We start from the raw sequence: 56,425 nt of genomic DNA, 5'->3' as shown, positions 1-56,425 counted from the left end.
TCTGGCAATTTCTGCGGCATCCGTTCAGTGGAGCACGTAGCAAGGCGTTGCGATGCCGCATACGGTAGCCATTGATGTACTGACAGCTTGCTCTGTGCAGCTGAAACACTTGTTGGCGAGTTAGGCCGTTCAAGGGGACGCTTCTATGACTGGGACTAGGAGTTCTCCGTCTAGGAGGAGCAGCAAACTGGCTCCCGAGAGCTCCGCGGTATCGCCTTCACGATCGAGAACGATCGCATGTCGAAGTCTTTTTCTTTGGTGGTGTCCAGCACGCGATACGAGTTCGGATAGAGACAGGTAGTCTTTGCGTCCGTCGGCGCGCTTCGCAGGTGCGCACGCCGGAATTCGGTAGCGCACACGGAGAGGCCAGGCTAAGCTGCCGGCATTGGATGCTCTTGCAGCGTGACCGTCAGTTCGACGGCATCAGTCTTGGTCAGGAAGAAGTCTCGCGTTTTGTGGAGCATCGCTCTGATGTGCAGCGAAGCGCTCGAGCTTATTCAGACAAATATCCCCTATGCTCTCCCATGGGACTTCAGTGTGCATGCTACCCGCTGGGCAGATCGCTGACGCATCGACCGACGGTGTCTTTGCTAGTGCTGACGACAGGCGATTGGATCTTCAAGGCGGTCGGAATCCGACATGAACCAGGCTTGCGTGATGGCAGACTGGAATAGCACGCATCGTGTTGGCCGAGCGCAATCCAACTGACCTTCAGGAGTCCGTGATTCGCTCGTTTCCCCGGCAGACAGTTGAACGGCGCCAAAGCAGTATGGAAATCAGGAGTAAAGGAAGAAAGTAAACGGTCAGCGGATTGGTTTCCGGGATTGTCGTCAGCCCTGTCCACTTCACGAAGTAGATCGCGATTGCCATGCTGCATCCGATCGCCAATGTCGCGTTGGCCCACCTGTCGGAAATGCGGCGGTTGAGCAATGCAAATCCCACGAGTGGCCCGACGGCGGTAATGTAGACCATGTTGAGATCGATCATCATGTCGACCAGGCTCTGGCCGCGAATGGAGACGATCGTGCCGAGGGCGATCGGCACGACGCGCGACCAGATTGGCCGTGCGGAGGAGCGCGGGCCAAGGGAGGCCGTGGCATCGGTCATCGCCCGAAGTATTGAACAGCCGGCACCGAGTGCGGTTGTGAGCAATACGACAATGACGAGCGTCCTCGCCGTATTCGCTGAAGGTCCGGAGAGTGTGTGTATCAGCACAACCGGAATGACCTGAACAGGGTCGACGAGATGCTGCAGATGCCAGGCTGGGGAAGCTGCGACGACTGCGGACGCTGGCAGGAAGCCGATCAGGAAAACGCACCCTGCCGCGAGGAGACAACCATTTCGCGCCATCGCCGGCGTGCGCGCCGCTAGCACGAACTGCTGATAATCTGCGCCACAGATGACCATGAGCACGACCGACGCGACCGTGAACCCTGTATGGTCCAGCGTTGTGCCCTGAAGTCCATTCAGAAACTGGATGGGGGCGTGCAGCCACACGTCGAGTCCACCGGTCAGGAACAACGTGCGCACGAGCACGACGTTGCATGCGAACATGCAGATCGCGAACCCTGCGGCAAGCCACGACAGTTGCAATGTCGAAAGACAGATCAATAGGACATCGACGAGCAGGAGTGCGGACGTCGAACCGATGCCGGCCAGGGTGAGTGTCGCTGTTCCACCCCGGATCTGTGCAGCGAGTACGCCGGTCATCCAGACAAGGGAGAGCAGGGCCACTGCGCGGCCAACTGAGGTGCCGTAGATCTGGTCAAGCCTCGTCCAGATGGATTTCCGCGTTATCGAAAGGCCACGTGCACATGCAGCGAGCACAACCAGGCCCAAGGCGCTGGCGATCGCATAGAGACAGCCGACCATTCCTTCATGGAGTGCGAGTTCGCCGGTGCCAAGGAGAAAGCCGGTACCGCAGCTTGTGGATACCAGCAGGCTTGCAATCTGGGCCGATTTCAATGTGCGATCAGACATGGGCCGCTCCCCACTTCGTTACGCTGGATCGACCGCCTTTCACGTAGGTATCGCAGATGATCGCGCGTCGATTGAAACCCGGGATCTGCTTCAGGTGAGCGTTAAATTCGGGCAGGTCGAGGTAGGGAATGTGCGGAAACAGATGGTGTGTCAGGTGATAACCGTTGTGATGCGGATGCAGGATGACCGAACTGAGCCCATGATCCGGAATGTCTCGCGTATACGAAAAAATACCCCCCGGTTCGAGCCCGTAGTGATCGGTCATTTCGCGAAACGTTGTGATGGCATGGAACACCGTTGCGCGCGCGCCGATCCATAGCGTAAAAAATAGCAGCGCGAAATGTGCCCCGCTGATGATGTCAAGCAGTGCTTCGTACACTGCCCACCACACGACAATGGCGAGCTTATGACGCAAGGCGAGGCGTTCGTCGATGAAATGTCCGAAAACCGAGCCAGCCCAGATGGACGGTGTGGTCAGCACGCGCAGATATACGCTGAACCAGTGATCACCGGCGTGCGTGACGCTGGAGAGATAGTCCGGATCGCGAGCCGGGTCGCCGAGTGAACCGTGATGCCAGGCATGCTGGAGACGGTAGAGCGTCAGCTCGTTGAAGAGTGGCGTTGCAAGAAGGGCACAGGTGATCCGGTCGTTTACGGCGCGGCTATTGCTCAGGTTCTGGTGTCCGCCTTCGTGCAGCAGGTTACCCAGCGCCCGCTGGCGGTTGCCGATGACGAAGATCGCAGCGACACTTGCCCAGACCCCGATCCGGTAGGCAAGCCACACGGTAAGGCATATGATTGCCCAGTCCGTGGCGATGTCCGAGAGTGATCGCCACGTTCTGGCGCGCGGGGTTTTCCAGTCCATGCCTGTTGAGTCCAGGGCGGTGTGCATGGCTGTCTGATCGGCAATAACGGATGATGATGCGGGTGATCTCATCGCAGGCTCCTTGTGATTACGTGAAGTCCCCAGTGGTCCCCGATCCTTGAATGCGTATCTGTTCAGTAAAAGCTTTGATCTGATCTTAGGCGGTCGATCCTGTCCGGGCGGCGGCAGTTAGAAATGCTGCCCTGTGTGCAGTATTTTTAAACTCATGAAGCGTGTGCCACTCAGGGAGTGGCATAACGTCACCAACAAGGGAGGGTGGAAAGTTGAGTGAAAAGGACCTTGCTAAGCTGTGTGCGACGCTCAGTCCTGTCGTGGCGGAGGCCACCTACGTTTATTGTTCGTTTCCGGACTTCGCCTTGCCGGCGGGGTTAAGGGTGTTCTGTATCGTGCGCGAACTCGAGGGCCTGACGGCAATCATGGAGCGCGATGAAGCGCTGCGGCTCGGACTTGCCTACATCTACACCGCCCGTCTAATTACCTTGTCAGTTCAATCGAGTCTCGAGGCGGTTGGATTTATCGCGGTGATCAGCCGCAAGCTCGCGGATGCAGGGATCTCGTGCAATGTGATCGCAGGCTATTACCACGATCACATCCTGGTGCCCGTCGACCGGGCCGATGAAGCGATGACGCTGCTGCTCGAAATCGCGAGTCCTGCTGGATAAGGTGTGCATGTCTGTTTTAAAGGACTTGGGCATGAGCCCGATATTTTTTCTGTACGACGATTAGCTTTTATATCTTCAGAGGGCCTTGTCTTGCTGTATGTGTAGGCAATCAATAGATTAATGGGAGGTCAGGGGGAGGGTGCTGCTCCCGCGAAAGAGGATCTCTGGCCAGGCCGTGCCGTGATTGAGGTATCGACGTTGATATCGAACGGTCCCGTGCTGCACTGAAGAGGAGGGAGCATGTTCGAACCGACCGATGGCAGACTGGCACAAGGAATTCAAGATCCGACATCAACGCCTGAGCTTGAATACTGGCAACGACGTACTGAAGAAGCACAGGCCCTGATTACGCGTCTGACAGCGCGCCTCAGGGGCCGCGACCGACGTATTGCCCGTCTGGAGCTGGCTATCTCCCGGACCGTAGTGATGAATCACGTGTGGGCGTCACATCTTGAACGCAGGCTCGAACGCCTGCCTATCACTGTTACCATCCCGGCCGACACACCGACCGCAGATGCCGCGCATGGGCGCGGCATGACCGTGCGTCTTCCTCACCTGACGAGAACCCTTGAGGCGCTCTTCGAGGTCATGCAGGAGTACTGGTCGGAGTGGGAGCCCGATCGGCCGCCGAAATCCTCCACGGTTGCGCGCGCACTCGACGAAAGACTCGGACTCAAAGGTCAGGCGAATGGCGAGGCGTCGCGCAGTTCGCAGACGTTGGCCGCCGTATTGAGGCCCGACTCGGTCAACGAGTCGGATGGGCGCCATCACTGATGGCTACTTCTGACGGGCACTTCCGACGATATGACGGAATTGCCCGTCAGGCTCCCCACCTGATTGAATGAGACCCATGCAGCAACTCTTTCGAACAGGACAGCGGGAGGTTGGCCATGTCGGTCCAGTTGAGGGGAACAGGCGCGATACTACGGCGCGGGCAGGTCGAACGGGAGGTCGGACTGAAGCGTTCGACGATCTACCAGCGGATGCAGGAAGGCACGTTTCCGCGCCCGATCCGTCTCGGCGATCGCGCGGTGGGCTGGCGTGCATCTGACATTGAGCAGTTCCTTGAAGACCCGGCGGGGTATCGCGTCTCGCCGCCTGCCGAGGATGATCGTGATGTATGAGCGCGCCACACAGCGATCTCTCGACGCACGGCTCGATAACTGGGCGAGCGCTGGCCGTGGTCCGTACGATCCGGTCGATGCGGATCATATCGAATGCGCATGGAGGCGACTCGCCGTGCGTCACCGCGATCTGTTGCGCATGGTGTATCTGTGGCGTGCCGGTCGCGAGGTGATCTGTCGCCGGCTCGGGATTCCAAGGTCTCCCTGGCGCCGGTATGAGCTTGAGCTTTCATCTGCGAAGCAGGCGCTGGCGGGACTGCTAGCGGAGAAACCTTGAATTGACGTATCCGGGAGCATGCCGGAAAAGCGCGCGGTCGGTCGATGCGGCACGATCTCGCGGTTCGGTGGCACAGCCCCGGCAGTAATTCGACAACCTGTTCCGGCCGACGTGCGACATGCACGGCCGAGTACGCATAGGCGGCCCCGACGTATCGACGGATGCGTGTGAGCACGGCGGTCGTGTTCCGATCTGAGACCTGCGTTCGCAGGTCTTTCTGTTTGTGTGCCTGATCCTGACGACTGATCCCCCTTGAGCCCGCGGTTTGCCCCCCAGGCGCCATGGGTTCCTTTTTCACCATCCGGTTCGACACCTCGGCGTTGCATCGATGGAAGGAAACGGATCATGAATTTGTTTCGTACGGAATTGATGGGATGGCGGTTGCATACGATGCGCGGCATTGTGCGTCGGTGGGCGCTTGCCCTGACGCTGTTCGCCGGCACTTCCGTTCTCGCGCCTGGCGTGGCGCACGCGGACGACTGGGGTTGTCAGGTGCTGCTTTGCCTGTCGAACCCGGGCGGTCCTGAGCAGTACGGCGCGTGCGTGCCGCCGATCGAGCGACTCTGGAGTGCGCTGCGCCATGGCGATCCGTTTCCGACCTGTGACTTCGGCGCAGGCGGCTCGCAGGGAACGTCCGCGACCAATACCTTCGCGAGCGGCGGGTATTGCCGGGAAGACCTCCTGTACTGGGGCAGCCCGGAGCAAAGCGAACTGCTGTGCCGTGCCACGGGCGCAATCAATGTCGACATCGACAACCAGCTCTATACCCGGGTCTGGTGGGACGTGGCCGGTGCGGGGGCGAGCATCACCGAGTTCTACGGTGCGGGCACTACGCAGACTCCGTCTCAGGTGCCGTCTCATATCCCATACGACCCGACGCAGTCTGCTGCGCTGTTCCTGCAGCAGAGCGAACAGCAAGGCGGTCAAAGTGGCCAAAGCGGCGGGGGGCACTGATGTTGCCGTCCGATTTCGCCACGCTCGTGCAACAGTGCGCGCCCCAGGTCTCGCCGGTCACGATGGCCTCGATCGTGCGGACCGAGTCCGGATTCAATCCCTATGCGATTGGCGTGGTGCACGGTCGACTGGTGCGTCAGCCAGCGAACCAAGCTGAGGCTGTGGCCACGGTCCGCGCGCTTGCGGCCGCCGGCTGGAACTTCAGCGTCGGTCTCGCTCAGGTCAACCGAGCGAACTGGGCGGCGTATGGCCTGAACGAGCAGAGCGCGTTCGATCCGTGCCGCAACCTGGCGGCGGGAGCTGCGGTCCTCGAGGGCTGTTTTACCGCAGCGCGCCTTGCGCAAACGGATGCCCGGCGTGATCCACAGGCTGCGCTGCGCGCAGGCCTGTCGTGCTACGCGAGCGGCAATTTTTCGACGGGGTATCGCACCGGGTATGTGCAGCGTGTGGTCGATAACGCCCACCAGCCCGCGTCGATTCCCTCACAGACCGTCGTGCCGGCGATTGAGCCGATTCTGGTTATTCCGGCTGCTCCAACTGATCGGGCGGTGCCCGCAGCCCGGACGTCGTCACAACCGGTGAGGCATCGGCTGCCGGATTCGCCGGATACCGCATCCGGCACGAATGCCGACGACTCAGGCGGTAGCGCGGTGGTGTTTTAGCCCGGTATCTCTTCGATAGCAAATCCAGTTCAGTTAGAAAGGAGTTTTTCATGAATTTAGGAATACTTATCATAAAGAGGAAACCCGGACATATGCCTGTCCCACTTTCTTCTGGTCGCCGGATGGCGCGATGGGCTGCTGTCATCGCGACTGCGATGCTGGTGGCCTCGCCCGCATGGGCGCAGCTGTCGCAGGTCAATACGCTGCTGAGCACGATCCAGACGACCCTTCTGGGTGTCGGCGGTGTGATCTGCTCGATTTCTATCATCTGGGCGGGCTTCCGGATGATGTTCCAGCATGCCCGGTTCGGCGACATTGCGAATGTGTTCATCGGCGGTCTTTTCGTCGGGTGCGCGACCGTGATCGCCGGCATGCTCATCCCGACGAGCTGATCCGGGGCCAGCAACCATGAACCCGATCATGAATACGCTCAGGGATCCCGTCTTCAAGGGATGCACGCGGCCCGCCATGCTCTGGGGTGTGCCGCTCGTACCATTTCTCATGGTCGGCGGCGGCATGCTGATCCCGGCCATCTGGGCCTTGCTTGCCAGCCCACCGCTCGGTGTCGGGCTGCTGTTCCTGATGATCCCGGTGTTCGTCGCCATGCGCGTCGTCACACGCCGCGACGACCAGTGCCTCGCGCAGTACGCACTGCGCCTGCGCATGGTCCTGCGGCAGGGTAATCGCCGCTTCTGGGGTGCGCGCGCCTACGCGCCGGTTCGCCTGAAGAGGAGGGGCCGACATGCTGGCTGATCCGACACACGGCGCCGTTTCAAAACGTGAGGTGGCGCTTGCCGACTACATCCCTTACTCGACGCACGTCACCGATCAGGTGATCAGGACGCGCGAGGGCGATTACCTGCGGATCTGGAAGCTTTCCGGCATCGCATTCGAGGCCGCCGATCCGGTGGACATCCTCGTGCGCCATGATGGCTTCAACCAGTTGGTGCGTGCGCTGCCCGGTGGTCACGTCGCACTCTGGACACACCGGCTGCGCCGGCGTGTCTCGGACCACTTTGCCACGCCTTACGGCAACCGCTTCTGCCAGGAGCTGGCCACCCGCTACTACGCGAGCTTCGCGGGTTACCGGATGATGGCCAACGAACTGTATCTGACGCTCGTCTATCGCCCTAAGCGCACGAAGCTCGGACGCGTCTTCAGCCGTGCGGCGCGCCGCACGCGCGATGACATCCGGCGCGACCAGCAGGAAGCGCTGAAAGTGATGGACGAACTCGGCGCCCAGGTCGAGTCGGGGCTGAAGCCCTATGACCCGGTGGGGCTCGGGGTCTATCGTAAGTCGAGTCCTTTCATGAAGCGACCGCGCCGGTATTCGTCGGCGCTGGAACTGCTCGGCTATCTCGTCAACGCCGTCTGGGAGCCAGAGCCAGTCCCCTCCGGAGCGATCCGCGAGGCACTGCCGAACTCGCGCCTGTTCGTAGGCGTCGAGAAGGTCGAGATCCGCATGCCAGCCGCGACGCGATATGCCGCGCTGCTCGACCTGAAGGACTATCCCGAAGAGACCGAGCCGGGCATGCTCAATGGCCTGCTGTATGGCGACTTCGAGTATATCGAGACGCAGAGCTTCACGATCCTCGACAAACCCGGTGCGAAGGAAGCGCTGGAGCGGCAGCGCAACCAGCTTATCGCCGGCGAGGATGTGGCTGTCTCCCAGGTCGAGGCGATGGACCGGGCACTGAACGATCTGATCAACGGCGATTTCGTGCTGGGCGAATATCATTATTCGCTCGCGGTGCTGGCTGATACGCCCGGGGCAGTCTCGAAGCACGTTGCGAAGGCCCGCACGCAGCTTGCCGACGCCGGATTCCAGACTGCGCTGATTGACCTCGTGGCGGACGCCGCATGGTTCGCGCAGTTGCCGGGCAACTGGCGTTACCGGCCGCGCGAAGCGAAGCTGACGTCCCGCAACTTTTGCGGCCTGTCCAGTCTGCACAATTTCGCGACCGGCAAACGCGACGGCAATCCGTGGGGCGAGGCGATCACGATCGTCAAGACGCCGAGCGGCCAGCCGCTGTACCTGAACTTTCACGTGACGCCCGAGAAGCAGGATTCGGCCGACGAGAAGGCGCTCGCCAATACCCAGATCATCGGCCAGGCCGGTGCGGGCAAGACGGTGCTCGAACTGTTTCTCCTCGCGATGGCGACGAAGTTCGGTCTGACCGCGGTGCTGTACGACAAGGATCGCGGCACCGAGATCGCGATCCGGGCGATGGGCGGCATCTATACCGTATTCCGCCGTGGCGACGCGACCGGACTCAACCCGTTCCAGATGACGCCGGACGAGTCGGTGCTCGACTTCTGGGAGCGGTTGGTGCGCAAGCTCGTTGACACGGGTCTGCCGCTGTCCGCCAAAGAAGAACTCGACATCTCGCGCGCCGTGCGCGAAGTCGCTCGCATGGAAAAGCCATTGCGGCGCCTGTCGATGGTGAGGCAACTGCTGCCGAATGTGGGCGAGAACAGCCTGCACGCGCGTCTCGCGAAATGGTGTGCGGGCGGGCGCCTGGGCTGGGTGCTCGACAACCCGACCGACACCGTGGACCTCGCACGCGCGAATCTCTTCGGCTTTGACGATACCGAACTGCTCGACGACGCGGAAGTCTCGACTCCCGTCACGATGTATCTGCTGCACCTGACGGAAAGCCTGATCGACGGCCGGCGCTTCATCTATGTGATGACCGAATTCTGGAAACGGCTGGGCGACCCGGTCTTCACGGACTTTGCGAAGAACAAGCAGAAGACGATCCGCAAGCAGAACGGGCTCGGCATTTTCGATACCCAGTCGCCAGCGGATGTGCTGCGTAGCGATATCGCACGGGCGCTGATCGAGCAGAGCGCGACCTTCTTCTTCCTGCCGAACCCGCGAGCCGACTACGACGACTACGTGCATGGGTTCAAGCTGACCGAAGCCGAATTCAACATCGTGCGCAATCTCGGTGAGAACAGCCGCATGTTTCTGGTCAAGCAGGGGCACCAATCGGCGATCGGAAAGCTCGATCTCGCGGGGCTCGGGGATGTCCTCGATGTTCTGTCGGGTACGACCGACAACGTCGAGCTCCTCGACACGATCCGCGCACAGGTGGGTGACGACCCCGATGTATGGCTGCCGGTTTTCCACGCGCAACTCGCGAAGCGCCGGGCGACCCAGGCAACCCAGACAACTCGTGCAGGAGGTACGCGATGAGCGGGCTCTTTACCGCGATCGGCGGCACCCTCGAAAACGGCATGTCGACCTACGTCACGAACGTCTCGTCGGCGCTGTCGGGCGCGCTGGTTCCCGTTGCGACGACCGCCGTCACGATCTGGATCCTCGCCTATGGCCTTGCGATCGTGCGCGGTGAGGCGCACGAAGCCGTGCCCGCATTCGCATGGCGAGGACTGAAAGTGGCCGTCATCCTCGCTTTTGCGCTCGGCAGCGGCCTCTACCAGCAACAGGTCGTGACGGCCGTCAGCGGTGCGACGTCGGGCCTTGCCCAGGCGATCCAGATCGCCGCCAACACCACGGGTGGCGGCAACCCGGGTTGTGGATCGGTCAGCGGCAGCAGCGTGACGTCGACGAGCGCAACCAGCATCTACCAGACGCTTGACTGCTACGACCAGCAGATCGATCTGGTGCTGGATGCCTATTCCGAGAAGGCGACGCACGAAGGGCTCAGTCCGAGTGGCCTCGCTGCTGCCATCGGCGACATCGTGTGCGGGTTCATCGCGGCGGTTGGCGGCTCGATCTTCCTGATCGTGCTCGCGTTCGAGGTCGTGATGGGGCGCATGCTGCTCGACCTGGTGCTTGGAATTGGTCCGATTTTCATCGCGTGCGCCGCGTTTGCGCCGACTGCCCGCTTCTTTGAGGCATGGACCGCAAAAGTCGCGAACTACGCGCTGCTGCAGGTACTGGTGGCCGCTTTCCTGGGGATGGCACTGACGGCGTTCTCGACCGAACTCGCACCATTCCAGGTGACGACGTCTGCGCCCGGTGCCAACGCGGCAGCGCTGGTGGCGGCCAGTCAGGCGGCGCTCGAAGCCGCGTCGGCCTGGGGCGCGGCGCTCGGCATGTTCGCGACGGCAATTTTCCTCGCGATGGTCGGCTGGCAGTTGCCGTCGGTGGCGTCTGGCCTGTCCGGTGGCGCGACCGTGTCCGGCTTCGGTGCGTTTGTGGCGGGTGTGGCGTCGCGGCGTCTCGCGACCGTGATCGGTCAGGTGCTTACGCGCGGCGGGAATGGGCCGCGTCCTGGCGGCACGATCCGTGACCGGACGGGCTCCGGGGGCGGATCGGGAAATTCATCGGGCGGCGTGGCGCCGGCTTATCAGCGCGCTGCGCACGCCAACCTGGGACAGCAGGGCAGTTGAGAGAGGTGGACATCATGAGAGCACGATTGAAGGTAGCCGCTGCTGCACTCGTCTGGGCGGCAGTGTCTCCGGTGGGCTATGCCCAGGGCATTCCGGTATTCGATGCGCAGAACGTGGCGCAGGCCATTGCGACGGTGATGCAGCTTGAGCAGGAGGTCCAGCAGGAGATCCAGATCTACCAGTCGACGGTCGGCACGCGGGGCTTCGGTGCGCTGCTAAGCAATCCGGTGGTGGCGAATTCGCTGCCGTCGAACTGGCAGGGCGTGTACACGGCAGTGCAGAACGGCGGCTACGCGGGGCTTACCGGAAGCGCCCAGGCGCTGCGTTCGGCCAGCGAGATCTACAACTGCGAGGATCAGGCCGGCATCGACCAGCAGGTGTGTCAGCGGGCACTGAACAAGCCGTTCCAGGACAAGGCTTTTGGCCAGCAGGCGTACCAGGCGGAACAGCAGGAACTGAACCAGATCCAGAGCCTGATGCAGCAGATTGACGTCACGCAGGACCCGAAAGGTATTGCAGAACTGCAGGCGCGCGTCCAGACGGAGACCACGGCAGTCGGTGACGAGATGACCAAGCTGCAGCTCTTCCGGATGCTCGCGGATACCGAAGACCGGCTCGTCGCCGAGCAGCAGAGCGAACTGGTATTGAGTCGGGCGGGCAATACCGTCCGGCTGCAGGACCAGATGGTGCCGGCTTCGTTCGGAAACTGAGGGGACGATCATGAAAAAATTGCTGACCGGATCGCTCCTGGTAAATTTCGTTATCCTAATCAGTGGATGCTCATCAGATCCGCCGAAACCCGTCCTGCCGGATGGCTCGCATCGTGTGCCGGTCAACCGTGAGCTTCCTGTTCCGCCGGTGCCGTCTGCCGCGTCGACGGTGGGGGCGGCATCATGAGTACGGACAACGACTATGGACGCGTGCTTGACATCGAGGCATCGCTGACTCACCTGCAGGAGCAGTCCGAGCGACGGGCTTGGCACGTGGCCTACGGGGCGGTCGGTGTAGCCGTGCTCAGTGTGATGGCACTGGCCGTCATGGTGCCGTTCTACCGGGTGGTGCCGCTACCGATCGAGGTCGATCGTCTGACGGGCGAATCGCAGGTGATCGATGTGCTCGATGCGCGCCACGTGCATACAAAGGAAATCCAGGACAAGCACTGGGTTGAGGCGTACGTGCGCGAGCGGGAACGCTACGACTGGGGGCTGCTGCAGATGGATTACGACAGCGTGCTTGCCATGAGCGATGACGTGGTCGCGCGCGACTACCGCGGCATCTACAGCGGCCCCGATGCGCTGGACCGGCAGCTTGGCCCGAACACCGAGCGGCGCGTGCGGATTCTCTCGACGACGCTGCCTCCCGATGAACCAGGGCGCGCGGTCGTGCATATCGAGCGCACGACTCTGAAGAACGGTCAGGCGAACGCCGAGCCGACGCAGCGGTTCGTCGTCACGCTGGCCTACGCCTACCGGCCGCCGGTTTTCACGCGTGAGAGCGTGGCGGTTGCGAATCCGTTCGGCTTCAAGGTGACGGCTTACAGCCGCGATCCCGAATATACGCCGCCGGCTTCTTCCCCAAGCGCGGGAGGTGCGCCATGAGAACGCTCCCTCTTCCGGTGCTCTGCCTTGTAGGCCTGCTGGTGCTGAGTCCGGTCGCCCGTGCCTGGGATGTGCCGGGCTGGTCTGATGACTCGCGGGTGCGGCAGATCGTGTATGCGCCCGACGCCGTCGTGCGCATCGATGCGCAGCGAGGGTTTGCCACCCATATCGCGCTCGATCCACACGAGCAGATTCAGGTAGTCGCACCCGGCGATCGCGATGGCTGGCAGGTGGTGGCGAACAGGGGAGACCACGACGTCTACCTGAAACCGCAGCTCGCCGCGCACAACTCGAATCTCGAGATCCGCACGGACAAACGTAGCTACAGCTTCGATCTGGTGGTGCTGCCGCTAAAGGCGAAATTCGGCAACGACGAGGAGATGTACCGGGTGACGTTCGTCTACCCGGATGAGGTCAGCGCCCAGACGCATGCCGAAGCCGATGCGGCGCTGGTAGCGCGGCGTCTTGCGCAGCCGTCATTGGTGCGCAACACCCGGTATTCGATGCAGGTCATGCCACATTCGGACGACATTGCACCGGTCGCGGCGTGGGACGACGGGCGATTCACCTCGATCCGCATCCCGGCCAATCGGCGCATCCCGGCGATCTTCCGGGTGGCGGATGACGGCACGGAGAGCGTGGTCGACAAACACATGGAGAACGACACGATTGTCGTTCACGAGGTGGCGAAGCGCTTTGTGTTGCGGCTCGGCGACGAGGTCGTCGGTATCTGGAACGACGCGTACGACATGGATGGTGTACCACCCCGCGACGGCACAACCGTCAACGGCGTGAAGCGCGTCTTGCGGAGTCCGGATCATGAGTGACGATATCCGCAACACGATTGAACCGGATGATCCGTCCGGCCAGCATCCGACCGGATCTGATCGCAGTGCTGTCGACGAGTCCGGAGCGCAGGTCGACCGAGGCATGCCTGCGCTCGGGCAATACCGGGGCACACGCCCGCGCGCCTGGTGGCTGACACCGCTGGTGGTCATTCTCCTGGCCGGTGCCGGCGCGGTCTGGACGGTTCACACGTTCCTCGCACGCCACGACGCGGAGGCGAAAGCGCACCGCGACGCAGTCGAGGGCACGGCAACCCAGGGACGCGTTTTCAGGGACGCGCCGGTGGCCGCGGGCGCGGCGTCGACGCCAATCGCGGCAAGTGCGCCTGCTGCGGTCTCGGGGCCAGTCGTCGCCCGTCCTCCTGTCACGGTTCAGCGCCCGCTACCGGTCCGCAGCTATTACGATGCGCCGCTACTCGCGGCCGGTAGCACGCCGGGGGCGGTTGGCCAGGCTGGAGGCCTGACAGGTATGCTCGCCGCAGGCGGTATCGCTGGCGGCGTCGAAGTGGCCTCGTCGGTGGCGGCATCGGTTCCCGGCCAGCCATTGACAACACCGGGCCAGGGCGGGATGGGGGCACTTGCGCAGGCGTTGACTCCGACCGCCAAGCCGCGGGTGCGTGCCGGTACGCTCGGTGACCGTAGCCTGATTCTCGCGCAGGGCGCGAAGATCGATTGCGCAGGCGACACCGCGTTCGATTCGACGGAAGCGGGGTTGTCCACCTGCACGGTGACGAAGAACGTCTATTCCGATGACGGGCGGGTCGTGCTGATCGAGCGCGGTTCACAGATCAACAGCCAGTATCGTTCGAACCTGTCGTCCGGACAGAAGCGGACTTTCATCCTTGCGGCTCGCATCGAGACGCCCCACGGCGTGACCGTCGAGATTGACTCGCCAGTTGCCGATGCGCTAGGTCGCATGGGGATCGATGGCTACGTCGACAACCACTGGGGGCAGCGCATTGGCGCCGCGATGACGCTGGGCATCACCCAGGACGCGATCGGATATCTGGCCACGCGAGGCGGCAACAGCAACGGGTCGATCGTCTACGAGAACACGCAGCAGCAGGGCAACGACATGGCGACGCGGGTGCTCAACAGCACGATCAATATTCCGCCGACACTGACGCAGAACCAGGGCGCCGAATTCACCATCGTCGTCGCGCGCGATCTGGATTTCGGGACGGTCTATGCGCTGCAGCCGGAGCGAGCACCATGATCGACCGCGCTGACATGCAGGATGGATACGTCGATACCGTGCTCGTGCGGCTTCCGGACGACGCGTCGGTACGCGAGCTGATGCGGCCGTTCGCGCCGCTGCTTGACGATGCCGACGTGACTGAACTGGTCATCAACCGGCCGCAGCGCGTGCTGACCGAGACCCATCTCGGCTGGCGCGGTCACGACTATGCCGATCTCGATTACGAGCGGCTGATGTCGTTCGCGGTCGCGGTCGCAACGCTCACGAACCAGGAGGTGTCGGCGCAGCATCCGGTGCTCTCGGCGTTGCTGCCCGGAGATGCACGTATCCAGATCGTGGTACCGCCCGTCGTGCCGCGGCGCACCGTTTCGGTGACGATCCGCCGGCCTTCCGCGCGCGAAAAGAGCCTCGACGCATATCGCAACGAAGGGCTGTTCGACGACACTATATGGCACCGTCCGGATGGGCTCGACACGGTGTTGCAGGCGCTGCGCCCGACAGACCGGAAGCTTGTGCAGTGCCTCGAAGAGCGGGACTGGTGTGCCTTCTTCGAGCGGGCCGTGACCGGGCGGCTGAACATTGTGATCGTCGGCAATACGGGGTCGGGCAAGACCAGTTTCATGAAAACTCTCTGCCGCTCGATTCCGGCGACCGAGCGGATCGTAACGATCGAGGATGTCCGCGAACTCTTCATCCGGCACATCGAGAACTGCGTCCATCTGCTGTATAGCAAGGGCGGTCATGGTCAGGCACGCGTGACGCCGGCCGGCCTGATCGCGAGCACGATGCGCATGCGTCCCGACCGCGTGCTGCTTGCCGAACTGCGCGGTGCCGAAGCCTATGACTTCCTTAAGCTGCTGACGACCGGCCACGCGGGCTCCATCACGAGCTATCACGCGTCGAGCGCGACGGTTGCGATCGAGCGCTTTGCACTGATGGCCAAGGAGCACCCCGAAGCCGCGACCTATGACGATACGGCACTCAAGCGTCTTCTCACCCTGACGATCGACATCGTTGCGCACATGGAAGCGTATCCGCTCTACGACGAGGCGGGCAAACAGACCGGCAAGCGCTGGGGCATGACGGAAGTCTGGTTCGATCCGGTGCGCAAGGCGCGCACGACGTTTTCCTGAGGCAGGCATGGATACGAACCGTCGTTCCTCAATTCCTTCCGACATCGCTGGTCCGGCAGCACATCATGTGCGTGCCACCCTGGTCACGGTCACCGTTCTAGCGGTTGTCGCGGGGGCTCTGCTGGCCTCGTCGTGGGTTGCATCCTTTTTCCTGTACGCGAGCCTGCGGCTGAACCCGTTCCATGCGGGCCTATGGGGCTGGCCCGATGCACTGCTGGCCTGGCACGGCGGCTTGATTCCGCACGGCGGCAGGCACCTGGCAGGCGCGGGGCTTCTTGGGTTACTCGTCGCCGTAGGTTGCCCGGCGATGGCGCTGTATTCGATCTGGGAGCGGACCGGCCGGCGACGTCTCTACGGCAGTGCCCGGTTCGCCAGCGAAGCGGAAATCCGCGCGGCGGGGTTGCTATGAGCACGCGGACACTGATCGACGCGCCGTCCATCGTCGTCGGAATATGGCGAGGACGCTACCTGCGCTTTGCCGGACAGCAGTTCGTGCTGCTCGCCGCGCCCGCCCGCTCGGGTAAGGGCGTCAGCATCGTGATCCCGAACCTGTTGAGTTATCCTGATTCGGTCGTGGTCCTCGACATCAAGCGTGAGAACTACGCGATCACGGCAGGATTCCGGCGCGCACACGGGCAGGAGGTCTATCTTTTCGACCCGTTCGCGGAAGACGGCCGCACGCACCGGTTCAACCCGCTGTCGGCCATTTCCGATGGCCTTTTCCGCGTCGGCGATATTCTCGCGATCGGCTACGCCCTATATCCGCCAGGTGGCCACGACGACTTCTGGAAGGATCAGGCGCGCAACCTGTTTCTCGGCATCGTCCTGCTCCTGAGCGAGTGGCGTGACGCACGACGGGCGGGCAAGAGCGAATCCATCCACGACTACCCCGTCACGATGGGCGAGGTATTGCGCCAGTCGTCGGGCCAAGGCATGCCGGTCAAGTCTTACCTGCAGCGTGCACTCGTCCGGCATCGCGCGCTGCTCAGCGGCGCATGCGTCGATGCACTCAACCGCTTCCTGTCCAACGACGACAAGGTACTGGCGAGCATTCTCGCGACATTCCACGCGCCGCTAACGATCTGGGCAAACCCCATCGTCGACGCGGCAACGAGCGCCAACGATTTTGACCTGCGCGACGTGCGTCGGCGTCGCATGTCGGTCTACATCGGAATCACGCCCGATCACCTGTCCGAGGCCGCGCTGCTCGTGAACCTCGTGTTCTCGCAACTCGTCAACCTGAACACGAAACAGTTGCCGGAGGCTGACCCGACCTTGCGGTTCCAGTGCCTGCTGCTGCTCGACGAGATGACCGCAATCGGCAAGATCCATATCATCGCGCGCGCCGTGGCCTACATGGCGGGCTACAACCTGCGTCTGCTTTCGGTCGTTCAGTCGATCGCGCAGCTGGAGTCGGTCTATGGCCGTGCCGATGCACGTACCTTCCTCACGAACCACGCGATGCAGATCCTCTACGCGCCGCGCGAACAGAAGGATGCGAACGACTATTCCGAGATGCTCGGCACCTTCACGGACCAGTCGCGTAGCATCAGCCGTCCGAGCGCGATGTTCGGCGGCCGAAGTGGATCGAGCGAGAGCGTGTCCGAGCAGCGTCGGCCACTGCTGTTGCCACAGGAGCTCAAGGAGCTGGGGCGCGACAAGGAAATCATCGTGCTGGAGAACGCGAAGCCGATCCTTGCCGACCGGATCTGCTACTGGCGCGACCCTGTTTTCGCTTCGCGGGTCTCGGGTGCACCATCGGTGCCGGCCATGGACCTGGTGCGCTTCACCGCCCAGATCGAACGACGTGTGCGCGAAGTCGGGTCTGACGAGATCGATCCGGACGGTGCGGGCCTCCTTCATCTGTCGGGCGAGTATCTGGAGGTGCTGCAGGCCTGGGATCCGCGCGATCTGCCGCCGCGGCTCGCCGACCTCAGCGAGGACGAGGTCACGACCTACGTCGAACGGCACTTCATGCTGCTGGGCGTTCCGGCGAAGCGTATCGGGCAGGCGACGCGCCGGTTGTCGGTTGCGGACCTCGACGTCGCGGAGCTGGTGCCGCCAAAGTCCACGCAAGCAAGGCGTGACCCGGTGACACGTGCCGGGACGAACGCGGCATCGATTGAGGGAGCCCCGCGATGAGTGCGCCCCATGTGGACGAAACCGCCCGTGTACGGGCCGCTCTTGCCGTGATTCCGGCGGAGGACTACGGCACGTGGGTCGACATGGCGTTTGCACTGAAGCACGGTTTGGGTGATGCCGGCTTCGAGATCTGGGACGAATGGAGTCGCACAGCCGGCAACTATGACGAGCGGGCGGCCCGCACGACCTGGCGCTCGGTGAAGAAGTCAGGCGGCAAGACGCTCGCGTCGCTCTTCTGGCTCGCGCGAGAGCATGGGTTTGACCTGAGACGTGGGCATTACCCGGACCAGATGGCAACGACGCTCGTGCCGGGTCCCGATGTGCTTGAACGTCGCGCGCGGGATGCGGCACGCCAGCAGGCACGGCATGCTGCCGCGGCTCGTGAGGCACAGGAAATCTGGCAATGGGCACGACCTGTTGGTCCGGAACATCCGTATCTCGTGCGCAAGGGTCTCGATCCCGTGCAGACACTGCGCGAACTGGAAGCGCCTGAACTGCGTGCGTTGCTGGGCTATGCCCCGGCAAGCGAGGAGCGGCCGCTTTCCGGGCGGGTGCTGGTCGTGCCGGTCTGGATCGGACGTGCCGTCTCGACGCTGGAACTGATCGACGAAGCGGGCAACAAGTCGTCGCTGGCCAGTGGCGTCAAGAGAGGCGGGTACTGGATCGCCGGGCCAGCGCCTGTCGCAGGCGGACAGGCGACGCCGATCCTGATCGGCGAGGGCATGGCGACCATGCTGTCGGCGCATCGCGCAACGGGATGGGTGGCGCTGGCGGCGCTGTCGAGTGGCAATCTGCCGCCCGTCGCGGAATCCGTGCGCGAGCGATTCCCGGACGCAGACATCGTCGTGCTGGGTGAACTGGGACCGGGGGAGGCCAAAGCCCGACAGGCTGCGGAAATATCGGGAGACCGCATGGTCTTGCCCATATTCGCCGCCGACGCGCGAATTGACGACAAGGCTCCGACCGATTTCAACGACATGGCGGTGTTGTCCGGATCTGCAAGTGTGGGCGACCGCCTGCGCGAAGTCGTGGGCCGCGATGACGCGCGGGTGGTCGATGGCATTGGGTCGCTGGCGGGCACAGCAAACGGCAGGGAGCTGGACGAACCGATGGAGGACAGGATGGGCAACGTGAAGGAAAAACTCGTCAATGCTGGGGACGACGCATCGCGTCGTCGCGCGTCGAAGCGCGGCGCACCGAAGCCGACCACTCCGTCGGAAGCACCTGAGCCGGTGACGGCATCGGCGGAGGCACAACCGAGGGGTGAGCAGTCTACAGCTCTCCCTGCAGTTGATACTCCGGCCGCTGAGCCGAGGCGCTTCGCACCAACGCGTCCACCAGTTGGCGAACCATTGTTCGCCGTCGCGGATGTGCCTAACGAGGTCAGGGCACTGGCCGAACATCGGTTCGGCTCCCCGCTCCGGATGGGCACACCTCGGGAAAACGGCGGACCGTACCGTGGTGAGGTCTTCAACACCGAGCACTACCTGATCCAGGAAGTGGCGACGCGTAGCGTCGTCTTCCATCCGAAGACGCAGATGGAATTCGTCTCGGAGCGGCTGCGATGGATGGACGAGAATGCCCGGCTCAATGGATCGGAACTGCAGGTCGGCTACGAGGGCGATCGGCCCAGGGTCTATCCGTGGGATCGCGCGCGTGACCTGCTCGACCGCACGGTCGGCTCGCTCAAGAAGTCCGCCCGTGAACTGAATTTCAGTCCGAACCTCGAGGGGATGCTCGACCAGTTGCAGGCACGTTCATGGGCCCGGATACGCGAAGCACGTACAGCGGCGCTCGAGTGGTCGAAGGAGCGGTCCGCATCGCAGGATCCGCCTGGGCCGGATCGCTAGACCAAAGGATGTATCGCCTGGAAGCATGACCGATCAGAAAGGAGCCCACCATGTCTGAAACCTTGCCGCCTGCCGAGCCAGTCATTAATGTGATCGAGCCGGATGTTCCCGGACATTCGCCATCCGTTGAACACACCAAAGGTGATGGAGATACCAGTCGCCTCGATGCGGCGGCCCTGGATGCTGTGTCGGCCCGGCGCCAGCGTGAATTTGACGCGGCACGGGCGCGTCTGCGTGATCAGGCTATCCGGGACGATGCTCGTGCGGCACCTCAGTCTGCTCACCGCCCAACCGGCGACGCGCCAACCGAACGGGAAGATCACGCTGCTGTTCGCGCGCCGCTTGACCAGCCGCCGGTGCGCGTACGCAAACGCTACCTACGGGCCGGGAATCAGTATTTCCTGAAGGACGCGCCGTATCAACTCGCGTTCGAGGATATCGGGCCGTACCTCGTCACCGAACACAACCGGCCGGATGTCGTGGAATCGATGGTCGACATGGTGGCGGCGAAATCGTGGCGCCGTATTCGCGTGTCCGGTCACGAGGCGTTCCGCGGCGAGGTGTGGCTGCAGGGATCGTTGCTGGGCATCGAGGTCAGCGGGTATGAGCCAAAGGCCGCCGATCTGGCGCGTCTGGCCGATGCGCGGCAGGGTCGGCTGAACAACCGGATCGAGGCTGATGCGTCGTTGTATGCAGCCGGTTCTCCGATAGGCGTAGCAGAGCGCAGTCGTGCACCGTCTGCCCCCGCGCCAGCCGCCGGGCCGCCGAACGTTGCGGATGGCGCTGCATCTGCAGCCCTGCGACGGGATGCTCAGCAGGGTGATCCTCTTGACGCGAAGCGACAGCCGGCAGCGGGCGACGAAGCCGACACCCCGAGGCGATATACCGGTGAGCTGCGCGAGCACGGCGGTGCGCCGTACCAGAATAATCCGGCGCGCAGTGAGTCGTATTACGTTGTGTTCCGCGATGCGACGGGCGCAGATCACGTGGTCTGGGGCGTGGATCTCGAGCGCGCAGTGCGGGAATCGGGCGCGCAGCCCGGGCAGGAGGTCGCACTTGAAAACCTGGGGCGACGGCTCGTCACGGTCAAGGTACCGATCCTGGATGAGCACGGTGTGGTGATCGGTGAAGACGGGCGCGATGTGCACCGGAATACCTGGCAGGTTGATGTGATGCGACGAGAGCGTACGGGGGCGCAATCTGTGTCAGAGCCCGAACGCATAGCGGGAGCAGACGTGACAGCTGTGGCGACGAATGCGCGCGAAAACGGCCAGGGACTGCGACGCCCGAGCATTTCCGAGGAAGACAAGGTGCTGCACCTGGCCGTGCTCACCGGCGCGATGCGGGAGCAGGGATTCAGTGCGCGCTCGATCGGGCGTGTGCAAAGGCGCGCGGAAGCGCTGCTCGATGCGTTTGGTCGCGAGGGCATTCCCGTGCCGCGGCCGAAGGTATTCGATCCGAAAGCGCCGTCGGAACGGGATCGTCGGACACGCACAGCGGTCGGACGTGCACCTGCGCGAGATATCGAGCTTGAACTGGTACACACGCCCGTCGAACCCTCGCCGACGCGCTAGGATCTGTTATGCGTGTACGCGAGCGCCTGTGTGTCGAACTTGGCAGTATGCGACGGGATTGGGATCGATGGTGTGTGCGCCGGGGCCTGACCGTTGGTGAGGGCGCGCGGCAACTGGTGGCCGCCGCGTTGCGTGCAGAGGCTGGCAATGATGATCTGGAAATCGACGCGGATGTTCGCTGGACTGCCGTCGGCGATCCTCGCATCCGGATCGAAGTCAGGCTGACGGCTGCCGAACTCGAGGCGGTTGAGTTGCGCGCGGAGGCGTCGGGCCTGACCGCTAACCGCTGGATCGTTGCGCTGATCCGTGCGCAGTTGACGCACGACCCCCAGCTTGGCGCGCGCGAGATGCGGCTGCTGGCCGATTCGAATCTGCAGCTTGCTTCGATCGGCAGGTGGCTTGCACAACTTGCCCGCGGCGGCCACATACGACATAGCGGACAGGACGGGAACGGTGACATCGAGGCCATTCGTGGGGCGATCGATGCGCACCTGCGTGTCGTGGCAGATGTGATGCGGGCGAACCTGGATCGATGGAGCCGGTGAGATGCCTTATCCGAAGGTCTACATCGATGCGATGCTTATGAACTGGGGTGACCGGCTGTTTCAGGAGCCGTTCAGGCATGCGAGGGCACAGCGCCTCTCGCATGCGAGTCTGCGCGACGAGGCCGCGAGAATGCGTGAGCAACTCGCGCGCACGCTCGGGCGCACGCCGGAGGTGATGATCAAGATCACCAACAAGGCATCGGGCGCGCAGGGCATCGGCGCGGTGCGCCGGCACCTTCGATATATCTCCCGGAACGGTCAGGTGGAGCTGGAAGACCAGAATGGCGACCGCATCGCCGGACCGGAGGCGGTACGAGACCTCGTGCAGACCTGGCAATTTGGCGGATGGGGTATACCGGAAGCGAGTGTTCGTCGCGAGGTGTTCAACATTCTGCTGTCGATGCCGCCTGGTACGAACCGTCAGGCCGTGCGGGACGCCGCCCGTGATTTCGCGGCCGTTGAATTTGGAGATGGGCGTGCCTATGTGTTTGCTGCGCATGACGACGAGGCACACCCGCATGTTCACCTGAGCGTGCAGGTGCGTGGACCGGATGGCCGGCGGCTGAATCCGCGAAAGCAGGATCTGCGTCGCTGGCGCGAGCGGTTCGCCGAGCAGCTACGCGCAAACGGGGTGGATGCCAATGCGACGCCCCGACGGGTACGTGGCGAGACGCGACGGTATCCCGTTCAGGGTGTCAGGCATATGATGGAGCGTGGCGAGACCCCGAAGTACTGGCGCGCCGTGGCGAGCGAAGAGCAACGCCAGGCTGGGTGGCAGGCTCACGACATGGTATTTGCCGCGTGGCGGGAAGTGGCGCGGACAGTGGCTGCGTCTCCAGCCGGTGCGGACCGCGCGATGGCCGTCGGCATCGTCGAGTTTGTGCGTGCGATGCCTGTCCAGCGGGACGCTGTTGTCCCCGACATACAGCGGGATTCTGTACCAAAGCGTGAGAATCGGACGGCGCCAGAGCGAGATAGTCAGCCTGACGATCCCGGTCCAGACATCGAACGCTAGTGCGGTCAGGGCGATCGTAGTGTTCCGACGGGCGAAGCGAGCGACGCACGGTCCGGTATCCGCATCCACGCACCGCGGCGGGCTCTATGGGGCAGTCTTGAGAGACGCGTCGCGCATGGCTGCGCATCTGTCACCGTGTTCTTGCGAAGATGGCGTTGAAGTGGCGGTCGGTATGAACGGTGTGCTGGCGTGAGATGGAATGTGACGACGCAGAGCATGCAGGCGCGGTTCCTCTCAACTGCAAGCCGTTCACAGATCGATAAGCCACACGGGTGCGCCCTTGTAGGTCGCGAAAAGCAGGAAAATCAGGGCGATCGCGAGGAGCGGCAGGCCGTAGAGTGCCACCGGAAAAAACAGCACGAGCTGGAGAGACGAGCCGACGCCGCCGTAGAGGATGTTTGTTGCGTGAACGTTTTCGTAGATCAGCCAGCCCGCTGCAGCGATACCCAGAGCCATCAGCGCAAGTCCTCCTGACGGAGGCGCGTGATGGAGTGCGGCCGTCGCCCACGCATAGTATCCCCACCAGAGGAAATTGATCGCGATGGCGGCCAGCCAGAATCCGCGCGCAGTAAAGAAGCTGTGGCCGAAACGACACCGACATTGGCGACCACATAGCCGGATTGCCATGGCAGTACCAAGAAGAATGCCGATCACGACGGCAAGTTTCAGCAGAGTCATAAGACGTGCTCCTGTGAAACGTGACTGCGCAGGATTTGAGGAAAACGCACAGCCTCAATATCCACAAATGCAATATAGACGTTGCCCTGTCGAATGCCATGAAGGGTTAGAAAAGATGACCAGCGGTTAGCGTGCCACTCGGCTACCACGAGCGCAGTTGTTGTTGAATCAGTGCGATGTCGATACATAGCGTGCCGATGCTCAGCAGTTTCGCTGTGTCCTTCCGCAGAGCGCGTTCGTATAGTTCCAGAAACAATGGGGACCAGTTTTCATGGCGATCCCGAAATGGCCCGGCCGTTCGCGCACCGTTGCAATGGAGATCATTCTCCCGAAGGGTTGCTGGCAGAATCGGGACATCGATTCGCGTCACGAGGCCATGGCGCCCGGGGCTGAAATCAGGGTGATCTTTCCGCGACAGGAACAGGAGAGTAGCGATCAGCTGTATGTCTTCCTCCAGTCGGGCTGTGTGGCGGGTCTGGGCGGTAGCAAGGCCGTACGCCGCAACCATTTCGCTGCTGCGGCGAGAAATCCACTGTTCTGCCTGAGCCAACTCGTCGTTGAGCAGGCGCAAGCGGTTGCAATCCTGTTCGTTGAGGTCAGTGCCGAGGTCAATCGGCGGTCGCTTGTCCTGCATTTTTGCCTCCTGCGTTTCCGGGAGGAGCATATAAACCGCTGGACCGTGGTCGTGCACCGATGGTCCTGAAGCGGCGCGTATCCGAGGCGGTCACGGTGGAGGCGCTTCAAGCATCTTCAGGTTACGTCCGAATGCTACGATAATCGTAGTATCTAAGCAGACGCTTTGCAACGATATTCGTAGCTTCGTATATAACGAGCTACCAGTGAATGTCCGCGGCGTCATCTTCGATTTTTGGAATTCGACTGAAGGAGGCTCGACTGGAAGTTGGGCTGTCACAAAAGCAGCTCGGGATCGAGGCGGGCTTGGACCCGTTTGTGGCAAGCACTCGCATCAACCGCTATGAACTGGGCATTCACAAGGTGGACTACACGTTTGCTGTCCGTCTTGCGACAGTCCTCAAGGTGCCCGTGGCGTTTCTGTACGCTGACGATGCCGATCTGGCTCGTCTGATTCTTCTGTTTGGTCGACTTCCAAAGAGAAAGCAGGGCGACCTTCTGTCTCATGCCCAGACCCTGATTGCTGGCTGAATCTTTGTGGCTGTCGCCCAGCGTATGCCGTCGGTGCCACCACATTGAACGACACGGTCATCAATTCCGATCTGCCGGGGCTCCAGGTTAACTTGATGGAGAACAAGGATCTGGTGTTACGGTCGTATCAGCCGCTCTTTATCTAGGGAGCAGCAATGCCATGAGCACGACCCGCGAAATGCGGCGGGGGCATGATCAAAGACCGGGAACGTCAAGATGACCTTTGCGTGCCCGGTGCATGTCAAGATGACATAGGCTGTCATGCCGCGTTGCACGCGCAAACCTATGGCGAAGCGGGTGAAGCGAAGACGTCCAAGGGCGAGCGCTTTCTGGCGATTGCTGGCGAAAGTATGTGGTTGGCCGACGCGGCTAGGGTACTGAAACAACGCACGGGGCCGGCCGCCAAAAATGTATCGACGCGGGTGCTACCTAATACAGCGGTGCGTCTGGGGGCGCTCAAAGACCCGGCCTTGAGAGGGGCCGTGTCATTGTTAGGCTTGGACCTGAACGCCACCAGCGAAAAGGCGATGTGCCTACTCGGCTGCTCGCCCCGCTCGCGCGAGGAAGCAATCGTTGCCACTGCCGAAAGTCTTGTTCGGCTTGGACTGCTGCATAGTCAACAGTAGCGGCTCCAATGAGTTGACGGAAAGCGGCAACGTTCGTTTGGCATCCTGCTGGGATCACGCGTGCCGGCAGCTTTCAGCGCTGATGAGACGGCCCTTTCGGAAACTACAAGGTAATGGCTTGACTTGACCAGCGAGCTCTACGGAATCAAAGCTGATATCCGCAGCAAACCACCGGACGAGCGCAGACGCATGAGGCAGGAAAAAGCAGCCCGTTTCTCGCGACGCTCAAGACGCCGATGAGGGAGAAACTCACGACGCCTTTGGCCGAAGGCACCGCTGGTCGAAGCGATCCACTACTCGCTGAGCCGCTGCGATGGGCTAACGCTGTTCTGCGCCAACGGCAGCGGCCAGATCAGCAACGTGCTTGGAGAAAGCACCTTTGCGTTGCTTCGAGTCGGAGGGACTTCATGTTCGCCGGTTCCGGATGCGGTGGCGAGCGATCCTTCGCAATGTATAGCTTGATCGGTTCGTGCAAGTTGAACGGAATCAATCGGCGCGCCTGCCTAGAATCAGTGGCTAGGCGCATCGCCGATCAACAAGCGAACCTCATCGACGAACTGTTGCCCTGGAACGTGGCGAAGCATCCACCTCAAGCTGCATCGAGCTAATCCCCTTCTTCGAACGGCTCGCTGAACCTACCGAGTTGTTCAACGCTTGTCTACGGAATTCTCAACGGCACTTACGCGAAACATGCGATTTGAGGCACTGCATCAGAAGTGGTAACGGCCCGAGATGGCTCGACGCGTTTGGTGGGGTCGATGGGATTGATCACGTGTCTTCTCAGTTCTCGATATAGACTGAAAATCGGCGCAACTGCGTCTCGCTATTCGATATCTCCGCAAGTCTTTCTTCGCCTCCGTCAGTGACCATCAGTGAGGCTAGCGTTTGCGCAACCGCCATCGCGGGCAAGATCGATGGTATGAGCGATGGGCTGGTATTTGGCGCAAGCAGCGTCACGCTTGCGCCGACCGCAATTGGCGAAACCGCACTATCTGTAATCGCGATGATTTTCGCGCCTCGTTCGCGGGCGAAATCGCACGCGTTAACGCTCGTTACTGCATACGGTGAAAAGCTGAAGGCGATAAGCACATCCTCTGCATCGATTCGGCGCAGTTCGTCGGCAAGTGTGCCGCCCGTACCGGCCAGAAGGGTTGTGTTGCCGCAGAACATACAACACACGTAATGGAGGTAGTAAGCTGCCGGAAACAGGCTGCGCAGGCCAAGAATATAGATGTTTCTCGCTCGCCCGAGAGCCTGTCTTGCTGTGTTGAATGCCGCCGCGTTCTGGTCGCCGAGCGTTTGGTCGAGATTGACCATCTCCGTGTTGAAAACTTCCGATAGCAGCTTGCTTCTGCCTTCGTGCGCGGAACGGCGGCGCAATTCCGCGGCCCGTTTAACGAACGTACTGTCGTGGTTCGATACCCACTCCATGTATATAGCTCGAAAGTCCTCATAGCTATCGAAACCGAGTTCGCGCGCGAGCCTTAGCATCGAAGCCGGTTGCAGTTCGGCGTTGGACGCAACCGCGCGCATCGACAGTAGCGCCACTTCTTTGGGCGAGTCCAGCACATAACGCGCCGCGGCTTTCAGCTTCGGCGTCAGCAATGTGAAGCGAGCCTTGATGAGGTTTTCGAGTTCGTCTTTTGTCATCGCATGTTCAGTATCGGTAAAAAGCGTGGCTCAACGTATGGGTGTCCGACGTCGTGGAACAAGCGAAATAATATACCGCTCTGCGGAAACACATGATTTATTATTGCATTTTGCTAACAATATATTACTGTTTGGTTTCGTGTGGCCTTACGCGCGCACCGCCGGCGGGCCATCAACGTCGTGACGAGTGATAAGCGAAGAGGACATCTTTCTTCAAATTGATCAAACGATAAATATTTGTGAAAAATTAATTTTTTGTTTTATTGTCTGGTCCGTGTTGTTGCACCGAGGCGGAGCTAGGTGAGTTTGACCGTCGAGCGGACGTGAAGTGTCCACGAGGGCGGAGGATCTCAGTTCGCAATGGTTCGCGGCATAAGAGCATCGGCACAAGATCGCTTTGGATAATTAGGTATGCATATTAAATATAGACGGACGAAAGTTAGCTCAAACACCGGTTGACTGGAATGTCGTATCGATTCGACCGGGCATTGCTGGCGTTCGCGTATTCGCATGTCGACGTCTATGAGCCAACTGGCAGCAGTTATTTGCCGCCGGCGGCAACGCAACCGGCCGGGGGTTCCTGGAAGTCGTGGAAATTCGACAACTTCGAAGCGAACGGCCAGTTCTATTTCCGGCCCGACTTCTGGTTCGGAGCGTCGTACACGTTCACGCGCGCGACGCTCGAATCGTCTGTCGGTAGGTTCGAGCCACGCTGGCACCAGATTGCGCTAATGCTCGACTATGACCTGAGCAAGCGCACCTCGCTTTATGTCCAGGGTGCATATCAGCACGTCCAGGATGCGCGAACCGGAACCGGGTTGGACTTCGCGCAGAACGTCGCATCGGCAGGTGCAGCGTCGGGCGCTAGCCAGCTGGTGTATCGCGCGGCCATGATTCATCGCTTCTAGCGGTACGCCGGCTTGGCGGCGCACGGACGGCGCCGCCACCGGAGGTGCGTTTTTGCGCCGCACAATGAAACAATTGAAAATTTTCTTTTAAAAATAAATCAAATGTTTTATCGTGATGTCGAATTCAACATCCGACACGGGACCGCTGCACACCGACGCAGCGGCCCGTCATCAGGTTCGTGGAGGAGAGCAGGTGGCTCGCGAAAAGGAAGTGGTCATGCATACGTGGTGCGTTCAGACGAAGTGGGACGCACCGACGATCGTTGGGGGCGAAGGTGCGATATTCCACGACGACAAGGGACGCTCGTATCTCGACATGAGCAGTCTGGCGGAATCGAACAATCTCGGGCATCAGCATCCGCGTGTCGTCGCGGCGATTCGCGAACAGGCGCAGCAACTCTGCTTCGTCACATCGGAATGGGGGGCGAAAAGCCGTGCGGAGTTGGCAGAGCAATTGCTGGACGTGAGCGGCTTCGAGGGGGGCCGGGTGTTCTTCACGTTAGGTGGAGCCGATGCCAACGAGAACGCAGTGAAGTTCGCACGTTGGGCGAGCGGCAAGCCGAACGGCAAGATCATTACCCGCTATCGCTCGTACCACGGCGCAACGCCTTCGACCGGCGCGCTGTCGGGAGATCCGCGCACCACGCGCCAGGCGCCCGGCATGGCGGAAGTCGTGCACGTACCGCCGCCTTACTGCTACCGCTGTCCGTTCGGTCTGCAATACGGAAGCTGCAAGACACGCTGTGCGACTCATCTCGATGATGTGATCGGCTGGGAAAACGCCGATACGATCGCGGCCGTGCTGATGGAACCCAGTGCCGGCACCAACGGCATCATCGCACCTCCGGAATTCTGGCCGCGCCTGCGTCACATCACGAAAGAGCGCGGCATTCCGCTGATTGCCGACGAAGTGATGAGCGGCTTCGGCAGAACGGGCCGTTGGTTCGCCTGGCAAAAGTACGGCGACGCGGGGCGGCCGGACATGATGACACTCGCCAAGGGGTTGACCGGAGGGCATTTGCCGCTTGGCGCGGTGATCGTTTCGGCAGAGATTTCACGGCGGCTCGAGAACCAGATGCTCTATACGGGGCTGACGTATGGAGGGCATCCGCTGTGCTGCGCGGCCGGACTCGCGGCTGTGCAGAGTTATGCACAGGAGCAACTGATTCCGCGCGCCGAAGATCTTGGCGCGGTACTCCGCGCGCGGCTTGTCGAAATGAAGCGGCGCTATCGGGTGATCGGTGATGTGCGTGGAGAAGGGCTCTTCATGATCGTCGAGTTCGTGTCCGATCGCGACACCGCGACGCCACTGACGGAGTGGGGCGGCACGTCCGCGCTGCTGCGTCGGCTCGTCGACAACGGACGTGCCGTGGGCGTGTCGTTCGGCGTGAGAAGCAATCTGGTCATTCTGGCGCCGCCGCTCAACATCACTGAAGAGCAACTGCATCACGCGCTGGACGTGCTGGATGGCCTGATCGGGGAGTGCGAAACACAGGTTCACGGTATCAACGAGGAGGTCTGACATGAGCGATTTCAAGCTCACTTATTCGACGATGTTCGCGCCGCCGCGCGAGGTGCACGAGCGTTTCGCGCAGGCGGTAAGCGCGCTGCAGGAGACGCCTCGCAAGCAGTACGGCCGGATGCTGATCGACGGCCAGTGGGTTGCGGGTAAGGAGCGGGTCACCACCCGCGATCCGGCCGACCGCAGCAGGATTCTGGGCGAGTTCGCCGTTGCCGATTGCAGCGACGTCGACGCCGCGGTAGCGGCCGCCCGGCGCGCGCTGCCTGCTTGGCGGGCGACACCCGTGGCGGAACGAATCGCGTTGCTGCGCCGGGTCGCGCGCATTGTTGAAGAGCGTCTTTATTCGATTGCCGCTGCCGTGTCGCTGGAGGTCGGCAAGAACCGGATGGAAGCGCTGGGCGAGGTCGCGGAAGTCGCTGAATTTTTCGATCTGTACGCGCAGGCGATGGAGGACAACCGCGGTTTCGACCACGCATTGCCGGATGACCCGCTTCCTGACGCGACGAGTCGCAACCGCAGTGTAATGAAACCCTATGGGGTCTGGGCTGTCATCGCGCCGTTCAATTTTCCATTCGCGCTGGCGGGCGGACCGACCGCAGCCGCGCTGGTAACGGGCAATACCGTAGTACTCAAAGGCGCGATCGATACACCCTGGGCCGGTGTGTTGCTCGCTGAGTGCCTGCAGGATGCGGGCGTGCCTACAGGCGTGTTCAATTATCTGGTGGGAGACGGGCAGCCCGTCGGCGAAGCGCTGATTCAACACGATGGTATCGACGGCGTGACTTTCACGGGTTCGTATACGGCGGGCATGCATATCGCGCGCAGCCAGATGGCGCGCAAGGTGCCCCGGCCCTGCATTGCCGAGATGGGCGGCAAGAATGCGGTCATCGTCACGGCAGGCGCCGACCTTGCCGCTGCTGCACAGGGCATCGTTCGCTCGGCGTTCGGCATGTCAGGGCAGAAGTGCTCCGCGTTGTCGCGCATCTATGTCGACAACGCCGTTGCCGATGCGTTGATCGTGGCTTTGCAGCGCGAAATCGAGACTATTTCGATCGGCGTGCCGCAGCTGGAAAAGACGTGGATCGGACCCGTGACCACGCGCCGGGCGCATGACGCATTCCCCAAGTACTGCCAGATGCTGCGCAAACACGGCGCACGGATCGTCGCTGGGGGAGGAACGCTGGGGGAACACAACGCGTCGGCTGGCTTTTTCTGCGCGCCGACGCTCGCCGAAGCGCCACTCGATCATCCGCTCTGGCAAGTCGAAATGTTCGTGCCGATCGCGATGGTCGGCCGCGTATCCAGCAAGGACGAAGCCATGGCACTCGTGAATGCCAGCGACTTCGGCCTGAGCGCGGGTTTCTATGGCGCGGAACAGGAGGTGCAGTGGTTCTTCGACCACGTCGAAGCGGGCGTGACCTACGCGAACCGTCCACAAGGCGCGACCACCGGTGCATGGCCCGGCTATCAGCCGTTCGGCGGCTGGAAGGGATCCGGTAGTACCGGCAAGGCGATTGCCTCGCGCTACTACCTGCCGCTTTACATGCGTGAGCAATCGCAGACCCGCATCGTTCCGTGAAGCAGGATGTGCGGACAACACGCCCGGCGGGCGTGATTTGTACAGAACGGGCCGACGACGGCCCAGACTTTGACAGGTAACCGATATGAGAAACCAACACATCAGAACCGAATTGCCGGGCCCCAACGCGCAGGCGATGCTGGAACGCGACCGGCGGGTCGTGTCGCCTTCCTATCCGCGCGACTACCCGTTCGTGATGAGCCACGGCCGCGACACGGAAGTGTGGGACGTGGACGGCAACCGGTTCATCGACTTTGCCGCGGGTATCGCGGTCTGTTCGACGGGACATGCGCATCCGTCGGTAGTCGCAGCGATCAGGACCGCGACGGAGCAATTCCTTCACATCTCGTCCGACTACTGGCACGAAGAGCAGATCCGTCTTGCAGAGCTCGTCGCGGAAATCGCACCGTTCGAAGAGCCGGCCATGACATTCTTCTGCAACTCGGGAACGGAGGCGGTCGAGGGCGCGCTCAAGCTCGCGCGCAGTACGAGCGGCCGGCAGCGCTTCATCGGTTTTATCGGCGGCTTCCACGGACGCACGATGGGCTCGCTTGCATTCACTGCGAGCAAGTATTCGCAGCAGGCCGGATTTTTCCCAGCGATGCCGGGCGTCACGCACGTGCCGTATCCGAACACGTATCGCCCATTGCTCTCGGGAGAGGATCAAGGCAAGGCGGTGCTCGACTACATCGAAAACGTACTGTTCCAGAGCAACGTGCCCGCCAACGAAGTCGCCGGCATTCTGGTCGAGCCGATTCAGGGCGAGGGAGGCTACCTAGTGCCTCCGGAGAGTTTTCTGCCGGGTCTGCGCGCACTGTGCGACCGCCACGGCATTCTGCTGATTGCCGATGAGGTGCAGGCAGGCGCGGGGCGCACCGGCAAGATGTTTGCGTGCGAGCACTGGGGCGTGCAACCGGACATCGTGACGATGGCGAAAGGCGTGGGGTCGGGCATGCCGATCGGTCTCGTGGTCGCGAAGCGTTCGATCATGGAGAAGTGGAAGCGCGGCGCGCACGGCAATACGTATGGCGGCAACCCGGTCTGCTGCGCTGCTGCGTCGGCCACGCTGGAGCTCGTGCGGGGCGGCCTGATGCAGAACGCCGCGACGATGGGCGCTTACATGACCGAGCGGCTGCTGGAGTTGCAGTCGCGGTATCCGGATGTGATCGGCGAGGTTCGCGGCAAGGGATTGATGATCGGCGTGGAGCTGATCCAGGGCCGTACCGCGCGCACACCCGCGAAAGAGATGACGGACCGGTTGCTTACGCAGGCGTGGCGCAATGGAGTGCTGTTGCTGTCGTGCGGTGCGAGCACGTTGCGTCTGATGCCGCCATTGACCGTGACGAAGCCGATCGCGGACGAGGCCATGACGATTATCGAGCAGTCCCTGAAAGCAGTCCTATAAGCCGAAGTTGTCGATTCACTGCGCTTCGCGCCGTGCGGCAGCACGGCCGGAGCCTCTTTTCCAGCGAGTCCCCGAAATGAAAAAGCTTCAGTTGATTTGTGCCATTGCGCTCGTGTGCGCATCGGCCGTGTCGCAGGCGAAAACCTGGACCGATATCCGTATGGGCGTTGAAGGCGCTTATCCGCCGTTCAACGAGATGGGAACCGATGGCAAACCCAAAGGCTTCGACGTCGATATCGGCAACGCGCTATGCGCTCAGTTGCATGCACATTGCACCTGGGTCGTGCAGGACTGGGACGGTATGATTCCCGCGCTGATGAGCCGCAAGTTCGACACCATCATGTCGTCGATGACCATCACCAACGAGCGCCGCGAGAAGATCGCATTCACTGACAAATACTATGCGGCCAGCGCGCGCCTTGTCGCGAAAGCGGGCGCGCCCTACGACGCATCGAAGCCCGCCTCGCTGGCAGGCAAGCGCGTCGGCGTGCAGCGCTCGACGCCTCACGAGACGTTCGCGAACGCGGTTCTTGCACCAGCCGGCGCGACAGTCGTGTCCTATCCGACCCAGGACGAAGTGTTTGCAGATCTGCGCAGCGGGCGGATCGACACCGCGTTGCAGGATACCCCGCTGGCGGCCTCGGGTTTTCTGAACATGCCGCAGGGCGCGGGCTTTGCGTTCGCTGGCGCGGCCGTCGCCGATCCGAAGTACTTCGGCGACGGCATAGGCATCGGCGTCCGCAAGGAGGATGCCGATCTCGTTGAACAACTCGACAAAGCACTCGCACAGGTTCGTGCGAGCGGCGAATACGCCCGGATCGCCAAAAAGTATTTCAACTTCGACATCTATACCGGCAACTGAGATCGCGGCGGCGCGTTTCCTTGCGGGACAACCCGGCAAGGCAACGTGACGTGCCCTCCGTTGCGGGCGGCGATGTTCGTCTACGGACATCGCTGGCGAACGACCTGAGGATGACTAGGTAAAACATAGGTCATGGAGACGATTCATGCTTTACGGTTATGCGAACGCAATTTTCGTTGGAGCGATCGTGACGATGAAAGTCGCGTTCGGCTCGCTGCTGGTAGCGGTCATGCTCGGATTGACGGCGGCGCTGGCGAAGACGTCGCGTTACGCGATGCTACGTGTCTGTGCAAGCGGCTACACGGGGCTGACGCGCAGCGCCCCCGACTTCGTCTGGCTACTGTTTCTTTACTATGGAGGCCAGGCGGCACTCAATCAGCTTGTCAATGCGTTCGCCCCGGGCCGCGGCATCGACATCGATTCGTTCGCGGCAAGCGTCACAATTCTCGGTCTCATCTACGGCGGCTACTTGGCCGAGACGTTTCGCGGCGCCTTCCTCGCGGTGGCCCCTGGCCAGCTCGAAGCCGGTTACGCGTTCGGTTTGACGCGCTCGACGGTCGCGATGCGCATTCTGTTTCCGCAAATGATGCGCTTCGCGCTTCCGGGCTTGAGCAATAACTGGCTCGTGCTCGTCAAGGCCTCGGCGATCACGTCGATGGTAAGCCTCAACGAACTCGTGTTTCTTTCCTCTGCGGCGGGCCGCGCCACGCACCATGTGTTGCTGTTTTTCTGCGTGGCGGGTGCGGTCTATCTCGCCATCACAACGCTATCGCTGTGGCTGTTGCGAGGTCTGACGCACCGCTATTCGATGGGCACGCGCGAGGTGGCACTGTGAACTTCGGCATCGTTTTCGACAATATTCGACTGTTTCTATGGACCGACGGGACGGCGACGACCGGCCTGTTGCTGACGCTCCAATTGCTGCTGTTATCGGTTCTGTCCGGTTTGTTGCTGGCCTTGCCGCTGGCGGTGATGCGCGCCTCGCGAAAGCGCTGGATTTCCGGCCCCGTGCAGTTTTTCACCTACGTTTTTCGCGGCACACCTTTGCTGGTGCAGATGTATGTAATCTATTACGGCCTCGCCGAAGTCGAGTTCGTCAGGCAGAGCTGGCTATGGGTTTTTCTGCGTGAAGCTTACGTCTGCGCATGGGTAGCATTTGGCCTGAATACCGCTGCCTATACGTGCGAAATCATTGCCGGCGCACTGAGAACCACGGCCGCAGGTGAACTCGAAGCCGCCGCCGCGTTTGGCATGAGCGGCTGGGTTCGCCTGCGCTTTGTGCTGTTGCCGGGTGCATTGCGCCGCGCATTGCCTGCCTATAGCAACGAGGTGATCTTTACGCTTCATGGCACCGCCCTCGCGTCCGCGATCACGTTGCTCGACCTTGCGGGTACCGCGCGCGCCGTCAGCATGCGCTACGCCGCACCTTACGAACCCTACATCGCGGCGCTTGTGCTGTATGGCCTGTGTACGTTAGCTCTGCTGCAGATATTCCGTTTCGCCGAGCGGCGCTGGCTCGTTCATCTGCGTCCGCGCCAGACCGCCGGCACTCGCGAATCCCGACTGCGCCGCCGTTTCGGCAAGCGCGACGCGCTGTTGTCCACCCACCCATTCAACGCAGAGGAGGGCAATGATGTTCGCTCTTGAACTCACAAATATTCACAAGCGCTACGGCGATCATGAAGTGCTGAAAGGCGTCTCGCTCCGCGCGGTGCGCGGCGACGTGATCAGCATCATCGGTTCGAGCGGATCGGGCAAGAGCACGCTGCTGCGCTGTATCAATCTGCTGGAGCAGCCGAATGAAGGGACGATCGCCGTAGGCGGCGAACCGATCCGGCTGAAGGAGACCCGTCATGGCCTCGCGGCTGCGGACCGGCGGCAACTGGAACGCATGCGCACGCGGCTCGCAATGGTGTTCCAGCATTTCAACCTTTGGGCACATCTGACGGTACTGGAGAACATCATGATGGCGCCGATGCGCGTGCAGAAGCGCTCGAGGGAAGCGGCGCGCGAGTGTGCATTCGAGGTACTGCGCAAGGTGAAACTCGATCCCGTGAAAGTGGGGAACGCATACCCCGCGCATCTGTCGGGCGGGCAGCAGCAAAGAGTGGCGATCGCGCGGGCGCTCGCCGTTGATCCGGAAGTGCTGCTGTTCGACGAACCAACCTCCGCGCTCGATCCGGAACTGGTCGGAGAGGTGCTGACGGTAATGAAGGAACTTGCTCGCGAAGGACGCACGATGGTAGTGGTCACCCATGAAATGACGTTTGCGCGTGAAGTGTCATCTGAAGTCGTATTCCTGCATCAGGGAAAAGTCGACGAGCGCGGAAAACCTGGCGACGTATTCGGCAATTGCCGCAGCGAGCGGCTGCGGCAATTCCTGAGCGGCGCGTTGAAATAGGTCGACGCAATGACGTCAAAAAATCGATTTTCTGGCCGACGGTTTTCGCGATTCTGGTCCGACGGCTGTGGATGAAGAAAAAACTTCGATGGATTTGCACGAACCATCGAGGTGGCGAGCGTCGCAATAACACCTTCGCTGCCCACTTTGTGGGCATATGCCCCAATGCTCTCCACCGGCCGAAGGGCAGCACCATAAGTGCGCCTCGGCCCGGTACGACTTTCCTTATAGAAACGTTGGAGATGCCCGCCAAGATTACGTGGCTTGCGCTCGATAAAAAGTGCGACCGGGCCGTCGATTTTGCGATCTCCGTCTCGATGCTAGGACGAAGCAACGACGTGAACTCCACCGGGGACACCCAGCTGATAGCGTCGAGCAGGAGGATTGCGTCAGGCTGGTCAGGAACGGCGAACTGGCTGATCCAGATCGATCCCTCTTCCGTTTTGAACAGTTGCATGCTTTTGCTGCTGTAGTTCAAACAGACTGTTGACGAAAAGCGTTGCGACGTTTTGGGTCGTCGAAATCGACGGTAATGCTTGCCAGCGAAAAGTCAAATCTCTCCTGCCTCGAAACTCTCGCTGCCCGCCGGCCCACCGGAGCATTTCCTCCGCGGCACAGTTGAAACATAACATATGGTGCATCTCATGACGTGTCTGTCAACGCCGATCGATAGAGATCGAATGCCATTTTCGGGAGCGAGAATCGCTAGGTCAATGTCGGCGCAACATTGCCCCGGATCTCTGGCACGCCTTTTCATGATCTTCGCCGTGGCGAGGGGCTTGATGTTGTATGAGGTAGCCGTACGGGACCTCGTGTGTCGTGGTTGGACCGCGGTCCTTCAGCTGGTGCCGCGCCCTTCGCTTGCCTGGCAACGTGGTGACCGATCGTGCCTGTATCGGGAAGCCCATATTGATGTGTGGGAGGCCGACGGTAGTCGCCGCAAGAATTCGTCATCGTCCCGGTACTTTTAGACTCGATGCGGGTGCCGTAACAACTTATGCGCGTCGCCGGCGCCCACAACCGGCGGAGGCCAATCCTGCCATCCCTTGTTTTCTGTGCATTCTTTGTGGTCCAGAGTAAACCCCGTGCGCAGAGGTTTCTGCCTTCGAGTAAACGGCCGATCGTGCCGTGGAGAACGGCGTGCGTTGTCCTTGCGATGACGATGCGACGTGAGGTTGTGTCTGAGTCAACGCATTGCGTAAAACGATGTGTTAAGGGATGCGCAACCAGTGCGTCATGAACTGCGAACCAGTGGCGAACCCAATGTGTGAAGTGTGCGCGCTGCCGTGCGCTGGGTGCTCACAAAAATTCGAATGGGTATATGTGCTGATCGATGCGCTTCGCGCGGCGCACGAAAATACAAAACGAGAGAGTGTGCTGGGAGCCTATGCAAAGCTCGGAACGAGTGAAAGGATGTGGACGGTGCGATTCAAGCGGTGCGCTATGGGGCGAGCATCGAACGCGCAGACGAGAGCGAAACACCATGAGCAGTTCCCGGCTAGGCGTGTACAGTCTGCATGCCTACATGTGATGCAGCTGAAACCATAATCCGGCGTCAAGGTGATGGTCTCCGGAGTGAACGGCAAGCGCTACCCCGGCGCTCCTAAATGCGTTGGTGAAGCGTGTCGCGCGCGCACCACATTCGCAAAAAAGTGCGTTGTTCTCCTACATTCCCTTCGCTGCCGGTGTGTTCCTGCTCGGGCAAGTCGTGCGCAAAAACCGTGTTGACGCGTGCTCAGGACGTGCGCACGATGGTGTCACAGCGAAGCGTAGCCGATGTTCAGGAGGGTAACGATGCCTGTTGCGAAGGTCTATACGAAGTCGCAATGGGAGGCGTTTGGTCGCGCACTCGACGCGCTGCCGGAGAAGCCGGATACCGAACGTGGCGTGACGGTGCGCGATGCGATGAAGGACATGCGTGTGCGCGTGAGGACTGCGCAGGCGAAGGGCTATACGCTGGAGCAGATCGCGGAGCAGGCGCAGCAGCAAGGGCTCGACATCACGGCTGGGACGATTCGCTATGCACTGCGCTCGACCGGGAAAGGCGGTAGCGCAGGTGGTGTTGCGCGGCTAGCATCAGGTGCACGCGCGCCCGGTGCTGAGAAGGTGTTCACGGCGCAATCGCGGGCGCAGGATGCGACGTCTCAGACAAAGCATGTTCGCAAGGATGGGGGAAAGACGGAAGCCAGACCGCAATCCGGGCTAGTGCAGGGTGCATTCGGATTTGCGATCCGGCCCGACACCGACGATCTGTAGAGGAGTCGCGATGGACACGGCAGTCAATCCCATCTATCTCGTGGGCGGTGGCAAGGGCGGCGTTGGCAAGAGTCTTGTCGCGCTCGCGCTGGTCGATCATCTGCAGCGGCGCGGCGTCAAGCCCGTGCTGGTTGAGAATGACACGTCAAACCCTGACGTGATGAAGGCCGTGCAGGGCGAGATTGATTGCGCCGCGTTCGATCTGGACGAGGCGGACGGGTGGATCAATTTCGTGAACTACTGCGACGAGCATCGCGACGCGGTTGTGGTGGTCAGCACGGCAGCCCGCAACCAGGATGGCATCGCCCGCTACGGCGCGACGCTGGCCAGCACTCTGGGCGAGCTTGGCAGGCGACTTGTCGTGTTCTGGGTGATCAACCGGCAGCGCGACAGTCTGGAACTGCTGCGACAGTTCGGTGAAACCTTCCCTGACGCGATGACGCACGTCGTGCGCAATGGCCATTACGGCACACCGGACCGGTTCGTGCTGTATCAGGACTCGAAAATCCGCAAGAGTGTTGAGGCGAAGGGCAAGTCGCTTGACTTTCCCGAACTTGCCGATCGTGTGGCGGACGATCTGCGCAGTCAGCGCCTGTCGGTGCGCAAGGCGGCGGAGTCGCTGCCCATCGGGCAGCGCGCGGAACTGCTGCGCTGGCGGGCGCTCTATGACGCGATGTTCGCCGGGGTGACGGGCAATGCCTGAGCGGCGAGCGCGGCGAGGCCGCCCCGTCGATCCGCTCGCCCGGCTCTTTTACGACGTGACCGGGGAGAAGCCGGATGACGCGAGCCTGCTGCGCATGCGTCGGGTGTCAGTGGCCCTGAACCTGCGCGACAATGATGCGCTCTGGTCGGTGCTGGCTATGCTCGAATACTATGCGCGGCTTTACGAAGCGATGCCGGAGCGCATCGTGCAGGCAGGCAAGGGTAATCTGGACGCGGTGCGGGAGGAGGCACGTGAGGCGACGGACGCGCTAATGGCGCAGCACCGCGACGCGCTCGCGCGCTGCAAGGCGACCATCGAACTCGCAGAACGCATGGCCGTTGAGCACGAGGCGAGGTATCGCGCGACGCTCGCAGCACTGAATGAACAGGCGTTGGTCACGCAGGTGGGGCGCGCCGCTGACCGGATTGCGCGCATCGCGGGAAACCGGGTCGTGGGCACGGTAGCCGTCGCGTTGCGTGAGCATCGGCAACAACTCGACGCAGCGGTAGCTATGTTTGAGCGGGAGATGAGTGCGGCAGCGGCGCGTGCCGCGAAGGTTGACCAGATAGCCGAGAGACGGATGACGAGGGCGTTCCGTGCACTGGTGGTCGGAGCGCTGATCGTGATTCTGCTCGCGGCGGTAGTAGGTGGGCTGGCGGGGCGGTTCACCGGCGGTCATCCGGTGCGGGCAGACGGTTTGCCTTCTGCCCGCATGGGTCATACTTAGTTGGTGTCGCCTTTCATGAACACGAGGGCATCATGAAGCGCGCGCGAGGCCGGCAGCGGTTGGAAAGGGCCACGGCGGCGGCACGCCGGCTGTGGCGGGAGCCACAGCCCCATTGCAATCCGTGTTGTTGATGCCACTGTAATTGCTCCCGGGCTCGGCGGCACGGTCGTCGTCTTGCGCGTCGTCGGAACCATTGTTGATGTCCGGGTCGTGTTCGTCCTCCCCGCTGTTCCCGTCGTCGTCGCGCGCTTCCCATGACGGCGTGAACGGGATTTCCGTATCGGTGAGGATTTCCGGGAGCCACGCGACTTTCGCCAGCCGTAGTTCGGCTGCTGCCGCGGCGTCGGCCTTCTTCATCTTCCCGAGGTCGGCGGCCACCTTTGCCGAAACCGCTGCGGACACGACTTCCCCGATGCGCGCCTTGCTGACATGGTCGAAATACGTTGCACGGGTCGGGGTCCAGTACCGGGTCATGTCGAGGTTCAGCGCGCCCGCGAGCGCGCTGGTCGCCTGCGGCTTTTCTTCGCCGACGATGCCGTCGAGCAGGGTGCCGGTGCAGAAGGCAAGCAGATCGAGCAGCGTCGTCCCGGGATCCTGCTTCGCGAGCCACGGCAGCAGGTCGGTGCGTTTCGCGGGCAATTCGGCGGTCCATCGGGCGCGTTGTGCCTCGACGGCGTTCCATGCAGCACTGGTGGGCAGATCGTCCGCCGCGCGTAGCAGGCTGTCGTGATTGTTGTCGCCAGACAGCGCCAGATAGCCGCGCGCGGACGCGTAGCCGTAGTGCTCGGGCAGCGCCTGCGGAACGAGATGCCGCAACAGGGCGGCGAGCGCGACGGCGGGCTGCGCGACCATTTCGGCGTGGATAGCGACGGTGCGGTGCGCGGTGAGTCGCTGGCAGAGTTTCGCGCTGTGGACTGGCTTGATCTTCGTAACAGGACAGTCTGCCGGGTCCGCCGCTTCCGCCTGCGGCGTGCCGGAGACGGTCGCACCCGCCGCGTCCAGCGCCGCACTGTTCTCGCGCCGCACGAGACCGCGCTCGATGAGCAGTTTTCCCTGCGGATCGATGATCACGAACGCGCCCGCCTCCGCCATCTGCTGTGTATCCCACACGAGAGCGCGGCTTTCGAGTGCGACGATCGCGGCGTTGACCCGTTCGATTTCAGCATCGAGGCGGTCGGCTTCCTCATATGCATTTTCATCGTCCTCGGAGAGCGCTTCCAGCTTCCCGGACAGGTTGTCCTGCAGCACGGTGAGCGCGTCCATCTCGCGCTGTTCGTCTTCAGTAAAGGGGCGCTGGATGGGGCGCAGCTTTCCGTAGCGGTTGAGTTCCAGCAGGTCGCGCTCGACGCGGGTTTCTGTCCAGCCCCAACCCTCGGCGCGCAGTTCTTCTGCGGCTACGTCGAGTTTCTGTGCGACGAGACGCTGCAGCAGTTCGGCATCGGCAATGTAGCCTGCATTCCCGTCGTCACTGAAGAGGTCACGGCGGACATACCCGCCTGCTGCTTCGTAGGTGTCGAGACCAATAAAGCGCACAAGGCGGCTGCGGCTCGCGTCGATTTCGGCCCGCGTGATCGCCTGCCGCAGATAGTTGGGCTGGCGCTGCCAATCGTTCGCATCGAACCAGACGTGTTCCTGCGTTACATGGTTGTCCGCGAGGGCGATTGCGGCAAGCTGGTCGAGTGTGATCGAGTCCTCCCGCAGCAGTGCCAACAGCTTTGGGGATACGCTGGCGAGCTTCATGCGTCGTTTGACCGTGAGTGGTGAGGCAGAAAAGAGCGCGGCAATGTAGTCGACGCTTCGCCCTTCCTCGGCCAGCATCCGGTACCTGCGCAGCGGGCTCCCGATATGTCCTGCCTTCCGCTATGCCGCAGATCGATGCATGTCCAAGGCGACATTAAATCGGGTTACGCAGCTCGTTGCCGAACGGGCAAAAGCGGCTGGACTACCCTTGGAGCCATTCACCGTCCATGATTTGAGGCGTACAGGCTCAACGCTGCTTAACGAAGCGGGTTTCAATGGCGACTGGATCGAAAAGTCGCTGGCGCATGGAGGAGACGGGAGATCTTCGCGGGCGGTGTACAACAAGGCCGAGTATGCCGTACAGCGTCGGCATATGCTGCAGGAGTGGGCGGATATGGTCGACGCATGGGTGCAGGGAGGTGGACATAGGCCGAATCTACTGCCTTCTGATATGGGCATCTCGCCACGTGGTCTCCCCCCTCGACAATTAGCGGCCGAGCTGACGTGACGCCAGCATTCCCAATTGTCGAACACCGTCCTCCATGCGGCTGTTCCACTCGTAAGCGGCGCTCAGTCGCAGGCAGTTTCGGAAGCGCCGGCTGGCGGAGAAGACGTCTCCAGGTGCGAAACAGATTCCGTAATCCAGCGCCTCATCGAAGAGCGTGCGCGAATCGAAGTGCTTGGGCAGTTCGAGCCAAAGAACGAACCCTCCTGCCGGTCGGCTTACTTTCGTTTCGGACGGAAAACTTGCCTCGATGGCGCGCGTCATGCGTGTGAGGTTTTCATCGAGTAGGCGACGCAGGCGCCGCAAATGTGAATCATAGGCTCCGCTCTCGAGAAAATCGGCGAGTGCCACCTGAGGCAGGGCGGGGCAGCACAGACTGAACGCCAGCTTGCGTTCCATTACCTTCTGCACGCGTGTTCCAGCGGCGATCCAGCCGATTCGATATCCCGGCGCGAGGCTTTTGGAAAATGAGCTGCAGTAGATCGTATTGGCACCTCCGTCGAGTGCGATGAAAGGCTTGGGCCGTTCGCTGCCGAATTGGATATCGCCATAGACATCATCCTCGATCAGCGGCACGCTGTTTCGCGCCAGCAATTCGAGAAGTGCGCGCTTGTCCGTTTCCTCCATAGCGGAACCGAGGGGGTTACTGAATGTCGAGGACAGCACGCAAGCCGCGACCGAGCCGGCTTCGAGAATCCGGGCAAGGACACCGACGTCGACGCCGCGGGTCGGGTCGGTCGGCAATTCGAGCGCCTTCAGGCCAAGCACTTCCAGCGTATGCAGTAGACCGAAATAAGTAGGCGATTCGACAGCGATCGTATCGCCGTGCCTGGCCACCGTGCTGAGCGCAAGTGCCAGGGCTTCGGTACAGCCGTTCGTAACGAGTATGTCGTCCGGTGAAAGCACATGCCCGAAACGCATTGCACGCTTCGCTATTTCCTGACGCAGGCGCGGGTCGCCGTACGGAGGGGAATAGACGTTGTAACGCGTGCCTTGCTGTCGCGCGACCCGGGCCAGCGCCAGATCCAGCCGCTTCGACTCCAGCAATGCCGGGTCGGGCACAGCACAGCCCAGCGGAACGAGTGCCGAGTTTGCGGCATGCTCGAGCAACACTGAGACGGCACCGCTAATTGACACGGTCGACGGCTTGGCACGTGCGCGCGACGCCGACGGCAGCGCAAGCGTGCCGCGCCGCGCGGCCGCGACATAGAAGCCCGATTGTGGCCGTGCGACCAGCACGCCACGATCCTCGAGCAGCCTGTATGCCTGTAGCGCCGTGGAAACGCTGATGTGGTGCTGTTCGCTGAATGCGCGCACCGAAGGCAAGCGCGTACCCGGCACCAGCGTGCCCTTGTCGACCATTCCGACAATGAGATCGGCCAACTGTTGGTATCGGTACGGAGAGGACGTTTCCATGCAATGTTCTCGTGTCGAGGTATGGCGCGATTATCGGTCCGGCATCTGTCGCGCGACAAGCTAAATTGTGATGGTCTAGATTCGATAAATTGTGACTGTTATGGTCGTCGCCAGGGCGCTACGATACAGAGGTCCCGATCGTATCTGAACGAGTTCGGCGACATCGGAATCGATGCGCTGCGCGCACGGTGTCCGGTAGTGGATCGTTCAACACGGCAATCAGCGCAAACGAGAGGCACTCACATGAACGCTTTCGATCAGGACTCCGACCTGGACCGTCAAGTAACCCACGGCGGAGTTCGTGTCGGCCAGTGGAGGGGGCGATTCCCCTACAACGAGATCATTTCGCTGCTCGACGTGAATCGACCGTTCAACCTGGCAGAGAGCACGTCCCAAGACCTGACCGTCGGGGAGGTTCTGGACCTGGCCGGTCTCGAGTCGATTCGTGCACTCAAGCTCGGCTACAGCAAATCCGCCGGCGTCGGTGTACTTCGCGACGCCATTGCAAAGGTCTGCAAGATTCCGGCCGAGCAGGTGATCACGACGCAAGGTACGGCGCTCGGGCTTTTTCTGCTTGCATTCGAGGTTTGCCGCCCCGGCGACGAGGCGGTATTGGTGACGCCGTGTTTCCCGCCGTGCCGCGACAGTTTGCTCGGCGCCGGCGTGACGGTGCGGGAGGTGCGCCTGTCGTTCGAAAGCGGCTATCGGCTGGACATGGACCAGATCGATGCGAGCCTGTCGCCGAAAACGAAACTGGTGAGTCTTGCGTCGCCGCAAAATCCGTCCGGTATCCAGACGTCACGCGCCGAGATCGAGAAGCTGCTCGGGTTGATGGCGCACCGTGCGCCGGATGCCATTCTGTTCGTCGACGAAACCTACCGTGAGGCGAGCTATGGCGACGTGGTAGTGGTCGACAGTGTTGCAGGCTTCGACCCGCGGATCGTCACCGGCGCGTCTGTATCGAAGGCGCTCGGCGCGCCTGGCTTGCGAACCGGCTGGCTTACCGTTGGCGACGCCGATCTCCGTGCGCGTTTAACCATCGCCAAGATGAACACGGTCATCTCGGGGTCGGTGCTCGACGAAACGCTGGCTGCGTCGTTGCTGCTGCATCGGGAAGCGGTGCTCGCGCCGCGTCGGCGATTGCTCTCTGGCGCGCTAGACGAACTTGCGAGCTGGTGCGCGCGCGAGGCACGGCGAATCGAGTGGGTGCGACCCGATGCGGGCGCGCTGTGCTGCCTGCGTCTACGGGTCGATGCGCTGGACGCCGCGGCTGTTTCGCGCTTCTGGGCCGTGCTTCCCGACTATGAATTGCAGCTTGCGTCCGGCACCTGGTTCGGCGAAAGCGATCGCGTTTTCCGGCTCGGTTTCGGCTATTTGCCGCCCGAACGGCTCGGACCGGCGCTGTCCGCGCTCTCGCTGGCGCTCGACAAGGCTGCTGCTTGATCGCGGTGTCGCCGTGATGGTGACTATCCCGGTGACGAGCATGCAAATGTGGCGGGTGCTTGCGCACGGCAACGAGTCCCCCCCAAGCGCGGCGGGGCGCGTACTCACCGGAACTGCAACGGCAGGAGGCATGCCGATGAAATTGATTAGATTTGGCCCACCCGGTCAAGAGCGGCCTGGAATTATCGATGCCGATGGCACTGCGCGCGACGTGAGCAGCCTGGTTCACGATTGGTCCGGCAGTGCGCTGGAGACCCGATTTCTGAGCACATTGACCGAAGCCACTATTTCTCGGTTGCCAGCGATCGACGGGGATTCGCGTCTTGGCTCACCGATCGCGATTCCGGGAAAAATCGTCTGTATCGGTCTGAACTACGCCGATCATGCCGAGGAAACCGGGTTCGACCTGCCGTCAGAGCCGCTGCTTTTCTTCAAATCCCCGACGGCGCTGAGCGGGCCGTTCGATCCGATCGTCATCCCGGAATCCGCGCATGCAGTGGACTGGGAGGTTGAGCTGGGCGTGGTGATGGGTGGCGTTGCGCGTAACGTGCGAGCCGAGGACGCGATGTCGCTCGTCGCGGGGCTGGCGGTCGCCAACGACATCACCGAGCGAGCATGGCAGTTCGAGCGCGGCGGTCAATGGAGCAAAGGAAAAAGCGCGGACACCTTTGCTCCGCTGGGGCCGTGGCTCGTGACGCCCGATGCGCTGCCAGAGTCGCTGGATCTCGAGATCTGGTTGAGAAAGAACGGCGAGCTTCGGCAGGACAGCCGTACCAGCAGGCTGGTGTTTTCCGTCAGCCGTATCGTTGCCTATCTCAGCGAGTTCATGACGCTGTTGCCCGGCGACCTGCTGCTCACCGGGACACCTCGCGGTGTCGCATACAACAAGGCGGATCCTGACTACCTGAAAGATGGCGACGTCGTTACGTGCGGTATCGAAGGGCTCGGATCACAACGTTGTGCCGTTCACGCGGCGGTCCGGGCACGCTCGGGAGCCTGATTGCATCGGCGCACGCGCGCGGAGCAGCGAGTATCCCGTCGGTCAGGTCTGCCATCGAAATATTCACCGTTGAAACCAGGAGAACGATCATGAAAGTCAGTCTTGCCTATATCGAGGAGCCGCCGTTCTACTGGACCGGCGACGATCGCTCCCCGACCGGCGCGGATATCGAGCTCGCGAACGTGGTGCTGCACGCTATCGGTGTCACGACCATCGACTACCGGTTGACGTCGTTCGAGGAACTGCTTCCCGGTGTCAGCCAAGGCCGCTGGGATATGAACGTGCCGATCTTTGCAACGGCAGCCCGGGCCGAGCAAGTTGCATTCAGTGTGCCGGTCTGGTCGCTTGGCGATGGCTTCGTGGTCCATCGGAGCAACCCGAAGACTTTGACCAGCTACGACGCAGTGGCAAAGCGGGGAGACGCGAGACTGGGTCTGATTCCGGGACAGGTCCAGGTCGATTCCGCAAAATCTGCGGGCGTGGGTGATTCCCAGATCACGCTGTTCAGGGACCAGCCCGAGGCGCTTGCCGCGTTGCTGGCGGGAAAGATCGATGCGTTTGCAGCGACGGCCATCGGCAACAGGAACATTGCGCAAGCGAATCCCGAACTGGAGGCCGTCGCCCATGCACCGGACGCGACAGGGAGGGCGCCTGTCGGCGCATTCTCATTCAGCAAGCAGAATCACGATCTTCTTCGTGCCGTGAACGAGCAGTTGCACCTGTATCTCGGGTCGCCCGATCACCGTGCGCGAATGGCGAAGTATGGGATCACCGCGACCGAGATCGATGATGTCGTGTCCGGTAATGCGGCGAAGTGAAGCCCGTTTGAAGAGGCGTGACCGTCGAAAGACTGGTGCTGCCCGGTAGCGACGGGCGCGCGCCGATGATTACCGTCATCCGGTCGGCGGTCGCCGCACCGGGATGCGCAGGAGGCTGAAATGAATCACAGCTACGAGGTGGTCGATGTGTTCACGTCCCAGCCGCTACGGGGTAATCCCGTGGCGGTGGTGCTCGATGCGCAAGACCTGTCCAGCGAAACGATGCAGACGATCGCGCGGTGGACGAACCTGTCGGAAACGACTTTCGTGCTACCACCCACCGATATGCAGGCCGACTATCGGTTGAGGATATTCACCCCACGCAGCGAACTGCCGTTTGCCGGACACCCAACGCTGGGCAGCGCGCATGCGATCCTGAAGGACGGGCGCATTGCACCACGCCATCCCGGCCGGCTGATACAGCAATGCAATGTCGGTCTAGTCGAAGTGACAGTCGACGAACGGGATAGTGGTCGCGAGCTTTCGTTCAGGTTGCCGCCCGCGAGGATCAAGACATTGAACCCGGACGAAGTCTTCGAGCTCGAACGCATCGTCGGATGCCGGGTGGACACCCTGCATGCGCCAGCCACCGTGGATGTCGGCCCGGTCTGGGTGATCGCCTACCTCGCCGATGCAACGACCGTTCTCGACTTGCGTCCGGACCTGGCTGCGCTGGCAGCGTTCGAGCGCCGCGCTGGCGTAACCGGCCTAACCGTATTCGGCCGTCACGAGCAGGGAGGCACGGCGATCGAAGTGCGCACTTTCGCGCCGTCCTGCGGTGTCGACGAAGACCCGGTTTGCGGGAGCGGTAACGGCAGCGTCGCCGCCTACCAGTGGGCGCAGCACATCTTGCCGCCCGGCGGGTGCGAGTACCTGGCCACCCAGGGGCGCCGCGTCGGTCGAGACGGGCAGGTCAAGGTCAGGGTAGATGGGCAGGGGCATGTCCGGATCGGGGGGGCCTGCGTCAGCTGTGTGGAAGGGGTCCTCGCTGTTTAACGGACCGATGAAGACTCCGATGGGTCCAGGAGAACATCATGAAACGCGTCCTCGACAGAGTCGATACAAAAATCCTGTCGCTGCTGACTGAGAACGCACGCCTTTCGCATAACGATATCGCCGTGTCAGTCAATCTGTCCCGCAGCGCCGTGAGGCTTCGGATCGAACGACTGGAGCGTGACGGGTACATACGCGGGTACACCATTCGCCACGGCTTGCCGGAAGCAGATTCGGCGCCGATCAGGGCTCTGATGTTCGTCTACCGGAAGGACCGGATGCGGGGAGCCGACGTGATCGCTCATGTGCGGACCTTTCCGGAGGTGGTGGCCTGCGACGTAATGAGCGGCGAACTCGATGTCGTCCTGCATATCGAGGCGACCAGTTCCGAGCGCATTCACAAGCTGTGGGAGGAAATTGCAGCGCTGCAGGGTGTGCTCAACACGGTTACTTCGTTCGTGTTGACCCGCTCGAAGGATACACACTCCTGTCGAACGGATGCGGTGCCGACATGAGCGATATGTCACCTCGGCGAGCAGAACGCTCGCAACTTCGATCAGTTTGACAGATGCCTTGTGACAGTGCGCGTGGATACCATGCTTGTCAGTATTCATCGCACATCGTCTGCATTCGACATCGAGAATTGACAGGAGACCCTTCGATATGAACATGCCCGCATTCCCTGGCGAGACGCCGCACGGATTCATCACGGTGATCAATCCCTTCGACGGCGTCGAAGTGGGGACCGTGGTGAATATTCCGCCCGAGGGTGCGTCGAAGCTGATTCAGGCCGCGAAGGACGGCGCACGTGTCTGCCGCAATTTGTCCCGTTACGACCGTGCCCGCGTGCTCGAGACGTGTGTATCGCTGATCGAACGCGACAAGGACACGTTTGCCGAGCTGATTGTCGCGGAAGCCGGCAAGACGATCAGGCAAGCCGCCAAGGAAGTGATGCGCTGCGTCAACACGCTAAAGCTGTCCGCCGATGAAGCGCGCCGCAATAGCGGCGAAGTCATCCCGTTCGACGCCTATCAGGGATCGGAAAACCGGCAGGGATGGTTTTCCCGCGAGCCGCTCGGCATCATCGTTGCGATCACCCCGTACAACGATCCGCTGAATCTGGTGGCGCACAAGCTCGGACCGGCGATTGCCGGGGGCAACTCAGTGATCCTCAAGCCATCCGAACTTACGCCGCTGTCCGCCATCAAGCTCGTCAATTATCTGGTGGCCGCAGGCTTGCCATCGAACGTCGTTTCGGTTGCCACCGGCGGTGCCGCTCTAGGCGAAGCACTCGTTTCGTCGCGCGACGTGAGAATGATTTCTTTCACGGGCGGCTTCGTGACAGGCGAGAAGATCGCCCGCTCGGCCGGCCTGAAAAAGCTCGCGATGGATCTTGGCGGCAATGCGCCTGTCATCGTCATGGGCGACTGCGAGCTCGAACGGGCAGTCGAATCATGCATCTCCGGCGCCTTCTGGGCAGCGGGTCAGAACTGCATTGGTACGCAACGCATACTGATCGAATCACGCATCTACGATGCGTTCAGGGAGCGGTTCGTGGCTGGCACCCGAGTGCTGAGATATGGTAACCCGGCACTCGCGGATACCGACGTAGGCCCGATGATCAACGCACAGGCCGCGGCACGTACGAAGCAGATTGTGGACGCGGCGGTCAGCAAGGGCGCGCGACTGCTCTGTGGAAATACGCTGGACCGCTCGACATACTCACCGACCGTGCTTGAGGAGGTCGATTTCGAATGCGATCTCTGGCGGCAGGAGGTGTTCAGCCCGGCTGTCGTGCTGCAGCGGATCGAGACGCTCGACGAGGCGCTCGCGCTTGCCAATGATCCCGAATACAGCCTCCATGCCGGCATCTTCACCGGGAACCTGCAGACTGCGCTCAAGGCCGCGAAGCAACTGGAGGCGGGCGGCATCATGATCAACGACTCTTCGGACTATCGGTTCGACGCGATGCCGTTCGGCGGGTTCAAGTATGGCAGCCTCGGTCGCGAGGGCGTCCGGTTCGCCTATGAGGAAATGACGCAGCCGAAGGTCGTGTGTATCCGGAATATGCACGAATAATCCGGATGCGCGGATCTGCTTTCATAGGGAGGTCGGAATCCGAGATTTTCAATCCGTTTTTATCGAATGAGGTGGGAGATGGCAACGAAGAACATTCGACCGCGGCCCGACAAGCACGATCCGGAGACTCTATCCTTCGACAGTCAGGCTGTCCATGCGGGCAATGTCGTCGATGCAACGACGGGTGCGATCAGGACGCCGATTGTGATGGCGAATTCGTATCGATTGGCCGACGATCCGTCTTCACTCGACTGGTCCGATACGCAAGCACTGTTCTATACCCGCAATCTCGGCCACAACCAGCGCTGTCTCGAGCGGAAGCTGGCTGCGATGGAGCGGGGTGAGGACACGGTCGCTTTCAGCACGGGCGTCGCCGCGCTGCATGCGATATTTTTCACGTTCCTGAAAAGTGGCAATCACGTCGTCGTCAGCGACGTGACCTACGAAGCCGTATGGCGTCCCTTCAGCGAGCTGCTCCCGGCCCGCTACGGAATCGAGGCGACATTCGTGGATATCAGCGACCTCGACGCGGTTCGCAACGCACTGCGTCCGACAACGAAGCTGATTCACGCGGAGACGATCGCCAATCCCACTACGAAGGTGACAGACGTGGCAGCGATCGCAGCGATTGCGCACGATGCCGGTGCCCTGTTTTCGATCGATGCCACCTTCACACCACCGCCGATGTTTCGCGGGCTCGAACACGGCGCGGATTTCGTCGCCCATGCACTGACGAAGTACATCAACGGGCATAACGACGCCATGGGTGACGCTGTCATCGGACGGGCGGAACATGTCCGTCGACTGAAGGGTGATGCTCTCGTCGACGTTGGTGGCTTGATCTCCCCCTTCAATGCCTGGCTGATCACGCGCGTCACCAGTCCCAGCCGGCTATCGAACACGCGCTGTGCCTGGCCGGCGGTCCAGTTTTCTCGCTGAGACACCGGCGCAAAGTTGCGCGCACCGACCACAAAATAAATGGATGCCGCGAGGCTCGCTTCACCCAGGTGAAGGAACTGCTGATAGGCAGGGAAAGCCGGGTCGTGCGGATCGGGGGCGAGTGGCAGCCGGCATCTCGCCGGCCTTGGCCCGGCAAGATCAACGAAAGTTTTCGACCGTTGACAGGCCATGCTCCATCAAGGCAAGGAACGCGGCATTCGCCTTCTTTGCCGATGCACCGCGCCCGATCAGGCGAATCGCTTCCTCGCGCGCTGTGCGCACCGTTAGCACAATCATCCCGGCCATCAATCGCGTGAGGCCGTCAGGTTTTGCACCCCCCAGCCCGATCGCGAGTGCGTCAGTCGCTTCATCTGCGAGTTCACGCAGGCGTGCCTTGAGCGACGGGCTTGCGTCAACGATGCGCCACCCACTCACCATCTGGCAAACCTGCCATTCGCGGGATTTTAAATAAACATCTTCATTATCATTGGATTGAACAGGTTAAAATTGACGCCTGCCGTCGAAAGACCGGTATCAGGTCAGCTAATGCAAAAAACATAAATTAAACTGAAGCGGTGGTTGCGACTTTAATGGAACTGGAGCGGCCCCGTAAATCGCCCGACATGGATACCCATTTAAACTAACGGGTGGCCGTATTGGCGTTACGGATCTTGGTCGGGCGCGTGAGAATCCGTCCCCACGTCGTGTTTGCCAGCAACAGCCACGACTGCATGCTTCCCGGATTGGACGCGATCGAGATAACTCGGGTACGATAGTCACCTCCGTCCAGAAAAATGACGCCCCTCGTCCCCGGCGTGCCGCATTTTAGGAAATTTCAGGAGGTACTTTCCGTAATACGAACCCCGATTTTTTGCCAGATCCAAATGCCTAAAACATTTCCGTGTTTTTTTGTAATTAAGATTCTCTCACCGTTAATTGACAGGCATGATTTGGTTTGGGTTATCCCGATGGGCAGACGTGAGCCTGACGCGTTTCACGTCTGAATGACCGGCGTCATCCGATTGCATGAATTCGCCGGCGCCCCCATCGATCCACGCCCCGCAATATTGAGGAATTCATGGACTTGCTAGCTGCAATGCGTATTTTCGTGCGAGTCGTCGAACGCGGAAATCTGTCGAGAGCCGCGAAGGACCTTGGGCTGGGCCAGCCCGCGGTCAGCGACCGGATCGAACGGCTTGAGCAGCATCTCGGCGTGCGCCTGCTGCTGCGAAACACACGCGCCGTGTCGTGCACGGACGAGGGCTCGCTGTTCTACCAGAAGAGCAAGGTCGTGCTCGATGCCGCCGACGAGGCGCGCGCGGTGGTCACGCTCGGCAACAAGGTCGTGCGCGGGCGGATACGGATCGCCGCGCCGCACGGCCTGGGCGACGTGGTGCTGCCGAAGATCATCGAGACCATCCGCGAGCAGAATCCACAGCTCTACGTGGATATGATCCTCAACGATGAACTTACCGATCCGGTCACGGAGGGCGTCGACATCTCGCTGCGGCTCGGCCAGATTGGCGACGGCAACTTCGTTGCGCGGCGGCTTGGCCACATCCGCCGCGTGCTGGTCGCATCGCCCGAATACATTGCCGCGCACGGCTGCCCCGAGGACCCGACCGATCTTGTCCGGCATCCGTTCATCCGCGTCGCTGGGCTGTTCGCCGACGGGCAGCTACGGTTCGTCAATTCGTCGAAGGCGGCGCGCGCCGCGCCGATCAACATCGTCACCACGGTCAGCCACTGGGGGCCTGTCTATCAGCTACTGCTCAACGGGTGCGGCATCGGCGTGCTGCAGGAGATTGTCTGTGCTGAGGCGCTGAACTCGGGCCGGCTCGTCAAGCTGCTGCCGAACTACACAGTGCCGGGTTTCGACCTGAATGCGCTGCTGCCCGTCACGCGGCCGGTACCGACCAAGACGCAGATCGTCGTCAGCATACTCGAGGAGCGTCTGCCGGACTCGGTCCGGGCTCGCACCGTTACGTAGCTGATCGAGGTGTGAATTCGCGCGGTGCCGGCCTGGCGCCGCATCGTCATCCCCACCGCATCCACGCGGCATCGCGCCAGGCGATCGCGTCCATTGCGTGCTTCGCGTCCGGCACGCACCTCGTCGGCATCCAGCCAGCATCAAGCCGGCATCCAGTCAGCATCAAGCCGGCATCCAGCCGGCATCCAGCCGGCATCCAGCCGGCATCCAGCACGCGTCTTACAAACCTTCCCAACGATATCGCGCGACCGGCCACGCGAGAGCTGCCCCGTCGACGCCTGCGCACAGCATATGCCGCGTGAATAGACCGCGGGCGCCGCGCGAAATCGTTTCGGAGTCCTGTCCGTATCCCTCCGACCCGCCCCGGCAGGGTCGCGCCGGCTATTCCGGATTGCGCGCCGTTCGAGCATTTCAGCGATTCCGGGAATGGACTAATCAGCTTCTCTGATAGCTGAAATTGAAAGCTCGGCTCTACTCCGGGTTTTCCCCGTCGATTACTTTAAGCGGCAACTTCACTTCGCTCGAGGCCACTTCATGTCCAAACTTAATCTCAAACTGCTAGGCCCATGTCTGCTCGCAATCGCGATCGACGCCATGGGTTTTGGCCTGGTGTATCCGATCATGGCGGCGATCTTCTCCGATCCGCATTCGGGCATCGTCGGCGCGGCCGCCAGCCCGCAACTGCGCAACTTCTACCTCGGGCTCGGCTACGGCGTGTATCCGTTCTTCATGTTCTTCGGCTCGTCGCTGATGGGCGAACTGTCCGACGGCTACGGCCGCCGCAAGATCATGCTGCTTTGCATCTTCGGACTCGCGCTCAGCTACCTGCTGATGGCGCTCGGCGCGCTGCTGCCGAGCATCGCGCTGCTGTTGCTCGGGCGTGGCCTGAGCGGCCTGATGGCCGGCTGCCAGGGTATCGCGCAGGCCGCGATCACCGACGTCAGCACGCCTGAAACCAAGGCCTACAACATGAGCATCATGTCGATGGCCTTCAGCGCCGGCGTGATCGTCGGCCCGGTGCTCGGCGGCATCACTTCGGACCGCACGATCCTGCCGATCTTCAACTACGGCACGCCGTTCCTGCTGGTCGCCGCGCTGTCGGTGTTCTGCGGCCTGTGGACCTTCTGGTACTACCGCGACGCGAATCTGCCGAAGGGCAAGACGCGTGTCGACATCCTGCTGCCGTTGCGCATCATCTACGAAGCGGGCCGCCATCAGCGCGTCGCGTTCCTCTCGATCGTGTTCTTCCTGATGCAGGTCGGTTACGGCCTCTACCTGCAGACCATCATGCTCGTGCTGCAAACGCGCTTCGGCTATACCAGCTCGCAGTTGGGACTGTTCAGCGGTCTGATCGGCATCTGCTTCGTGTTCGGGCTGATGGTGATCGTGCGCCTGATGCTGAAGGTCTGGAACGTGGTCGACATTGCGAAGCTGGGTCTGCTGATCGCGGGCATCGGCCAGTTGCTCTCGGCGCTGCTGCCGCACGAGGGCATGCTCTGGGCGCTTGGCATGGTGGTGGGCTGTTTCGACATGGTGGCCTACACGACGATGTACACCGCGTACTCCGACGCGGTCACGGTCGAGCGGCAGGGCTGGGCACTCGGCGTCGCGGGCTCCGTGATGGCGATCGCCTGGGTGGTGACGGGCTTGCTGACCAACCTGCTGCCGGTCCTGGGCGAGTTGGGTCTACTGATGGTCGGCGGCCTGAGTTTCATCCTGAGCTTCCTGATGATGGTGGCGTACGGCCGGAAATGGTCGTCGGGTGCCGTCGGCGTCGGAGCGGGCGTGTACGACTGAGGCCGGTCCGCGGGTGGCCGCGCGCCGCCCACACGAGGCTCTTCGTGGGCCGGACCGGGTGTTTCCAACCAGGCAATTTATCGACAGCAAAGGATCAAGATGTTGACTCACAATACGCAGAAGCAGGCCTTCGACATGGCCATCGTGGGCGCGGGTGTTGCTGGTCTCTACATGTTGCACCGTGCACGGCAGGCCGGCTTGCGGGTTCGCCTCTTCGACGCGGCAGACGGCATTGGCGGCACCTGGTACTGGAATCGCTATCCGGGCGCGCGCGTGGACATCGAGAGCTTTGAATATTCGTACTCGTTTTCGCGCGAACTCGAACAGGAATGGCACTGGACCGAGCGCTACGCCTCGCAGCCCGAGCTGCTGCGCTACTTCGATCACGTCGCGACGCGCTTCGGGCTTTACGAGGACATCCAGCTCGGCACGCGCATCGATTCCGTTGTGTTCGACGAGCGCGATGAGGCCTGGCGCATCGAGACGCAGGCCGGCGAGACCTTCGGCGCGCGCTTCTGCGTGATGGCGACAGGTTGCCTGTCGGCGCCGAAGGTGCCCGACATTCCCGGCTATGGCAGCTTCGGCGGCGAGACCTACTTCACGTCGCGCTGGCCGCAGCAGAGCGTGCAGTTCGCCGGCAAACGCGTCGCGGTGATCGGCACGGGATCCTCGTCGATCCAGCTCACGCCCGTGGTGGCGCGCGAGGCGGCGCACCTGACGGTGTTCCAGCGCACACCGAACTACAGTATTCCGCTGCGCAACCAGCCGATGGACCCTGCGTACGAGGCGCGCATGAAGGCGAACTACGCCGAGTTGCGCCGCATGGAATGGCAGTCGCCGGGCGGCTTCGTGTGCGTCGGCGGCGAACCCCGCCAGCCACTGCGCCTGCCGGCGATGTCGGTGTCGCAGGAGGAGCGCCAGCGCGAGTTTCAGGCACGCTGGGACGCGGGCGGCCTCTGCCTCTACACCTCGTACAACGACCTGCTGACCAACGAATCCGCCAACGCCGAGCTGTCCGAATTCGTGCGCGCCAGGCTGCGCGAGAAGATCGACGATCCGGCGCTGGCCGACAAGCTCGTACCGCGTGACCACCCGATCCTGACCAAGCGGCTGTGCGCCGACAGCGGTTACTTCGAGGCGTTCAACCGCGACAACGTCTCGCTCGTCGACCTGCGCGAGACGCCGATCGAATCGATCACGACGCACGGCATCGTCACGGGCGGCGTCGAGCAACCCTTCGACATCATCGTGTTCGCGACTGGTTTCGACGCGGTCACGGGCGCCTTGCTCAACGTCGATATCCGCGGCCGACGTGACCTGTCGCTGCGCGAGGCCTGGCAGGATGGCCCGAAAACCTACCTCGGCCTGATGAGCGCCGGCTTCCCGAACCTGTTCAACATCGCCGGCCCCGGCAGCACCGCGTCGCTGAGCAGCGCGGTCCCCTGCGACGAACACCAGGTCGACCTCGTCATGAAGCTCGTCGAGCGCACGCTGCAGGGCAACGCGGCCACCGTCGAGGCGAGCGACGACGCACAGGGCGCCTGGACGGCCCGCATCTTCAAGAACGCCGAGAACTCGCTGATCCACCGGACCAACTCGTGGTACGTCGGCGCGAACATTCCCGGCAAGCCGCGGGTCGTGCTTCTCGACCTCGAAGGCTTCGACGCCTACATGGCGTTCTGCGACGACGTGATCGCCCACGGCTACGCCGGCTTCGTGTTTGGCGGCGCCCGTAGCGTGGACGAACTGGCGGAAAGCGTCGCGCAAGCCTGAGTCACGGATCGTTCCCTCCTTTGCCGCACTCGCGCCGGCGCTTGCCGGTACGAGGCGGCCTCCCTGAGGAATTCGCAATGAGCAAGCTTCATTCAAGTGCGGCCGCCGCGCTGGACGGTATCGTCGCGGACGGCCAGACGTTCGCCGTCGGCGGCTTCGGCCTGTGCGGCATTCCCGAGGCGCTGATCGCGGCGCTGCGCGCGAGCGGCGTGCGCGATCTGACCTGCATCAGCAACAACGCGGGTGTCGACGGTTTCGGCCTCGGCCTGTTGCTCGAGACGCGCCAGATCAGGAAGATGATCTCGTCGTATGTGGGCGAAAACAAGGAGTTCGAGCGCCAGTACCTGGCCGGCGAGCTCGAACTCGAATTCACGCCGCAGGGCACGCTCGCCGAGAAGCTGCGCGCGGGCGGCTCGGGCATTCCGGCGTTCTTCACCAACACCGGCTACGGCACGCTGATCGCCGAGGGCAAGGAAACCCGCCAGTTCGGCGAGAACCACTACGTGCTCGAACATTCGCTGACGGCCGACGTCTCGCTGGTCAAGGCATGGAAGGCCGACAAGTCGGGCAACCTGATCTATCGCCGCACGGCGCGCAACTTCAACCCGATGTGCGCGATGGCGGGCAAGATCACGGTGGCGGAAGTC

At 61.9% G+C, this 56,425-nt stretch carries 55 protein-coding genes and 2 pseudogenes; 49 read left to right on the top strand and 8 right to left on the bottom strand.

Annotated elements, in window-relative coordinates:
• Positions 1-711: 711 nt before the first annotated feature.
• Both FFS45_RS29795 and FFS45_RS29790 read right to left on the bottom strand, forming a co-directional pair.
• On the bottom strand, positions 712-1,980 hold the full coding sequence (locus FFS45_RS29795) for a hypothetical protein (protein ID WP_137958222.1): 1,269 nt from the start codon (positions 1,978-1,980) through the stop codon (positions 712-714).
• A complete protein-coding gene (locus FFS45_RS29790) occupies positions 1,973-2,845 on the bottom strand; it encodes a fatty acid desaturase (RefSeq protein ID WP_249362983.1) in 873 nt (290 codons plus the stop codon). The genes FFS45_RS29795 and FFS45_RS29790 overlap by 8 nt, the downstream gene beginning before the upstream one ends.
• 284 nt (positions 2,846-3,129) lie before the next feature.
• On the opposite strand from FFS45_RS29790, the gene FFS45_RS29785 reads away from it, so the two are divergent.
• The 22 genes from FFS45_RS29785 (at position 3,130) to FFS45_RS29685 (ending at position 22,804) form a co-directional block, all read left to right on the top strand.
• Complete coding sequence (locus FFS45_RS29785; RefSeq protein WP_137958220.1) at positions 3,130-3,528, top strand: ACT domain-containing protein; 399 nt, start codon at positions 3,130-3,132, stop codon at positions 3,526-3,528.
• Between the two features lie 240 nt (positions 3,529-3,768).
• Positions 3,769-4,302, top strand: coding sequence for a hypothetical protein (locus FFS45_RS29780; protein ID WP_137958219.1), 534 nt, complete (start codon positions 3,769-3,771; stop codon positions 4,300-4,302).
• 116 nt (positions 4,303-4,418) lie between these two features.
• Positions 4,419-4,652 (top strand): AlpA family phage regulatory protein, encoded by a 234-nt coding sequence (locus FFS45_RS29775; protein ID WP_137958218.1) that lies wholly within the window; start codon positions 4,419-4,421, stop codon positions 4,650-4,652.
• Positions 4,645-4,929, top strand: a complete 285-nt coding sequence (locus FFS45_RS29770; protein ID WP_137958217.1) for a hypothetical protein — start codon at positions 4,645-4,647, stop codon at positions 4,927-4,929. Before FFS45_RS29775 ends, FFS45_RS29770 begins: the two co-directional genes overlap by 8 nt.
• A 345-nt stretch (positions 4,930-5,274) precedes the next feature.
• On the top strand, positions 5,275-5,883 hold the full coding sequence (locus FFS45_RS29765) for a hypothetical protein (RefSeq protein ID WP_137958216.1): 609 nt from the start codon (positions 5,275-5,277) through the stop codon (positions 5,881-5,883).
• The gene (locus FFS45_RS29760; RefSeq protein ID WP_137958215.1) at positions 5,883-6,545 is read left to right on the top strand and encodes a lytic transglycosylase domain-containing protein; all 663 of its coding nucleotides are present in this window, start codon (positions 5,883-5,885) and stop codon (positions 6,543-6,545) included. Before FFS45_RS29765 ends, FFS45_RS29760 begins: the two co-directional genes overlap by 1 nt.
• Before the next feature lie 122 nt (positions 6,546-6,667).
• Positions 6,668-6,937 carry a TrbC/VirB2 family protein gene (locus FFS45_RS29755; RefSeq protein WP_249362988.1) on the top strand — a complete coding sequence of 90 codons (270 nt, stop codon included), beginning with the start codon at positions 6,668-6,670 and terminating at the stop codon, positions 6,935-6,937.
• A gap of 28 nt (positions 6,938-6,965) precedes the next feature.
• Positions 6,966-7,298 carry a VirB3 family type IV secretion system protein gene (locus tag FFS45_RS29750; protein WP_137958213.1) on the top strand — a complete coding sequence of 111 codons (333 nt, stop codon included), beginning with the start codon at positions 6,966-6,968 and terminating at the stop codon, positions 7,296-7,298.
• Entirely contained in the window at positions 7,288-9,744 is a 2,457-nt protein-coding gene (locus FFS45_RS29745) for a VirB4 family type IV secretion/conjugal transfer ATPase (RefSeq protein ID WP_137958212.1), read from the top strand. The genes FFS45_RS29750 and FFS45_RS29745 overlap by 11 nt, the downstream gene beginning before the upstream one ends.
• On the top strand, positions 9,741-10,904 hold the full coding sequence (locus FFS45_RS29740) for a type IV secretion system protein (protein WP_137958211.1): 1,164 nt from the start codon (positions 9,741-9,743) through the stop codon (positions 10,902-10,904). The genes FFS45_RS29745 and FFS45_RS29740 overlap by 4 nt, the downstream gene beginning before the upstream one ends.
• Positions 10,905-10,918: 14 nt before the next feature.
• Entirely contained in the window at positions 10,919-11,614 is a 696-nt protein-coding gene (virB5, locus tag FFS45_RS29735; RefSeq protein ID WP_137958210.1) for a P-type DNA transfer protein VirB5, read from the top strand.
• 10 nt (positions 11,615-11,624) lie between these two features.
• Complete coding sequence (locus tag FFS45_RS41900; RefSeq protein WP_171029790.1) at positions 11,625-11,801, top strand: hypothetical protein; 177 nt, start codon at positions 11,625-11,627, stop codon at positions 11,799-11,801.
• Entirely contained in the window at positions 11,798-12,502 is a 705-nt protein-coding gene (locus tag FFS45_RS29730; protein ID WP_134166530.1) for a type IV secretion system protein, read from the top strand. The genes FFS45_RS41900 and FFS45_RS29730 overlap by 4 nt, the downstream gene beginning before the upstream one ends.
• Positions 12,499-13,329, top strand: a complete 831-nt coding sequence (locus tag FFS45_RS29725) for a TrbG/VirB9 family P-type conjugative transfer protein (protein WP_137958209.1) — start codon at positions 12,499-12,501, stop codon at positions 13,327-13,329. Before FFS45_RS29730 ends, FFS45_RS29725 begins: the two co-directional genes overlap by 4 nt.
• The gene (gene virB10, locus FFS45_RS29720) at positions 13,322-14,563 is read left to right on the top strand and encodes a type IV secretion system protein VirB10 (protein WP_137958208.1); all 1,242 of its coding nucleotides are present in this window, start codon (positions 13,322-13,324) and stop codon (positions 14,561-14,563) included. Before FFS45_RS29725 ends, virB10 begins: the two co-directional genes overlap by 8 nt.
• Complete coding sequence (virB11, locus tag FFS45_RS29715) at positions 14,560-15,678, top strand: P-type DNA transfer ATPase VirB11 (protein ID WP_137958207.1); 1,119 nt, start codon at positions 14,560-14,562, stop codon at positions 15,676-15,678. Before virB10 ends, virB11 begins: the two co-directional genes overlap by 4 nt.
• Before the next feature lie 7 nt (positions 15,679-15,685).
• Entirely contained in the window at positions 15,686-16,087 is a 402-nt protein-coding gene (locus tag FFS45_RS29710) for a hypothetical protein (RefSeq protein ID WP_137958206.1), read from the top strand.
• Positions 16,084-17,820 (top strand): type IV secretory system conjugative DNA transfer family protein, encoded by a 1,737-nt coding sequence (locus FFS45_RS29705; protein WP_137958205.1) that lies wholly within the window; start codon positions 16,084-16,086, stop codon positions 17,818-17,820. The genes FFS45_RS29710 and FFS45_RS29705 overlap by 4 nt, the downstream gene beginning before the upstream one ends.
• A complete protein-coding gene (locus FFS45_RS29700; protein ID WP_137958204.1) occupies positions 17,817-19,670 on the top strand; it encodes a PriCT-2 domain-containing protein in 1,854 nt (617 codons plus the stop codon). The genes FFS45_RS29705 and FFS45_RS29700 overlap by 4 nt, the downstream gene beginning before the upstream one ends.
• Positions 19,671-19,720: 50 nt before the next feature.
• On the top strand, positions 19,721-21,244 hold the full coding sequence (locus FFS45_RS29695) for an LPD7 domain-containing protein (RefSeq protein ID WP_137958203.1): 1,524 nt from the start codon (positions 19,721-19,723) through the stop codon (positions 21,242-21,244).
• An 8-nt stretch (positions 21,245-21,252) separates the two neighbouring features.
• Positions 21,253-21,789, top strand: a complete 537-nt coding sequence (locus FFS45_RS29690; protein WP_137958202.1) for a plasmid stabilization protein — start codon at positions 21,253-21,255, stop codon at positions 21,787-21,789.
• A 1-nt stretch (position 21,790) separates the two neighbouring features.
• A complete protein-coding gene (locus tag FFS45_RS29685) occupies positions 21,791-22,804 on the top strand; it encodes a relaxase/mobilization nuclease domain-containing protein (protein WP_137958201.1) in 1,014 nt (337 codons plus the stop codon).
• A 249-nt stretch (positions 22,805-23,053) separates the two neighbouring features.
• On the opposite strand, the gene FFS45_RS29680 is transcribed toward FFS45_RS29685, so the two are convergent.
• Both FFS45_RS29680 and FFS45_RS29675 read right to left on the bottom strand, forming a co-directional pair.
• On the bottom strand, positions 23,054-23,482 hold the full coding sequence (locus FFS45_RS29680; RefSeq protein ID WP_137958200.1) for a hypothetical protein: 429 nt from the start codon (positions 23,480-23,482) through the stop codon (positions 23,054-23,056).
• Positions 23,483-23,624: 142 nt separating this feature from the next.
• Positions 23,625-24,116, bottom strand: coding sequence for a hypothetical protein (locus FFS45_RS29675; RefSeq protein WP_137958199.1), 492 nt, complete (start codon positions 24,114-24,116; stop codon positions 23,625-23,627).
• Positions 24,117-24,325: 209 nt separating this feature from the next.
• Here FFS45_RS29675 and FFS45_RS29670 point away from each other — a divergent pair, with 209 nt between their 5' ends.
• The 3 genes and pseudogenes from FFS45_RS29670 to FFS45_RS42905 all read left to right on the top strand — a co-directional run bounded on the left by FFS45_RS29670 (position 24,326) and on the right by FFS45_RS42905 (position 25,880).
• Complete coding sequence (locus tag FFS45_RS29670; protein ID WP_137958198.1) at positions 24,326-24,646, top strand: helix-turn-helix transcriptional regulator; 321 nt, start codon at positions 24,326-24,328, stop codon at positions 24,644-24,646.
• A 305-nt stretch (positions 24,647-24,951) separates the two neighbouring features.
• Positions 24,952-25,272 (top strand): annotated as a pseudogene (locus FFS45_RS29665) (aldehyde reductase); the annotation flags it as partial.
• Between the two features lie 236 nt (positions 25,273-25,508).
• Positions 25,509-25,880, top strand: a complete 372-nt coding sequence (locus FFS45_RS42905) for a transposase domain-containing protein (RefSeq protein ID WP_349292332.1) — start codon at positions 25,509-25,511, stop codon at positions 25,878-25,880.
• A 172-nt stretch (positions 25,881-26,052) separates the two neighbouring features.
• Here FFS45_RS42905 and FFS45_RS29655 read toward each other — a convergent pair whose 3' ends face one another.
• A complete protein-coding gene (locus FFS45_RS29655) occupies positions 26,053-26,922 on the bottom strand; it encodes a MurR/RpiR family transcriptional regulator (protein WP_137958197.1) in 870 nt (289 codons plus the stop codon).
• Positions 26,923-27,386: 464 nt separating this feature from the next.
• Here FFS45_RS29655 and FFS45_RS29650 point away from each other — a divergent pair, with 464 nt between their 5' ends.
• The 12 genes from FFS45_RS29650 to FFS45_RS29595 all read left to right on the top strand — a co-directional run bounded on the left by FFS45_RS29650 (position 27,387) and on the right by FFS45_RS29595 (position 39,285).
• Positions 27,387-27,830, top strand: coding sequence for a porin (locus tag FFS45_RS29650; RefSeq protein ID WP_137958196.1), 444 nt, complete (start codon positions 27,387-27,389; stop codon positions 27,828-27,830).
• A 115-nt stretch (positions 27,831-27,945) separates the two neighbouring features.
• The gene (locus FFS45_RS29645; protein ID WP_212745776.1) at positions 27,946-29,352 is read left to right on the top strand and encodes an aminotransferase class III-fold pyridoxal phosphate-dependent enzyme; all 1,407 of its coding nucleotides are present in this window, start codon (positions 27,946-27,948) and stop codon (positions 29,350-29,352) included.
• Between the two features lies 1 nt (position 29,353).
• Positions 29,354-30,931: an aldehyde dehydrogenase family protein gene (locus FFS45_RS29640; RefSeq protein WP_137958194.1), complete on the top strand. Its 1,578-nt coding sequence runs from the start codon at positions 29,354-29,356 to the stop codon at positions 30,929-30,931.
• Between the two features lie 85 nt (positions 30,932-31,016).
• On the top strand, positions 31,017-32,336 hold the full coding sequence (locus FFS45_RS29635) for an acetyl ornithine aminotransferase family protein (RefSeq protein WP_137958193.1): 1,320 nt from the start codon (positions 31,017-31,019) through the stop codon (positions 32,334-32,336).
• A 76-nt stretch (positions 32,337-32,412) separates the two neighbouring features.
• Positions 32,413-33,198, top strand: a complete 786-nt coding sequence (locus FFS45_RS29630) for an ABC transporter substrate-binding protein (protein WP_137958192.1) — start codon at positions 32,413-32,415, stop codon at positions 33,196-33,198.
• Positions 33,199-33,343: 145 nt separating this feature from the next.
• Entirely contained in the window at positions 33,344-34,033 is a 690-nt protein-coding gene (locus FFS45_RS29625; protein ID WP_137958191.1) for an ABC transporter permease subunit, read from the top strand.
• Entirely contained in the window at positions 34,030-34,845 is an 816-nt protein-coding gene (locus tag FFS45_RS29620) for an ABC transporter permease subunit (protein ID WP_137958190.1), read from the top strand. Before FFS45_RS29625 ends, FFS45_RS29620 begins: the two co-directional genes overlap by 4 nt.
• The gene (locus FFS45_RS29615) at positions 34,832-35,599 is read left to right on the top strand and encodes an ATP-binding cassette domain-containing protein (RefSeq protein ID WP_137958236.1); all 768 of its coding nucleotides are present in this window, start codon (positions 34,832-34,834) and stop codon (positions 35,597-35,599) included. Before FFS45_RS29620 ends, FFS45_RS29615 begins: the two co-directional genes overlap by 14 nt.
• A gap of 242 nt (positions 35,600-35,841) precedes the next feature.
• The gene (locus FFS45_RS29610) at positions 35,842-36,072 is read left to right on the top strand and encodes a hypothetical protein (RefSeq protein ID WP_137958189.1); all 231 of its coding nucleotides are present in this window, start codon (positions 35,842-35,844) and stop codon (positions 36,070-36,072) included.
• Between the two features lie 1,321 nt (positions 36,073-37,393).
• The gene (locus tag FFS45_RS29605) at positions 37,394-37,855 is read left to right on the top strand and encodes a hypothetical protein (protein WP_137958188.1); all 462 of its coding nucleotides are present in this window, start codon (positions 37,394-37,396) and stop codon (positions 37,853-37,855) included.
• 10 nt (positions 37,856-37,865) lie between these two features.
• Positions 37,866-38,558: a protein mobD gene (locus FFS45_RS29600; protein ID WP_015002982.1), complete on the top strand. Its 693-nt coding sequence runs from the start codon at positions 37,866-37,868 to the stop codon at positions 38,556-38,558.
• Positions 38,551-39,285 (top strand): hypothetical protein, encoded by a 735-nt coding sequence (locus FFS45_RS29595; RefSeq protein WP_137958187.1) that lies wholly within the window; start codon positions 38,551-38,553, stop codon positions 39,283-39,285. The genes FFS45_RS29600 and FFS45_RS29595 overlap by 8 nt, the downstream gene beginning before the upstream one ends.
• 30 nt (positions 39,286-39,315) lie before the next feature.
• On the opposite strand, the gene FFS45_RS29590 is transcribed toward FFS45_RS29595, so the two are convergent.
• The gene (locus FFS45_RS29590) at positions 39,316-41,103 is read right to left on the bottom strand and encodes a chromosome partitioning protein ParB (RefSeq protein WP_249362982.1); all 1,788 of its coding nucleotides are present in this window, start codon (positions 41,101-41,103) and stop codon (positions 39,316-39,318) included.
• A 5-nt stretch (positions 41,104-41,108) separates the two neighbouring features.
• Here FFS45_RS29590 and FFS45_RS29585 point away from each other — a divergent pair.
• Positions 41,109-41,533: pseudogene (locus FFS45_RS29585) on the top strand (hypothetical protein); the annotation flags it as partial.
• Here the strand turns inward: FFS45_RS29585 and FFS45_RS29580 are convergent.
• Positions 41,513-42,946: a PLP-dependent aminotransferase family protein gene (locus FFS45_RS29580; RefSeq protein WP_137958186.1), complete on the bottom strand. Its 1,434-nt coding sequence runs from the start codon at positions 42,944-42,946 to the stop codon at positions 41,513-41,515. The pseudogene FFS45_RS29585 and the gene FFS45_RS29580 sit on opposite strands and share 21 nt — an antisense overlap.
• Positions 42,947-43,189: 243 nt before the next feature.
• Between FFS45_RS29580 and FFS45_RS29575 the strand changes: the two genes are divergently transcribed.
• From FFS45_RS29575 to FFS45_RS29545, 7 genes are all read left to right on the top strand, one after another.
• Entirely contained in the window at positions 43,190-44,389 is a 1,200-nt protein-coding gene (locus tag FFS45_RS29575; protein ID WP_137958185.1) for a pyridoxal phosphate-dependent aminotransferase, read from the top strand.
• A 136-nt stretch (positions 44,390-44,525) separates the two neighbouring features.
• A complete protein-coding gene (locus tag FFS45_RS29570) occupies positions 44,526-45,389 on the top strand; it encodes a fumarylacetoacetate hydrolase family protein (RefSeq protein ID WP_137958235.1) in 864 nt (287 codons plus the stop codon).
• A gap of 89 nt (positions 45,390-45,478) precedes the next feature.
• Positions 45,479-46,207 carry a transporter substrate-binding domain-containing protein gene (locus FFS45_RS29565; protein ID WP_137958184.1) on the top strand — a complete coding sequence of 243 codons (729 nt, stop codon included), beginning with the start codon at positions 45,479-45,481 and terminating at the stop codon, positions 46,205-46,207.
• Positions 46,208-46,327: 120 nt separating this feature from the next.
• Positions 46,328-47,203 (top strand): PhzF family phenazine biosynthesis protein, encoded by an 876-nt coding sequence (locus FFS45_RS29560; RefSeq protein WP_137958183.1) that lies wholly within the window; start codon positions 46,328-46,330, stop codon positions 47,201-47,203.
• A 38-nt stretch (positions 47,204-47,241) separates the two neighbouring features.
• Entirely contained in the window at positions 47,242-47,715 is a 474-nt protein-coding gene (locus FFS45_RS29555; protein WP_137958182.1) for an Lrp/AsnC family transcriptional regulator, read from the top strand.
• A 148-nt stretch (positions 47,716-47,863) separates the two neighbouring features.
• Entirely contained in the window at positions 47,864-49,279 is a 1,416-nt protein-coding gene (locus FFS45_RS29550) for an aldehyde dehydrogenase family protein (RefSeq protein WP_137958181.1), read from the top strand.
• A gap of 78 nt (positions 49,280-49,357) precedes the next feature.
• The gene (locus FFS45_RS29545) at positions 49,358-50,218 is read left to right on the top strand and encodes an aminotransferase class V-fold PLP-dependent enzyme (RefSeq protein ID WP_171029789.1); all 861 of its coding nucleotides are present in this window, start codon (positions 49,358-49,360) and stop codon (positions 50,216-50,218) included.
• 159 nt (positions 50,219-50,377) lie between these two features.
• Here FFS45_RS29545 and FFS45_RS29540 read toward each other — a convergent pair whose 3' ends face one another.
• On the bottom strand, positions 50,378-50,656 hold the full coding sequence (locus FFS45_RS29540; RefSeq protein WP_137958180.1) for a hypothetical protein: 279 nt from the start codon (positions 50,654-50,656) through the stop codon (positions 50,378-50,380).
• Between the two features lie 640 nt (positions 50,657-51,296).
• On the opposite strand from FFS45_RS29540, the gene FFS45_RS29535 reads away from it, so the two are divergent.
• From FFS45_RS29535 to FFS45_RS29520, 4 genes are all read left to right on the top strand, one after another.
• Complete coding sequence (locus FFS45_RS29535) at positions 51,297-52,208, top strand: LysR family transcriptional regulator (protein ID WP_137958179.1); 912 nt, start codon at positions 51,297-51,299, stop codon at positions 52,206-52,208.
• 534 nt (positions 52,209-52,742) lie between these two features.
• The gene (locus FFS45_RS29530; protein WP_137958178.1) at positions 52,743-54,005 is read left to right on the top strand and encodes an MFS transporter; all 1,263 of its coding nucleotides are present in this window, start codon (positions 52,743-52,745) and stop codon (positions 54,003-54,005) included.
• Between the two features lie 135 nt (positions 54,006-54,140).
• Positions 54,141-55,778, top strand: coding sequence for an NAD(P)/FAD-dependent oxidoreductase (locus tag FFS45_RS29525; RefSeq protein WP_249362981.1), 1,638 nt, complete (start codon positions 54,141-54,143; stop codon positions 55,776-55,778).
• Positions 55,779-55,855: 77 nt separating this feature from the next.
• The coding region (locus FFS45_RS29520) for a CoA transferase subunit A (RefSeq protein WP_137958176.1) at positions 55,856-56,425 on the top strand (570 nt) is incomplete at its 3' end.

Source organism: Burkholderia sp. 4M9327F10 (assembly GCF_005503145.1).
GTDB lineage: Bacteria > Pseudomonadota > Gammaproteobacteria > Burkholderiales > Burkholderiaceae > Paraburkholderia.
This window is presented reverse-complemented; position numbering and strand designations above follow the sequence as displayed.

Excerpts from the sequence above, each read along its gene's own strand:
- FFS45_RS29795 (WP_137958222.1), bottom strand. The coding sequence starts at position 1,980 with ATGTCTGATCGCACATTGAAATCGGCCCAGATTGCAAGCCTGCTGGTA.
- FFS45_RS29790 (WP_249362983.1), bottom strand. The coding sequence starts at position 2,845 with ATGGACTGGAAAACCCCGCGCGCCAGAACGTGGCGATCACTCTCGGAC.
- FFS45_RS29780 (WP_137958219.1), top strand. The coding sequence starts at position 3,769 with ATGTTCGAACCGACCGATGGCAGACTGGCACAAGGAATTCAAGATCCG.
- FFS45_RS29775 (WP_137958218.1), top strand. The coding sequence starts at position 4,419 with ATGTCGGTCCAGTTGAGGGGAACAGGCGCGATACTACGGCGCGGGCAG.
- FFS45_RS29770 (WP_137958217.1), top strand. The coding sequence starts at position 4,645 with ATGTATGAGCGCGCCACACAGCGATCTCTCGACGCACGGCTCGATAAC.
- FFS45_RS29765 (WP_137958216.1), top strand. The coding sequence starts at position 5,275 with ATGAATTTGTTTCGTACGGAATTGATGGGATGGCGGTTGCATACGATG.
- FFS45_RS29760 (WP_137958215.1), top strand. The coding sequence starts at position 5,883 with ATGTTGCCGTCCGATTTCGCCACGCTCGTGCAACAGTGCGCGCCCCAG.
- FFS45_RS29755 (WP_249362988.1), top strand. The coding sequence starts at position 6,668 with ATGGCGCGATGGGCTGCTGTCATCGCGACTGCGATGCTGGTGGCCTCG.
- FFS45_RS29750 (WP_137958213.1), top strand. The coding sequence starts at position 6,966 with ATGAATACGCTCAGGGATCCCGTCTTCAAGGGATGCACGCGGCCCGCC.
- FFS45_RS29745 (WP_137958212.1), top strand. The coding sequence starts at position 7,288 with ATGCTGGCTGATCCGACACACGGCGCCGTTTCAAAACGTGAGGTGGCG.
- FFS45_RS29740 (WP_137958211.1), top strand. The coding sequence starts at position 9,741 with ATGAGCGGGCTCTTTACCGCGATCGGCGGCACCCTCGAAAACGGCATG.
- virB5 (WP_137958210.1), top strand. The coding sequence starts at position 10,919 with ATGAGAGCACGATTGAAGGTAGCCGCTGCTGCACTCGTCTGGGCGGCA.
- FFS45_RS41900 (WP_171029790.1), top strand. The coding sequence starts at position 11,625 with ATGAAAAAATTGCTGACCGGATCGCTCCTGGTAAATTTCGTTATCCTA.
- FFS45_RS29730 (WP_134166530.1), top strand. The coding sequence starts at position 11,798 with ATGAGTACGGACAACGACTATGGACGCGTGCTTGACATCGAGGCATCG.
- FFS45_RS29725 (WP_137958209.1), top strand. The coding sequence starts at position 12,499 with ATGAGAACGCTCCCTCTTCCGGTGCTCTGCCTTGTAGGCCTGCTGGTG.
- virB10 (WP_137958208.1), top strand. The coding sequence starts at position 13,322 with ATGAGTGACGATATCCGCAACACGATTGAACCGGATGATCCGTCCGGC.
- virB11 (WP_137958207.1), top strand. The coding sequence starts at position 14,560 with ATGATCGACCGCGCTGACATGCAGGATGGATACGTCGATACCGTGCTC.
- FFS45_RS29710 (WP_137958206.1), top strand. The coding sequence starts at position 15,686 with ATGGATACGAACCGTCGTTCCTCAATTCCTTCCGACATCGCTGGTCCG.
- FFS45_RS29705 (WP_137958205.1), top strand. The coding sequence starts at position 16,084 with ATGAGCACGCGGACACTGATCGACGCGCCGTCCATCGTCGTCGGAATA.
- FFS45_RS29700 (WP_137958204.1), top strand. The coding sequence starts at position 17,817 with ATGAGTGCGCCCCATGTGGACGAAACCGCCCGTGTACGGGCCGCTCTT.
- FFS45_RS29695 (WP_137958203.1), top strand. The coding sequence starts at position 19,721 with ATGTCTGAAACCTTGCCGCCTGCCGAGCCAGTCATTAATGTGATCGAG.
- FFS45_RS29690 (WP_137958202.1), top strand. The coding sequence starts at position 21,253 with ATGCGTGTACGCGAGCGCCTGTGTGTCGAACTTGGCAGTATGCGACGG.
- FFS45_RS29685 (WP_137958201.1), top strand. The coding sequence starts at position 21,791 with ATGCCTTATCCGAAGGTCTACATCGATGCGATGCTTATGAACTGGGGT.
- FFS45_RS29680 (WP_137958200.1), bottom strand. The coding sequence starts at position 23,482 with ATGACTCTGCTGAAACTTGCCGTCGTGATCGGCATTCTTCTTGGTACT.
- FFS45_RS29675 (WP_137958199.1), bottom strand. The coding sequence starts at position 24,116 with ATGCAGGACAAGCGACCGCCGATTGACCTCGGCACTGACCTCAACGAA.
- FFS45_RS29670 (WP_137958198.1), top strand. The coding sequence starts at position 24,326 with ATGTCCGCGGCGTCATCTTCGATTTTTGGAATTCGACTGAAGGAGGCT.
- FFS45_RS42905 (WP_349292332.1), top strand. The coding sequence starts at position 25,509 with ATGAGGGAGAAACTCACGACGCCTTTGGCCGAAGGCACCGCTGGTCGA.
- FFS45_RS29655 (WP_137958197.1), bottom strand. The coding sequence starts at position 26,922 with ATGACAAAAGACGAACTCGAAAACCTCATCAAGGCTCGCTTCACATTG.
- FFS45_RS29650 (WP_137958196.1), top strand. The coding sequence starts at position 27,387 with ATGTCGTATCGATTCGACCGGGCATTGCTGGCGTTCGCGTATTCGCAT.
- FFS45_RS29645 (WP_212745776.1), top strand. The coding sequence starts at position 27,946 with ATGTCGAATTCAACATCCGACACGGGACCGCTGCACACCGACGCAGCG.
- FFS45_RS29640 (WP_137958194.1), top strand. The coding sequence starts at position 29,354 with ATGAGCGATTTCAAGCTCACTTATTCGACGATGTTCGCGCCGCCGCGC.
- FFS45_RS29635 (WP_137958193.1), top strand. The coding sequence starts at position 31,017 with ATGAGAAACCAACACATCAGAACCGAATTGCCGGGCCCCAACGCGCAG.
- FFS45_RS29630 (WP_137958192.1), top strand. The coding sequence starts at position 32,413 with ATGAAAAAGCTTCAGTTGATTTGTGCCATTGCGCTCGTGTGCGCATCG.
- FFS45_RS29625 (WP_137958191.1), top strand. The coding sequence starts at position 33,344 with ATGCTTTACGGTTATGCGAACGCAATTTTCGTTGGAGCGATCGTGACG.
- FFS45_RS29615 (WP_137958236.1), top strand. The coding sequence starts at position 34,832 with ATGTTCGCTCTTGAACTCACAAATATTCACAAGCGCTACGGCGATCAT.
- FFS45_RS29610 (WP_137958189.1), top strand. The coding sequence starts at position 35,842 with ATGCCCGCCAAGATTACGTGGCTTGCGCTCGATAAAAAGTGCGACCGG.
- FFS45_RS29605 (WP_137958188.1), top strand. The coding sequence starts at position 37,394 with ATGCCTGTTGCGAAGGTCTATACGAAGTCGCAATGGGAGGCGTTTGGT.
- FFS45_RS29600 (WP_015002982.1), top strand. The coding sequence starts at position 37,866 with ATGGACACGGCAGTCAATCCCATCTATCTCGTGGGCGGTGGCAAGGGC.
- FFS45_RS29595 (WP_137958187.1), top strand. The coding sequence starts at position 38,551 with ATGCCTGAGCGGCGAGCGCGGCGAGGCCGCCCCGTCGATCCGCTCGCC.
- FFS45_RS29590 (WP_249362982.1), bottom strand. The coding sequence starts at position 41,103 with ATGCTGGCCGAGGAAGGGCGAAGCGTCGACTACATTGCCGCGCTCTTT.
- FFS45_RS29580 (WP_137958186.1), bottom strand. The coding sequence starts at position 42,946 with ATGGAAACGTCCTCTCCGTACCGATACCAACAGTTGGCCGATCTCATT.
- FFS45_RS29575 (WP_137958185.1), top strand. The coding sequence starts at position 43,190 with ATGAACGCTTTCGATCAGGACTCCGACCTGGACCGTCAAGTAACCCAC.
- FFS45_RS29570 (WP_137958235.1), top strand. The coding sequence starts at position 44,526 with ATGAAATTGATTAGATTTGGCCCACCCGGTCAAGAGCGGCCTGGAATT.
- FFS45_RS29565 (WP_137958184.1), top strand. The coding sequence starts at position 45,479 with ATGAAAGTCAGTCTTGCCTATATCGAGGAGCCGCCGTTCTACTGGACC.
- FFS45_RS29560 (WP_137958183.1), top strand. The coding sequence starts at position 46,328 with ATGAATCACAGCTACGAGGTGGTCGATGTGTTCACGTCCCAGCCGCTA.
- FFS45_RS29555 (WP_137958182.1), top strand. The coding sequence starts at position 47,242 with ATGAAACGCGTCCTCGACAGAGTCGATACAAAAATCCTGTCGCTGCTG.
- FFS45_RS29550 (WP_137958181.1), top strand. The coding sequence starts at position 47,864 with ATGAACATGCCCGCATTCCCTGGCGAGACGCCGCACGGATTCATCACG.
- FFS45_RS29545 (WP_171029789.1), top strand. The coding sequence starts at position 49,358 with ATGGCAACGAAGAACATTCGACCGCGGCCCGACAAGCACGATCCGGAG.
- FFS45_RS29540 (WP_137958180.1), bottom strand. The coding sequence starts at position 50,656 with ATGGTGAGTGGGTGGCGCATCGTTGACGCAAGCCCGTCGCTCAAGGCA.
- FFS45_RS29535 (WP_137958179.1), top strand. The coding sequence starts at position 51,297 with ATGGACTTGCTAGCTGCAATGCGTATTTTCGTGCGAGTCGTCGAACGC.
- FFS45_RS29530 (WP_137958178.1), top strand. The coding sequence starts at position 52,743 with ATGTCCAAACTTAATCTCAAACTGCTAGGCCCATGTCTGCTCGCAATC.
- FFS45_RS29525 (WP_249362981.1), top strand. The coding sequence starts at position 54,141 with ATGGCCATCGTGGGCGCGGGTGTTGCTGGTCTCTACATGTTGCACCGT.